Annotated in this window: 47 protein-coding genes (1 of these 47 running past the window's edge); 23 read left to right on the top strand and 24 right to left on the bottom strand. The window is 63.8% G+C overall.

Going from position 1 to position 57,671, the window contains the following annotated elements:
• Window positions 1-1,100, bottom strand: the start of a protein-coding gene (gene dnaE, locus VWZ87_RS18415; RefSeq protein WP_416536582.1) for a DNA polymerase III subunit alpha. It extends 2,413 nt beyond the left edge of the window; 1,100 of the gene's 3,513 nt are visible here — the first part of the coding sequence; it begins with the start codon at window positions 1,098-1,100; the stop codon falls past the left edge of the window.
• Window positions 1,101-1,495: 395 nt separating this feature from the next.
• On the opposite strand from dnaE, the gene xdhA reads away from it, so the two are divergent.
• From xdhA to VWZ87_RS18380, 7 genes are all read left to right on the top strand, one after another.
• On the top strand, window positions 1,496-2,890 hold the full coding sequence (gene xdhA, locus VWZ87_RS18410; protein WP_416536581.1) for a xanthine dehydrogenase small subunit: 1,395 nt from the start codon (window positions 1,496-1,498) through the stop codon (window positions 2,888-2,890).
• Window positions 2,890-5,256: a xanthine dehydrogenase molybdopterin binding subunit gene (gene xdhB / locus VWZ87_RS18405; RefSeq protein ID WP_416536580.1), complete on the top strand. Its 2,367-nt coding sequence runs from the start codon at window positions 2,890-2,892 to the stop codon at window positions 5,254-5,256. The genes xdhA and xdhB overlap by 1 nt, the downstream gene beginning before the upstream one ends.
• A 3-nt stretch (window positions 5,257-5,259) precedes the next feature.
• Entirely contained in the window at window positions 5,260-6,219 is a 960-nt protein-coding gene (gene xdhC, locus VWZ87_RS18400; protein WP_416536579.1) for a xanthine dehydrogenase accessory protein XdhC, read from the top strand.
• On the top strand, window positions 6,216-7,733 hold the full coding sequence (locus VWZ87_RS18395) for an ABC transporter ATP-binding protein (RefSeq protein WP_340547462.1): 1,518 nt from the start codon (window positions 6,216-6,218) through the stop codon (window positions 7,731-7,733). The genes xdhC and VWZ87_RS18395 overlap by 4 nt, the downstream gene beginning before the upstream one ends.
• Before the next feature lie 120 nt (window positions 7,734-7,853).
• Window positions 7,854-8,936, top strand: a complete 1,083-nt coding sequence (locus tag VWZ87_RS18390; protein WP_416536578.1) for an ABC transporter permease — start codon at window positions 7,854-7,856, stop codon at window positions 8,934-8,936.
• A gap of 1 nt (window position 8,937) precedes the next feature.
• Complete coding sequence (locus VWZ87_RS18385) at window positions 8,938-9,858, top strand: ABC transporter permease (RefSeq protein WP_340547464.1); 921 nt, start codon at window positions 8,938-8,940, stop codon at window positions 9,856-9,858.
• 58 nt (window positions 9,859-9,916) lie between these two features.
• Window positions 9,917-10,993 (top strand): BMP family ABC transporter substrate-binding protein, encoded by a 1,077-nt coding sequence (locus VWZ87_RS18380; protein ID WP_340547465.1) that lies wholly within the window; start codon window positions 9,917-9,919, stop codon window positions 10,991-10,993.
• A gap of 112 nt (window positions 10,994-11,105) precedes the next feature.
• On the opposite strand, the gene VWZ87_RS18375 is transcribed toward VWZ87_RS18380, so the two are convergent.
• On the bottom strand, window positions 11,106-11,417 hold the full coding sequence (locus tag VWZ87_RS18375; RefSeq protein WP_340547466.1) for a cupin domain-containing protein: 312 nt from the start codon (window positions 11,415-11,417) through the stop codon (window positions 11,106-11,108).
• Here VWZ87_RS18375 and VWZ87_RS18370 point away from each other — a divergent pair.
• Window positions 11,416-11,952, top strand: coding sequence for an Lrp/AsnC family transcriptional regulator (locus VWZ87_RS18370; protein WP_231739530.1), 537 nt, complete (start codon window positions 11,416-11,418; stop codon window positions 11,950-11,952). The two genes, VWZ87_RS18375 and VWZ87_RS18370, sit on opposite strands and share 2 nt — an antisense overlap.
• 133 nt (window positions 11,953-12,085) lie before the next feature.
• Here the strand turns inward: VWZ87_RS18370 and VWZ87_RS18365 are convergent, their stop codons facing one another.
• Window positions 12,086-12,697 (bottom strand): CDP-alcohol phosphatidyltransferase family protein, encoded by a 612-nt coding sequence (locus tag VWZ87_RS18365; protein ID WP_416536577.1) that lies wholly within the window; start codon window positions 12,695-12,697, stop codon window positions 12,086-12,088.
• 141 nt (window positions 12,698-12,838) lie between these two features.
• On the opposite strand from VWZ87_RS18365, the gene VWZ87_RS18360 reads away from it, so the two are divergent.
• The 3 genes from VWZ87_RS18360 to VWZ87_RS18350 are packed head-to-tail and all read left to right on the top strand — an operon-like array spanning window position 12,839 to window position 15,545.
• Complete coding sequence (locus VWZ87_RS18360) at window positions 12,839-13,792, top strand: aldo/keto reductase (protein ID WP_416536716.1); 954 nt, start codon at window positions 12,839-12,841, stop codon at window positions 13,790-13,792.
• Window positions 13,789-14,865, top strand: a complete 1,077-nt coding sequence (locus tag VWZ87_RS18355) for an NAD(P)/FAD-dependent oxidoreductase (RefSeq protein WP_416536576.1) — start codon at window positions 13,789-13,791, stop codon at window positions 14,863-14,865. The genes VWZ87_RS18360 and VWZ87_RS18355 overlap by 4 nt, the downstream gene beginning before the upstream one ends.
• Window positions 14,865-15,545 carry a DUF938 domain-containing protein gene (locus VWZ87_RS18350; RefSeq protein WP_340547469.1) on the top strand — a complete coding sequence of 227 codons (681 nt, stop codon included), beginning with the start codon at window positions 14,865-14,867 and terminating at the stop codon, window positions 15,543-15,545. The genes VWZ87_RS18355 and VWZ87_RS18350 overlap by 1 nt, the downstream gene beginning before the upstream one ends.
• A gap of 50 nt (window positions 15,546-15,595) precedes the next feature.
• Here the strand turns inward: VWZ87_RS18350 and VWZ87_RS18345 are convergent, their stop codons facing one another.
• Window positions 15,596-16,075: an Lrp/AsnC family transcriptional regulator gene (locus VWZ87_RS18345; RefSeq protein WP_416536574.1), complete on the bottom strand. Its 480-nt coding sequence runs from the start codon at window positions 16,073-16,075 to the stop codon at window positions 15,596-15,598.
• A gap of 98 nt (window positions 16,076-16,173) precedes the next feature.
• Between VWZ87_RS18345 and VWZ87_RS18340 the strand changes: the two genes are divergently transcribed.
• Window positions 16,174-17,364 carry a diaminopropionate ammonia-lyase gene (locus VWZ87_RS18340; RefSeq protein ID WP_416547694.1) on the top strand — a complete coding sequence of 397 codons (1,191 nt, stop codon included), beginning with the start codon at window positions 16,174-16,176 and terminating at the stop codon, window positions 17,362-17,364.
• 102 nt (window positions 17,365-17,466) lie between these two features.
• On the opposite strand, the gene VWZ87_RS18335 is transcribed toward VWZ87_RS18340, so the two are convergent.
• The 4 genes from VWZ87_RS18335 to VWZ87_RS18320 all read right to left on the bottom strand — a co-directional run bounded on the left by VWZ87_RS18335 (window position 17,467) and on the right by VWZ87_RS18320 (window position 25,246).
• On the bottom strand, window positions 17,467-19,974 hold the full coding sequence (locus tag VWZ87_RS18335; RefSeq protein WP_416536572.1) for a GcvT family protein: 2,508 nt from the start codon (window positions 19,972-19,974) through the stop codon (window positions 17,467-17,469).
• Between the two features lie 645 nt (window positions 19,975-20,619).
• Window positions 20,620-22,023, bottom strand: coding sequence for an FAD-binding oxidoreductase (locus VWZ87_RS18330; RefSeq protein ID WP_416536571.1), 1,404 nt, complete (start codon window positions 22,021-22,023; stop codon window positions 20,620-20,622).
• Between the two features lie 193 nt (window positions 22,024-22,216).
• A complete protein-coding gene (gene ggt, locus VWZ87_RS18325) occupies window positions 22,217-24,019 on the bottom strand; it encodes a gamma-glutamyltransferase (RefSeq protein ID WP_340547474.1) in 1,803 nt (600 codons plus the stop codon).
• A 240-nt stretch (window positions 24,020-24,259) separates the two neighbouring features.
• Window positions 24,260-25,246: a 2-hydroxyacid dehydrogenase gene (locus tag VWZ87_RS18320; protein ID WP_340547475.1), complete on the bottom strand. Its 987-nt coding sequence runs from the start codon at window positions 25,244-25,246 to the stop codon at window positions 24,260-24,262.
• 274 nt (window positions 25,247-25,520) lie between these two features.
• Here VWZ87_RS18320 and VWZ87_RS18315 point away from each other — a divergent pair, with 274 nt between their 5' ends.
• Window positions 25,521-26,006 (top strand): SH3 domain-containing protein, encoded by a 486-nt coding sequence (locus VWZ87_RS18315; RefSeq protein ID WP_340547537.1) that lies wholly within the window; start codon window positions 25,521-25,523, stop codon window positions 26,004-26,006.
• Between the two features lie 12 nt (window positions 26,007-26,018).
• Here the strand turns inward: VWZ87_RS18315 and VWZ87_RS18310 are convergent, their stop codons facing one another.
• Both VWZ87_RS18310 and VWZ87_RS18305 read right to left on the bottom strand, forming a co-directional pair.
• Window positions 26,019-28,637 (bottom strand): AAA family ATPase, encoded by a 2,619-nt coding sequence (locus VWZ87_RS18310; RefSeq protein ID WP_416536570.1) that lies wholly within the window; start codon window positions 28,635-28,637, stop codon window positions 26,019-26,021.
• Window positions 28,634-29,767 (bottom strand): metallophosphoesterase family protein, encoded by a 1,134-nt coding sequence (locus VWZ87_RS18305; protein WP_416536569.1) that lies wholly within the window; start codon window positions 29,765-29,767, stop codon window positions 28,634-28,636. The genes VWZ87_RS18310 and VWZ87_RS18305 overlap by 4 nt, the downstream gene beginning before the upstream one ends.
• Window positions 29,768-29,986: 219 nt before the next feature.
• On the opposite strand from VWZ87_RS18305, the gene VWZ87_RS18300 reads away from it, so the two are divergent.
• From VWZ87_RS18300 to VWZ87_RS18280, 5 genes are all read left to right on the top strand, one after another.
• The gene (locus VWZ87_RS18300) at window positions 29,987-30,652 is read left to right on the top strand and encodes a GntR family transcriptional regulator (protein WP_340547478.1); all 666 of its coding nucleotides are present in this window, start codon (window positions 29,987-29,989) and stop codon (window positions 30,650-30,652) included.
• Between the two features lie 98 nt (window positions 30,653-30,750).
• Window positions 30,751-31,770 (top strand): ABC transporter substrate-binding protein, encoded by a 1,020-nt coding sequence (locus tag VWZ87_RS18295; protein ID WP_340547479.1) that lies wholly within the window; start codon window positions 30,751-30,753, stop codon window positions 31,768-31,770.
• Between the two features lie 99 nt (window positions 31,771-31,869).
• Window positions 31,870-32,637 (top strand): ABC transporter ATP-binding protein, encoded by a 768-nt coding sequence (locus VWZ87_RS18290; protein ID WP_340547480.1) that lies wholly within the window; start codon window positions 31,870-31,872, stop codon window positions 32,635-32,637.
• Entirely contained in the window at window positions 32,630-33,478 is an 849-nt protein-coding gene (locus VWZ87_RS18285) for an ABC transporter permease (protein WP_416536568.1), read from the top strand. Before VWZ87_RS18290 ends, VWZ87_RS18285 begins: the two co-directional genes overlap by 8 nt.
• A gap of 329 nt (window positions 33,479-33,807) precedes the next feature.
• Window positions 33,808-36,024, top strand: coding sequence for an NADP-dependent isocitrate dehydrogenase (locus tag VWZ87_RS18280; protein WP_416536567.1), 2,217 nt, complete (start codon window positions 33,808-33,810; stop codon window positions 36,022-36,024).
• Between the two features lie 116 nt (window positions 36,025-36,140).
• Here VWZ87_RS18280 and VWZ87_RS18275 read toward each other — a convergent pair whose 3' ends face one another.
• From VWZ87_RS18275 to VWZ87_RS18265, 3 genes are all read right to left on the bottom strand, one after another.
• A complete protein-coding gene (locus tag VWZ87_RS18275; RefSeq protein ID WP_416536566.1) occupies window positions 36,141-36,839 on the bottom strand; it encodes a gamma-glutamyl-gamma-aminobutyrate hydrolase family protein in 699 nt (232 codons plus the stop codon).
• Entirely contained in the window at window positions 36,836-37,882 is a 1,047-nt protein-coding gene (locus VWZ87_RS18270; protein WP_416536565.1) for an amidoligase family protein, read from the bottom strand. The genes VWZ87_RS18275 and VWZ87_RS18270 overlap by 4 nt, the downstream gene beginning before the upstream one ends.
• Before the next feature lie 162 nt (window positions 37,883-38,044).
• A complete protein-coding gene (locus VWZ87_RS18265; RefSeq protein WP_416536564.1) occupies window positions 38,045-38,683 on the bottom strand; it encodes a LysE family translocator in 639 nt (212 codons plus the stop codon).
• A 191-nt stretch (window positions 38,684-38,874) separates the two neighbouring features.
• Between VWZ87_RS18265 and VWZ87_RS18260 the strand changes: the two genes are divergently transcribed.
• Window positions 38,875-39,345: a hemerythrin domain-containing protein gene (locus VWZ87_RS18260; protein WP_340547486.1), complete on the top strand. Its 471-nt coding sequence runs from the start codon at window positions 38,875-38,877 to the stop codon at window positions 39,343-39,345.
• A gap of 175 nt (window positions 39,346-39,520) precedes the next feature.
• On the opposite strand, the gene VWZ87_RS18255 is transcribed toward VWZ87_RS18260, so the two are convergent.
• From VWZ87_RS18255 to VWZ87_RS18235, 5 genes are all read right to left on the bottom strand, one after another.
• A complete protein-coding gene (locus VWZ87_RS18255) occupies window positions 39,521-40,048 on the bottom strand; it encodes a GAF domain-containing protein (protein WP_416536563.1) in 528 nt (175 codons plus the stop codon).
• A 63-nt stretch (window positions 40,049-40,111) separates the two neighbouring features.
• A complete protein-coding gene (locus tag VWZ87_RS18250) occupies window positions 40,112-40,858 on the bottom strand; it encodes an ABC transporter ATP-binding protein (protein WP_416536562.1) in 747 nt (248 codons plus the stop codon).
• Complete coding sequence (locus VWZ87_RS18245) at window positions 40,855-41,703, bottom strand: ABC transporter ATP-binding protein (RefSeq protein WP_416536561.1); 849 nt, start codon at window positions 41,701-41,703, stop codon at window positions 40,855-40,857. Before VWZ87_RS18245 ends, VWZ87_RS18250 begins: the two co-directional genes overlap by 4 nt.
• Window positions 41,700-42,602 carry an ABC transporter permease gene (locus VWZ87_RS18240; protein ID WP_416536560.1) on the bottom strand — a complete coding sequence of 301 codons (903 nt, stop codon included), beginning with the start codon at window positions 42,600-42,602 and terminating at the stop codon, window positions 41,700-41,702. The genes VWZ87_RS18245 and VWZ87_RS18240 overlap by 4 nt, the downstream gene beginning before the upstream one ends.
• The gene (locus tag VWZ87_RS18235) at window positions 42,602-43,645 is read right to left on the bottom strand and encodes an ABC transporter permease (RefSeq protein ID WP_340547491.1); all 1,044 of its coding nucleotides are present in this window, start codon (window positions 43,643-43,645) and stop codon (window positions 42,602-42,604) included. The genes VWZ87_RS18240 and VWZ87_RS18235 overlap by 1 nt, the downstream gene beginning before the upstream one ends.
• Window positions 43,646-43,810: 165 nt before the next feature.
• Between VWZ87_RS18235 and VWZ87_RS18230 the strand changes: the two genes are divergently transcribed.
• From VWZ87_RS18230 to VWZ87_RS18220, 3 genes are all read left to right on the top strand, one after another.
• Window positions 43,811-44,428 carry a helix-turn-helix domain-containing protein gene (locus tag VWZ87_RS18230; RefSeq protein WP_416536559.1) on the top strand — a complete coding sequence of 206 codons (618 nt, stop codon included), beginning with the start codon at window positions 43,811-43,813 and terminating at the stop codon, window positions 44,426-44,428.
• A 68-nt stretch (window positions 44,429-44,496) separates the two neighbouring features.
• Window positions 44,497-46,083: an ABC transporter substrate-binding protein gene (locus tag VWZ87_RS18225; protein WP_416536558.1), complete on the top strand. Its 1,587-nt coding sequence runs from the start codon at window positions 44,497-44,499 to the stop codon at window positions 46,081-46,083.
• 156 nt (window positions 46,084-46,239) lie between these two features.
• A complete protein-coding gene (locus tag VWZ87_RS18220; protein WP_416536557.1) occupies window positions 46,240-47,340 on the top strand; it encodes a M24 family metallopeptidase in 1,101 nt (366 codons plus the stop codon).
• Window positions 47,341-47,390: 50 nt separating this feature from the next.
• Here the strand turns inward: VWZ87_RS18220 and VWZ87_RS18215 are convergent, their stop codons facing one another.
• The gene (locus VWZ87_RS18215) at window positions 47,391-47,798 is read right to left on the bottom strand and encodes a response regulator transcription factor (protein WP_340547494.1); all 408 of its coding nucleotides are present in this window, start codon (window positions 47,796-47,798) and stop codon (window positions 47,391-47,393) included.
• A gap of 263 nt (window positions 47,799-48,061) precedes the next feature.
• On the opposite strand from VWZ87_RS18215, the gene VWZ87_RS18210 reads away from it, so the two are divergent.
• Window positions 48,062-51,208: a transporter substrate-binding domain-containing protein gene (locus tag VWZ87_RS18210; RefSeq protein ID WP_416536556.1), complete on the top strand. Its 3,147-nt coding sequence runs from the start codon at window positions 48,062-48,064 to the stop codon at window positions 51,206-51,208.
• 162 nt (window positions 51,209-51,370) lie between these two features.
• Here VWZ87_RS18210 and VWZ87_RS18205 read toward each other — a convergent pair whose 3' ends face one another.
• The 5 genes from VWZ87_RS18205 to VWZ87_RS18185 all read right to left on the bottom strand — a co-directional run bounded on the left by VWZ87_RS18205 (window position 51,371) and on the right by VWZ87_RS18185 (window position 57,432).
• Window positions 51,371-53,875: a heavy metal translocating P-type ATPase gene (locus VWZ87_RS18205; RefSeq protein WP_416536555.1), complete on the bottom strand. Its 2,505-nt coding sequence runs from the start codon at window positions 53,873-53,875 to the stop codon at window positions 51,371-51,373.
• A gap of 201 nt (window positions 53,876-54,076) precedes the next feature.
• A complete protein-coding gene (locus VWZ87_RS18200) occupies window positions 54,077-55,459 on the bottom strand; it encodes a multicopper oxidase family protein (RefSeq protein WP_416536554.1) in 1,383 nt (460 codons plus the stop codon).
• 44 nt (window positions 55,460-55,503) lie between these two features.
• Entirely contained in the window at window positions 55,504-56,394 is an 891-nt protein-coding gene (locus tag VWZ87_RS18195) for a c-type cytochrome (protein ID WP_416536553.1), read from the bottom strand.
• A gap of 13 nt (window positions 56,395-56,407) precedes the next feature.
• Window positions 56,408-56,989, bottom strand: a complete 582-nt coding sequence (locus VWZ87_RS18190) for a c-type cytochrome (protein WP_416536552.1) — start codon at window positions 56,987-56,989, stop codon at window positions 56,408-56,410.
• Between the two features lie 53 nt (window positions 56,990-57,042).
• On the bottom strand, window positions 57,043-57,432 hold the full coding sequence (locus tag VWZ87_RS18185; RefSeq protein ID WP_416536551.1) for a hypothetical protein: 390 nt from the start codon (window positions 57,430-57,432) through the stop codon (window positions 57,043-57,045).
• Window positions 57,433-57,671: the final 239 nt, after the last annotated feature.

Here is a 57,671-nt window from a genome sequence, read left to right as displayed (position 1 = left end):
CCGGAACCCCGCCCCGGCCCCACCGGAATGTCGTGATCCTTGGCCCATTGGATAAAGTCCGCAACGATCAGGAAATAGCCCGGGAACCCCATCCCCTCGATGATGCCCAGCTCAAAATCCAGCCGCTCCTGATACTCCTCGACGCTGACGGCATGGGGGATCACGGCGAGACGTTTTTGCAGCCCCTCATTGGCGATGCGGCGCAATTCGGCCACCTCGTCATCGGCAAACTTCGGCAGGATCGGATCGCGCCGATAGGCCATGAAAGCGCAGCGTTTGGCGATCTCCACGGTGTTTTCCAGCGCCTCGGGCAGGTCGGCAAACAGCGCGACCATTTCCTCCTGGCTCTTGAAGTAATGCTGCGCGGTCAGCCTGCGGCGCGGCTCCACCTGATCGACATAGGCGCCTTCCGCGATACAGATCATCGCATCATGGGCCTCATACATTTCCGTGTTGGGGAAATAGACATCATTGGTGGCAACCAGCGGCAGGTCCATCGCATAGGCCATCTCGATATGGCCCCGCTCGGTCAGCTGTTCAGCTTCAGGCTGGCCGTGTTCGCCCGGATGGCGCTGCAACTCCACATAAAGCCGATCCGGAAAGATCGCTTTCAGCCGCTGCATCAGGGCCTCTGCCGCCGGGCGCTGCCCCTGCTGCAACAGCCGCCCCACCGGCCCGTCCGGCCCGCCGGTCAGACAGATCACATCGCCAGCATATTGCGCCAGCTCCTCCAGCGTCACATGCGGCAGCTCGCTGCCCTGCCGCAGATAGAGGCAGGAATTGAGCTTCATCAGATGCTCATAGCCGGTCTCGCTCTGCGCCAGCAGCACCAGCGGCGCTGGCGGTTTGGGCCGCTCGCCCGGGGCAGGCTCGGCAGACCGCAGATCGACCTGGCAGCCGATGATCGGCTGCACCCCCGCGCCACTGGCCGACACCGAAAACTCCAGCGCCGAGAACAGGTTGTTGCTGTCGGTCACCGCAATCGCGGGCATCTCGTGTTTTTTGCAAAGATCCGGCAGCTTCTTCAGCCGCAATGCGCCTTCCAGAAGCGAATATTCGGTATGGGTGCGCAGGTGAATGAATCGGGGAGAGCTTGTCATCCCGCCAAGCTAGCGTCAGCGCCGCCAAGGTTAAAGCGGTTCCGCACCGGAGGAGCCGCGACCCTGCCCATCCCCCGTTCCGCCGCGCAGGTTTCACCCGATGCCGCAATATTCAGCGATTATTATTCTGCTTTCTTTGAAAGTCTTATCGAACCCAACCATCAACGCCGCGACAATCTGACCTAAAGTCGTTCAAAAATAACAGCATACGCCGGTATTCAGCAAGGATCTTGCGCCCCGCGTCGACTCCATGGCAGAGTCACTTTTCCTTGCCAGAACAACAGCCTGCTTTCTAGGCTATCGGCAACGGAACCACCAAGGCCCGCCATGTCTTCTACGTCGCATCGAAGGGATGGCACCAAGGGAAAACCAGAGTAACGCGACGGGTTTCTGACATGACAATCACCTTTCGGCTGAACGGTGAAGAGGTCGCGCTGACGGAGGTTTCTCCGACGGCGACGCTGCTGGACTGGCTGCGCGAAGAGCGCGGGCTGACCGGCACCAAAGAAGGCTGCAACGAGGGCGACTGCGGCGCCTGCACCGTGATGGTGACCGACGCCAAAGGCGCCAAACCGCTCAATGCCTGCATCCTGTTCCTGCCGCAGCTGCACGGCAAATCCATCCGCACCGTCGAAGGCGCGGCCGGCCCCGATGGCCAGCTGCATCCGGTGCAGGAGGCGATGATCACCCACCACGGCAGCCAATGCGGTTTCTGCACGCCGGGGTTCATCATGTCGATGGTGACCGCCCACAAAAATGGCGCCTCGGATCACGACGACCAGCTGGCAGGCAATCTCTGCCGCTGCACCGGCTATGCGCCGATCATCCGCGCCGCCGAGGCCGCCAGCGCCGAACCCGTCCCCGACTGGATCCACGGCGAAGATGCCATCAGCCTGCCTGAAACAGGCGGCGATGCCACGTCTCTGCGCCCCACCTCCGCCGACCAGCTGGCCGCCGCCTATGCTGCCCGCCCGGACGCGACGCTGATTGCAGGCGCCACGGATGTCGGTCTCTGGGTGACCAAACAGCTGCGCGATCTGTCGGATGTGATTTTCCTCGATGGCTGCGATGACCTGAAAGGTATCTCCGAACAGCCCGACGGCAGCCTGCGTATCGGTGCGATGGTGGATATGAACCAGCTGCGCAGCGCCCTCGCCGCGCGGCATCCGTCTTATGGCGAAATGCTGCGCCGCTTTGCCAGCCAGCAGGTGCGCGCCGCCGCCACCATCGGCGGCAATATCGCCAATGGCTCCCCCATCGGGGACAATCCGCCTGCGCTGATCGCACTTGGTGCAACGCTGGAGCTGCGCAAGGGCGACAGCCGCCGCAGCCTGCCGCTTGAGGATTTCTTCATCGACTACGGCAAGCAGGACCGCCAGCCCGGTGAATTTGTCGAGGCGATCACCCTGCCCGCACGCCTGAAGGGGCAGACCGATGGCTTGCGCGTCTACAAGCTCTCCAAACGGTTCGATCAGGATATCTCCGCCGTTCTGGGGGCCTTTAACCTGACGGTCGACGCCGGCCGGATCACCGCCGCGCGCATCGCCTTTGGCGGCATGGCGGGCGTGCCCAAACGCGCCAGCCACGTGGAGGCCGCCCTGATTGGTCAAGACCTGTCGGCCGCAACACTCGCCACCGCGCGGGGCGAATTTGCCCGCGACTTCACCCCGATGAACGATATGCGCGCCTCTGCCGATTACCGGCTGGAGGCTGCGGCGAATATGCTCGCACGCTACTTTGACGATCTGGGCCAGACAAGCGCACCCACACATGTGCTGGAGGTGAAGTGATGGCTGTTGCAAAACCCCTCCCCCATGATGCGGCACGGCTGCATGTGACCGGTCAGGCGCGCTATGTCGATGACATCCCGACCCCGCGCGACACCCTGCATCTGGCCTTTGGCCTTTCGACCGTGGCCCATGGTGACATCACCGCACTGGAGCTGGACGCCGTGCGCCAGAGCAATGGCGTGGTTGCCGTGCTGACGGCGGAAGATCTGCCGTTTGACAATGACGTCTCGCCGTCTGCCCATGACGAGCCGCTGCTGGCCAAGGGGTCTGTCCACTATATCGGCCAGCCGGTGTTTCTGGTGGTGGCAACCTCCCATCGTGCTGCGCGGGTGGCCGCGCGCAAAGGTCAGGTCAGCTACGCCGAACGCCCGGCCCTCCTGACGTTGGAGGATGCGCTGGCCGCCGACAGCCGGTTTGAAGACGGCCCACGCATCTACAGCAAAGGCGACGCAGGCAGCGCCATCTCCGCCGCCGCCCATGTGGTCGAAGATACGTTCGACATTGGCGGGCAGGAGCATTTCTACCTCGAAGGTCAGGCCGCCCTCGCCCAGCCGCAGGAAGATGGCGGCATGCTGGTCAACTCCTCGACCCAGCACCCGACCGAGATCCAGCACAAGGTGGCCGAGGCCATCGGCCTGCCGATGCACAGCGTGCGGGTTGAGACCCGGCGCATGGGTGGCGGCTTTGGTGGCAAGGAAAGTCAGGGCAACGCGCTGGCCGTCGCCTGCGCCATCGCCGCACGCGCCACCGGTCGGACCTGCAAGATGCGCTATGACCGCGACGACGACATGACCATCACCGGCAAGCGTCACGCGTTTCGCATTTCCTACCGCGCGGGCTTTGACACCGAGGGGCGCATTCTGGGGGTTGAGTTCACCCATCTGGTCGATTGCGGCTGGGCACAGGACCTGTCGCTGCCGGTGGCCGACCGCGCCATGCTGCACAGCGACAACGCCTATGCAATCCCCGCGATCCGCATCGAAAGCCACCGGCTGAAGACCAACCGGCAGAGCGCCACCGCCTATCGCGGCTTTGGCGGTCCGCAGGGGATGGTCGGGATCGAGCGGGTGATGGATCACGCGGCCCATAAGCTAGGGCTGGATCCGGTCGATCTGCGCATGAAGAACTATTACGATGCCCCCCAAACGGCGGGCGACGGGGGCGCTGCCCCCCGGCCTGCGGCCTCCCCCCGGGATATTTCCGGCCAGAAGATATCCGGCCAGAAGACGGACAATACCACGCCCTACGGGATGGAGGTCACCGATTTCGAGCTGCACGGGATGACCCGGCAGCTGCTGGAGAGCGCGGATTATGCCGCGCGCAAGGCCGAGATCGCCAAATGGAACGCCGGAAATGAGCGGCTCAAGCGCGGGATTGCGTTTTCTCCGGTCAAATTCGGCATTTCCTTCACCCTCACCCATCTCAATCAGGCGGGTGCGCTGGTGCATGTCTATCAGGACGGCTCGGTCCATCTGAACCATGGCGGCACCGAGATGGGGCAAGGCCTGTTCCAGAAGGTGGCACAGGTGGCCGCCAGCCGTTTTGGCATCGGGCTGGAAAAGGTGAAGATCACCGCCACCGACACGGCCAAAGTGCCCAATACCTCGGCCACCGCCGCCTCCTCCGGCACCGATCTGAACGGGATGGCGGTAAAGGCCGCCTGCGACAGCATTCGCGACCGTATGGCCGATCATCTGGCCGAGCGCTATCAGGTCACCGCAGCGGAGGTGGTGTTTGCCGATGATGAGGTGCGGATCGGCGCCGAGGCCCTGCCCTTCGCCCGTGCAGCACAGATCTGCTATGAGGGGCGTATCAGCCTGTCGGCCACCGGGTTCTACAAGACGCCGAAACTGGAATGGGACCGCATTCAGGGCAAGGGGCGGCCGTTTTTCTATTTTGCCTATGGCGCTGCCATCACCGAAGTTGTCGTCGACCGCCTGACCGGCGAAAACCGCATTCTGCGCGCCGACGTGCTGCATGATGCCGGCGCCTCGCTGAACCCGGCGCTGGATATCGGCCAGGTCGAAGGCGCCTATGTGCAGGGTGCAGGCTGGCTCACCACAGAGGAACTGGTCTGGGATCAGACCGGCAATCTGCGCACCCATGCGCCCTCCACCTACAAGATCCCCGCCTGTTCGGATCGCCCCGATGTGTTCAACGTCGCCCTCTGGGACGGCGAGAACCGCGAGGACAGCATCTATCGCTCCAAGGCGGTGGGAGAGCCGCCCTTTATGCTGGGGATTTCCGCCTGGCTGGCGCTTGGTGATGCGGTCGGGCACTTCGCGCCCGCCTATCCTGCGCTCAATGCCCCCGCCACGGCGGAGGAGATCTGGCGCGCGGTGCGTCGCATCGCGCCGGGGGCCTGAGCCATGGGGTTCGATCTTCAGGATCTGCGCCGCAGGATCGGCGCCCATGGCACGGTGGTGCGGGTGGTGATTGCCGCCATCCGCGGCTCTTCCCCGCGTGAGGTGGGCGCCGCCATGCTGGTCTGGGACGACGGCCAGTCCGGCACCATCGGCGGGGGCGCGCTGGAGCATGAGGCCGCCGAGGCTGCCCGCCGCCAGTTGCAGGATGGCAAGACCCGTTTGCAGACCATCCGCGCGCTTGGCCCGGATCTGGGGCAATGCTGCGGCGGCTCCGTCACCCTGTGGAGCGAGATCTACCGCGCTGCCGATCTGGACCGGCTGGATGGCGATGTGATCCTGCGCGCCCTGTCCACCGAGCTGGGCGAGCCGGGCGAGCCACCCCTGGGCCTGCGCCGCAAGCTGGCGCTGGCCCGCAGCCAGGGGCAGCGGCCCGACGCGCAGCTGGCCGACGGCTGGCTGCTGGAACCGGTCCATCGTGCCGAAACCCCGCTGTGGATCTGGGGGGCGGGCCATGTCGGCCGCGCTCTGGTTGATGTGCTGGCGCCGCTGCCGGATCTCGACATCACCTGGGTCGATACCGGCCCTGACCGTTTTCCCGCCCAGATCCCGCCCTCAGTCACCATGGTTCCGGCGGCGGAACCTGCGGCACTGGTGCCGCATGCCCCTGAAAATGCACGGCATTTGGTGCTTACCTATTCCCATGCGCTGGATCTGGCGCTATGCCACGCCTTATTGCTGCGCGGCTTTGCCTTTGCCGGGGTAATCGGATCTGCCACCAAATGGGCACGGTTCCGGTCGCGGCTGGCGGATCTTGGCCACCGGCCCGAGCAGATCGCCCGGCTCACCTGCCCGATCGGGGATCCCGGCCTTGGCAAACATCCGCAGATGATTGCGGTCGGGGTCGCGGCAGAGCTCTTGCGGATGGGCGCAACAGACGAGTTGAAGAAGGACAGACGCGCGTGACCCAACCTCTCCTGAGCCTGCAAGGTTTGACAAAGGCCTATCCTGGTGTTGTTGCCAACGATACGGTCTCCTTTGATATCGGCGCGGGAGAGGTTCATGCCCTGCTCGGCGAAAACGGCGCCGGGAAATCGACGCTGGTCAAGATGATCTACGGGCTGGTGAAACCGGACAGCGGTACCATGCTGCTGCGCGGCGCCCCCTATGCCCCGGCCGAGCCGCGACAGGCACGGGCGGATGGCATCGCGATGGTGTTTCAGCATTTTTCGCTGTTTGACGCGCTGAACGTGGCGGAGAACATCGCCCTTGGCATGGAACAGCCGCCTGCCCTGCGCGATCTGGCCAGCCGCATCCGCGAGGTTTCGGAAACCTATGGCCTGCCGCTGGATCCCTATCGCACAGTGGGCGATCTCTCTGCCGGCGAACGCCAGCGGGTGGAGATCATCCGCTGCCTGTTGCAGGACCCCAAGCTGCTGATCATGGATGAGCCGACCTCGGTTCTCACCCCGCAGGAGGTGGATATCCTGTTCCAGACCTTGCAGAAGCTGCGCTCCGAAGGCACCTCGATCCTCTATATTTCGCACAAGCTGGAAGAGATCCGCACGCTCTGTGATCACGCCACCATCCTGCGGCTGGGCAAGAATGTCGGCGAATGTGTCCCCTCTGAAACCTCGGCCCGCGATATGGCCGAGCTGATGGTGGGCACCGCGCTGCAGACACCGGAGCGCGCGGGCCGCGATCTGGGCGATGTGGCGCTGGATATCACCGGCCTGTCGGTGCCTGCGCCCTCGGCCTTTGGCACGGCACTGAAGAATGTGCATATGACCGTCCGCAAGGGCGAGATCCTCGGCATTGGCGGGGTGGCGGGCAATGGCCAGGACGAGCTTCTAGGCGTTCTGTCCGGCGAAACCACCACCGCTGCCGATGCGGTCAAGATGCATGGCGCGCCGGTCGGCCACCTTGGCCCTGTTGCGCGTCGTCGCCTGGGTATTCTGGCCGCGCCGGAGGAGCGTCTCGGCCATGCCGCCGCACCGGATATGAGCCTGACGGAAAATGCCATGCTGACCGCCGCCACCCGCGAAGGCCTGTCCAGCAACGGCTTTCTGAAATGGGGGCTGGCCAAGGAATTTGCCGAAAAGGTCATCAAGAATTTCGACGTGCGCACCCCCGGACCTGAAAACGCGGCGCGTTCGCTGTCGGGGGGCAATCTGCAGAAATTCGTCATTGGCCGCGAGGTGCTGCAAAACCCGGAGGTTCTGGTGGTGAACCAGCCGACCTGGGGTGTGGATGCCGCCGCCGCCGCCGCGATCCGCCAGTCGCTGCTGGATCTGGCCGCCGGGGGCACTGCGGTAATCTGCATCAGCCAGGATCTGGATGAGCTGATGGAGATTGCCGACAGTTTTGCCGCCCTGAACGAAGGCCGCCTGAGCGCGCCGCGCCCCACAACCGGGCTGAGCGTCGATGAAATCGGCCTGATGATGGGGGGAGCACATGGGATGGAGGTCGCGCATGTCTAGCCTCGCAGCCGGGCGTGCCCATCCCGGCCGCAGCGCGGGCTGCCGGGTCGGGAGTGTGAGTATTTTTGGAAAGATGACAGGCACGCAGGCACAGATCTGCGACCGGGGGGGACAACAACAATGATCCGGCTAGAAAAGAGACCACAGCCCTCGCGGGTCTGGTCGATGGCGACGCCGCTGGTGGCGGTGCTGGCGACCATGATCGCGGGCGGGCTTTTGTTTGCGGCCCTTGGCAAGAACCCGGTTGAGGCGATCCGCACCATTTTCTGGGATCCGCTGTTTGGCGAATTTGCTTTTTACTACCGCCCGCAGCTGTTGGTGAAGGGCGCGCCACTGGTGCTGATCGCCATCGGCCTGTCCTTGGGCTTTCGCGCGGGTATCTGGAACATCGGCGCCGAGGGCCAGTATATCATGGGCGCCATCTGTGGCGCCGGGGCTGGCCTTGCCTTTTACCCTACAGACTCGGCACTGATCTTTCCCTTGATGGTGGTGGCAGGCGCGCTGGGGGGCTGGGCCTGGGCGATGATCCCCGCAGTGCTGAAAACGCGCTTTGGCACCAATGAGATCCTGGTCTCGCTGATGCTGGTCTATGTGGCCGAGCAGTTTCTCGCCTCGGTCTCGCTGGGATTGCTGAAAAACCCCGAGGGCTTTGGCTTTCCCGGCTCGCGCAACCTGCAATCCTGGGACAGCGCCCATAACGCCGAGCTGATCACGGGCACCGGCATGCACTGGGGTGTTGTGGCGGCGCTGATCGCGGTGATCTTTGCCTATGTGCTGCTCAACCGTCACATGCTGGGTTATCACATCCGCCTGACTGGCGAGGCGCCACGTGCCGCGCGTTTTGCGGGCGTGAACCCCACCCGGCTGGTGCTGTTCTGCCTTGGCACCTCTGGCGCGCTGGCGGGTCTTGCGGGGCTGTTTGAGGTCTCCGGCCCCTCTGGCCAGATCTCCATCGATTTCAACGTGGGCTACGGGTTTACCGCCATTATCGTTGCCTTCCTGGGCCGGTTGCACCCTGTCGGCATCCTGCTGGCGGGTGGTCTGATGGCGCTGACATATATCGGCGGCGATATCGCCCAGTCCAACATGGGCCTGCCTTCGGCGGCGATCCAGGTGTTTCAGGGGATGCTGTTGTTCTTCCTTCTGGCGCTGGATCTCCTGACCAATTTCCGCATTGCGCTCAGCAAACCCGAGGTGGTGTGACATGGATCTTTCTGCAATCAACCCGGTCCTGCTCATCGCCTCGCTGATGGTGGCGGCCACACCGATCCTGATCGCTGCCATTGGCGAACTGGTGGTGGAGAAATCAGGCGTTCTGAACCTTGGCGTCGAAGGCATGATGATCACCGGCGCCATCGCAGGCTTTGCCACCGCGGTGGAGACCGGCTCGCCCCTGATCGGGTTCCTTGCCGCCGCTGTTGCCGGGGCAGCGCTGTCGGTTCTGTTTGGCTTTCTGACCCTTGTGGCGCAGGCCAATCAGGTGGCCTCCGGTCTGGCGCTGACGCTGTTCGGCCTCGGCCTGTCGGCGCTGATGGGGCAATCCTACGTCGGTGTGAAACCGCCACAGATGAGCGACATCCACATCCCCGTCCTGAGCGACCTGCCGGTGATTGGCCCGATCCTCTTTGGCCATGACATCATCCTCTATTTCGGCATCGCGCTGACCGCCGCAGTCTGGGCGCTGCTGAAATTCTCTCGCGCCGGACTGGTGCTGCGCGCGGTGGGGGAAAACCACGATGCTGCCCATGCGCTGGGGTATAAGGTGATCCGCATCCGCCTGATGGCGATCATGTTCGGTGGCGCCTGTGCCGGTATCGGCGGGGCCTACATCAGCCTTATCCGGGTGCCGCAATGGACCGAAGGCATGACCGCGGGCGTGGGCTGGATTGCGCTGGCGCTGGTGGTCTTTGCCAGCTGGAAACCCTGGCGCGCACTCCTTGGTGCCTATCTTTTTGGCGGCGTCACCGTGGTGCAGCTCAATCTGCAAGCGGCAGGCGTTGCCATCCCGGTGGAGTATCTGGCAATGTCGCCCTACGTGATCACAATTATCGTGCTTGTCATTCTTTCGGCGGACAAAAGCAGCGCACCTGCCGCCCTTGGCCGCAACTTCCACGCCTCCCGCTGACGGGGGGCTTTTCACTGCCCCGCTGTCGGGGCCAATAGATGCAACTGGGGAGAACCTGATGAAACTGACCAACCTTCTGACCAGCGCCGCCGTGGCGCTTGGCCTGGCCACCGGTGCGGCCTTGGCCGAGGACAAGACCAAAGTGGGCTTTGTCTATGTCGGCCCTGTCGGTGACGGTGGCTGGACCTATGAACACGATCAGGGCCGCAAGGCCGTGGTTGCGGAATTCGGCGACAAGGTCGAAACCGTCTATGTCGAGAACGTCGCAGAAGGCCCCGATGCCGAGCGCGTGATGACCCAGATGGCGCTGGAAGGTGCGGATCTCATCTTCACCACCTCCTTTGGCTACATGGATCCCACCATCAACGTCGCCAAGAAATTCCCGAACGTGAAGTTCGAGCACGCCACCGGCTACAAGCGCGCCGACAACGTCTCGACCTACTCCGCCCGCTTCTACGAGGGGCGCGCGGTTCAGGGCCACATTGCCGGCCATATGACGGAGTCGAACATCATCGGCTACATCGGCTCCTACCCGATCCCCGAAGTGATCCGCGGCATCAACTCGGCCTATCTGCACGCCAAGAAGGTGAACCCTGACGTCCAGTTCAAGATCGTCTGGGCCTTCACCTGGTTTGATCCCGCAAAAGAGGCTGATGCCGCCAAGGTGCTGATCGAACAGGGGGCTGACGTGATCCTGCAGCACACCGATTCCACCGCACCGCAGGCCGCCGCACAGGCCGCAGGCAATGTGATCACCTTTGGTCAGGCGTCTGATATGGCCGAATACGGGCCCAAGCCGCGCGTCTCCTCGATCATCGACAATTGGGCACCCTATTACATCGCCCGCACCAAGGCCGTGATCGACGGCACCTGGACAAGCAGCGACACCTGGGACGGTATTGGCGCCGGCATGGTTGGCATCGGTGAAATCTCCGATGCGGTTCCCGCTGATGTGAAAGCCTCCGCACTGGAGCTGAAAGCCGCGCTGGCCGATGGCTCCTACCACGCCTTCACCGGCCCGATCAAAAAGCAGGACGGCTCCGACTGGCTGGCCGAAGGCGAGACCGCCGATGACGGCACCCTGGCCGGCATGAACTTCTACGTCGAAGGCCTGGAAGGCGACATTCCGCAATAAGCGGCCACCGCCTTCAGATGACCCGCAGCAGAAAGGCCCGCCAGTCCGGCGGGCCTTTTTCATAGCGGCCGTCGCTGTTCCTCTCGCGCGACCGCAGGGCAAATGCCGCCGTCTAGATGCTGCCCGCCGTTTCAATGACAAGCGCCCGCACCGGCCCGTCGGGATGCGCCACATGTTCATCGCCGCTCTCGGCATGAAAGATGTCACCCGGCAGCAGGCGCAGGATACGCTCGGCCCCGTCGATGCGAACATGCATGTCGACCTCTCCGTCCAGCACGACAAAGACCTCAGGGCCATCGTTGACATGCCATTTATACGGCGCGTCGGTCCAATGCAGCCGCACGGTTGCATCGCTTATGCGTTCGATATCCAGCGCGTCCCAGGCCTTTTCGCCCGTAAACGCCGTTGCGGTGATCTTCTTCATGCCCTACCCCCGGCTGCTGTGGTTGATGTGGTTCATCTCAACTGCGATGTTAAGGCTGCGGCAACGGATCGGATACTTGCGGTCCGACGTGATCAGCCTGCCAATCGGGGAATTCAACGTGGATCGGACGGACAAACGGATATTGGCGGTTCTGGAACGGAACGCCCGCACCAGCGCTGCCGAAATCGGGCGCCAGATCGGCCTGTCCCGGACCGCGGTTCAGGACCGGCTGTCGAAGCTTGAGACACGTGGCGTGATCAGCGGATATCGGGTTCAGCTATCAGAGCCTCAGGACGACCTGATCCGGGCGGTCCTCTTCGTCAGAATTGCGGTCCGCCCATGCACCGATGCGCTGACCTGGATGGCCTCGCTCGAGGGCGTGCAGGAGGTGCTGTCTCTGTCCGGTGAGATCGACGCCATCGTCAGATGTGCCGTGCCGGATGTCGCCGCGCTGACGGCGCTCAATGACAGGATCGGGGCCAGCGACTGGATTGCCGGTTCGAACTCGAACGTGGTGCTGCGCACCCTCCGATAACCCCGCGCAGATGCCGGCCGCAGATCTCGGGTCCGCTCCCGCGTCCGTTCATGGGCCGAACCTCAAAGCGCGCGCGGCCCTGCCCGTCATCTTTCCATAAATACTCAAACCGCCCCGGCAGCGGCGCTGCCCTTTAGTCGCGGCGAAACACCCGCAGCGCCAGGAGCACGCGGGAGGTGGCGGTCACCAGACAGAGCGCGCCAAACACCCAGGCCATCGGTGCAAACCACGCAGGCAGCAGGCACAAGAGCACGAAAAAACCGATCGTCTCCGCCCCCTCCAGCAGACCGCCGGTGAAATAAAGCGTTTTGACCCCGCGCGCCGTGCTTGTCATCTTGTGTTTCTCCGCCAGCACCGCATAGCCGAGGAAACTGGTGCCATTCACATAGAAGGTCATCAGCAAGAACGCCCCGGCCACGCCATTCTGCGCAGGATCCGCCAGCACAAAGGCAAGGGGGACCGCACCGTAGAACAGGAAATCGCAGGTGATATCGAGATAGCCGCCAAAATCGCTTGGCTCGCTGGCGCGTGCCACCGCGCCGTCCAGACCATCGGCCAGCCGCGACAGAAGCAGCGGCAGCAGCGCCAGCGCAAAGAGCGAACAGGCGATCATCCCGGCCGCCAGCAGCCCCAGCGCCAGCCCAAGAAGCGTCACCTGATTGGCACTGATGCCCGCGCGCGCGATGACCTGCCCCTGGGCATTCAGCATCGGGTCGATCAGCGGGCGAATTTTTGAATCGAACATACTCTCCCCTACCCTGCGCACCGGGGCTTTGCCACTCACGATTATGATAGGGCAGAGCCGGTGTCTCGCGCAGATCTCTTTATGCCCCGCGCCGATATTTTGCGCTTTTGATTGCCGCAGATGCGTGCCACCCTCCGCCGCATGAGCACCGAACTGATCAGCCTCGACGGCACCCCCGCAAGCCCCCTTGCCTTTGGCACCATGCAATTTGGCGGCCGCGCCGATGCTGCCCAGTCGGCCGAAATGTACCAGGCCTGCCGCGCTGCGGGGGTGACCCATTTCGACACCGCCTGGGTCTATACCGAGGGCCGTAGCGAGGCGCTGCTGGGCCAGCTGATCCGGGAAGACCGTGACAGCCTGCTGATCGCCACCAAGGTCGCCTATACCGGCGGCGCAGGCCCTGACAATATCCGGCGCCAGCTCGATCAGTCGCGCGCGCGTCTGGGGCAGGACATGGTCGATATCCTCTACCTGCACCGCTACGACGAAGAGACGGACCTGCGCGAGACCCTTGCCTGCCTGGCCGAGCTGCGCAACGCCGGGCAGATCCGCTATCTGGGGCTGTCGAACTTTGCCGCCTGGCAGGTGATGAAGGCGATCATGATCGGGCAGGAATTCGACCTGCGACCCGCCATCCTGCAACCGATGTATTCGCTGCTGAAGCGTCAGGTCGAGGTGGAGATCCTGCCGATGTGCGCTGATCAGGGCCTGCATGTGGCCCCCTATTCGCCACTGGGCGGCGGGATGCTGACGGGCAAATACAGCCGTGCCCAGCAGGCGGGTCACAGCCGGGGGCGGCTGGACGAGGATCCGCGTTACGCCGAACGCTATGGTCAGCCCTGGATGCAGGAGAGCGCCCGTGCCCTGGCCGATCTTGCCGCCGAACTGGAGGTTGATCCGGCCAGCCTCGCCGTGGCCTGGGCCGCCGCCTATGGGCGCAATGTGACCCCCATTATCTCGGCCCGGTCACTCGCACAGCTGCGCCCGTCGCTGGCGGCGCTGGAGATCGAGATGACGCCGGACCTCTACGCCCGCATGTCGGCGCTGTCACCGCGTCCGGCGCCCGCAACAGACCGGCTGGAGGAACAGCAATGACAGCGGTCGACTATCTGATCATCGGCGGCGGGCTTGCCGGTCTGAGCGCCGCCGCCGCCCTTGCGCCACGGGGGCGTGTTCTGGTGCTGGAGCGGGAAGAGGCGCTTGGCTATCACTCCTCCGGGCGCTCTGCGGCGATGTTTGAGGCCAATTACGGCCCCGCGCCGGTACAGGCGCTGAGCCGGGCCAGTGAGGCCCACCACCGCGCCCATGGCTGTCTCAACCCGCGCGGGCTGCTGCTGGTCGGGCGCGCCGATCAGGCCGCGCGTTTCGAGGCCGATTGCGCCGAGCTGGATCTGACGCAGATTTCGGTTGCGGCGGCCTGCCAGATGGTGCCGGTGCTTGATCCCGAGCAGGTCAAATTTGCGGCCAGCCATGATGCGGCGCAGGATCTGGATGCGGACCTGTTGTTGCAGGGCTTTGCCAGAGAGCTGCGCGCCCATGGGGGTGACATCCGCACCCGCGCCGCTGTCACCGGTCTGGACCGCAGCACCGCGGGCTGGCAGGTGAGCTGCGGTGACGATGTGATCACCGCCACAACGATTATCAATGCGGCCGGGGCCTGGGCGGATGAGCTGGCGCAGATGGCCGGGATCGCGCCCATCGGATTGCAACCCAAGCGCCGCTCCATGGCGCGGCTGCCCGCGCCCGGTGGCCACGATGTCACCACCTGGCCAATGATCATGGGCGTCGGTGAGAGCTGGTATGCCAAACCCGATGCCGGCAAGCTGCTGGTCTCGCCCGCTGACGCCGATCCGGTGCCGCCGCAGGATGCCTATGCCGATGACATGGTGCTTGCCGAGGGGCTGGCCCGCTATGAGGAGATGGTGACAACCCCGGTCACCCGAGTTGAGCACAACTGGGCCGGCCTGCGCAGTTTTGTAGCCGATGGCGTGCCGGTGCTGGGGCCGGATCCGGCGGTGGCCAGTTTTGTCTGGTGTGCAGGTCAGGGCGGCTATGGCGTGCAGAGCTCCCCCGCCGCCGGGCGGCTGATTGCCGATCTGGTCACCGGGCAGACACCGGACATCGACGCCACGAACGTGGCCGCGCTCAGCCCGGAAAGGCTGCGCTGATGGTTGTGCGCACGGTGCCCGGAGAGGCCTCCGTCACGCTGCCGGATGCAGGGGCAAAACTCTTTGCTCCGTCGGCGGCGCGCAATCTGGAGCCGATCGCGGATCTTCTGGCCCGGATTGCCCCGCAACCCGACAGTGCGGATGGCCCTCGCCCCCGCGCGCTGGAAATTGCCAGCGGCACCGGGCAGCATGTGGTCGGCTTTGCCGGCCGCTGCGCGCATCTGGACTGGCAGCCCAGCGATGTGAACCCGGCACGCCTGACCAGCATCAATGCCTATACCGGTGACAGCGGCTGTCGCAATATCGCGACGGCGATCCAGCTCGATGCCACCGAAGCCCCCTGGCCCGACGGGCTGGGCCGCTTTGATCTGATCGTGCTGTGCAATCTGCTGCATCTGATCAGTACGCCCGAGGCCCAGACCCTGATCCGCGAGGCCGCGCGCCATCTGGCGGCGGGCGGGCACTTCCTGATCTACGGCCCGTTCATGCGCGGCGGTGAGCTGACCAGCGAGGGCGACCGCGGCTTTCACGCCAAGCTGACCGCCCATGACCCGGAGGTCGGTTACAAGGATGATTTCGACGTGATGGACTGGCTGCAAGACAGCGGGCTGGAGATGCGCCAGGTGATCGAGATGCCCGCCAACAATCTGGCGCTGGTGGCGATACGTCAATCGAGGTGAGAGCTGGCACATAGGTGACCGCGTCGGCCCTGCGCCACGTCAGGCACCGGTCAGATATTTAGCTGCATCGTCGACTTGGTGCGGTCCATAGTGACAAAGGTGCGGAACTTCCGAATATTGTCATTCGGAAAAAACAGCCGTTGCGTCAGCGCTTCATATTCCGACATGTCCCCAACGATCACCACAAGGATGAAATCCACTTCGCCGGTGACATAGTAGCATTGCTGGATTTCCGGAGCGTCTTGGAAGCTGCGCTTGATATCGTCGATCCGGCCCGCTGTCTCGGCCCTCAGTTCGACCTCCACAAGAATGGTCAGCGGCAGGCCGACCGTCTTCGGCTCGATCTGGGCGGCCTGGGTCGAAATCACACCATCCGCCTCCATGCGCCGGATACGCCGCTGGACCGATGCGGTCGACAGATTGACCATCTCGCCGATCTGACGCTGTGGCTTGGTGCAGTCCTGTTGCAGGATCCGCAGGATCGCCAGATCATAGGAATCCGGCCCCTGTGATAAATTTTCTTTTCCCATGCCATATCTGTGCGCAATTTTTGCACGGCGGTCCATGATTCCGAAGCCATAACCCATGTAAAGCGACGTATTTTTGCGCAGGCGCAAAAAAGGATCGTATGATGCTAGACATATTCAGAACCACCAAACCAGATGTCTTTACCACCCAACCAAGGTTGGGGCCGAAGGTTCAGGACGCTCTGCCACGTCGCGGATTTGACGAGGCTGCCCGCGAAATCGGCACCTGGGACGGCTACCAGCCGACCCCGATGCCAAATTTGACCAGCCTTGCGGACAGGCTGGGCATTCAGGCGATCCACTACAAACACGAAGGACCGAGGTTCGGTCTGGGCAGTTTCAAAGCCTTGGGTGGGGCCTATGCTGTTCTGCGCGTGCTTCAGCGCGAGCTGTCAGAGACCACGGGCCGGGCCATCACCGTCGAAGACCTGCACAGCGGCAGTTTCGCAGATCAGATTTCGGAGATCACCGTGATTTCGGCAACCGATGGCAATCACGGCCGGTCGGTGGCCTGGGGCGCGCAGCGGTTTGGCGCGACGTGCCGAATTTACATCCATGCCGAAGTGAGCCCCTTTCGCGCCGAAGCGATGCAGGCGCTGGGAGCCGAGGTTATTCGCGTCGATGGCGACTATGATGCAACGGTTGCGCAGACCCGTATTGATGCCGAGAAACACGGCTGGAAAATTGTGTCGGACACCTCCTGGCCCGGTTATAGGCAGCCACCGCTGGATGTCATGGCCGGCTACGGTGTGATGGCGCGGGAAATCGTGAGAGACCTGCCTGAACCGCCAACCCATGTGTTCCTTCAGGGCGGCGTTGGCGGGCTGGCTGCATCGGTGATTGCGGTTTTCCATCAGGAATGGGGCAATGCCGCTCCACGCAGCATCATTGTCGAGCCGGAACTGGCGCCCTGTCTGTTTGCCAGCGGCAAGGCCAATGCGGCGACCGCTGTTGCGATCACCTCGGAAACGCTGATGGCAGGATTGTCCTGCGGCGAGCCTTCGCAGATTGCCTGGGAGGTTCTGGGCGAGTCCGTCGATAGTTTCATGACCATTCCCGAAAGCCTGGTCGCCCCAGCCGTCCGATTGCTCGCAGGTGGAGCATGTGGCGATCCCGGCATCGACGCTGGCGAAAGCGCGGTTGCCGGTCTTATCGGGTTGATGTGCGGTGCGCTGGACCACGACCTGCGTGATGAGCTGAAGCTGGATGCTGCGTCACGTGTTGTGATCATCGGCTCCGAAGGAGTCACCGATCCAACTGTGGTCAAGGCGATCATGGAGGGACGTATCTGACGGGGTTTGTCAGCGGTGTCAGGATCGCGCTGTTGGGTCCGGTACACATGAAAAAAAGCCCCGGCACAATGGCCGGGGCTTTCTCATCTCTTCCGTCAGACCTTAGCCATTCATGCGGATGGTTTCGTTCTTTGGATCATAGGGGCTGTCGCAGGTGACAACCGCATCCCACAACTTGTCCTGGATCTTCACCTTCAGCTTGGTGCCTTCCACCGCGTGCTCAGGCTTTACGTAGCCCATGCCGATGGATTTCTCGAAGGCCACCGAATAACCGCCGGAGGTCAGGCGGCCCACACGGGTGCCGTCTTCAGCATAAAGTGCCTCACGGCCCCAGGGATCGGCATCTTCCGGCCCGTCGATCAGCAGGGTGCAGCATTTCACGCGGACGCCGGTCTCGACCAGCTTGTCCTTGCCGTGGAAGTCCTTCTCCAGATCGACAAAGCGCGGCAGGTCGGCTTCCAGCGGGGTCGCGTCACGGCCCAGCTCGTTGCCGAAGGCACGGTAGGATTTTTCCTGCCGCAGCCAGTTCTGGGCGCGCGCGCCGACCAGCTTCATGCCATGCTTCTCGCCCGCCTTCTCCAAGAGGTCGAACAGGTAGTTCTGCATCTCGATCGGGTGATGCAGCTCCCAGCCCAGCTCACCGGTGTAGGCCACGCGGATCGCATTCACGGGACACATGCCCAGTTCGATCTGACGGGCCGACAGCCAGGGGAAGCGCTTGTTGGAGAGCGCGGTTTCCGGATCGGCGTCGACGATCACCTCTTTCAGCACATCGCGCGACTTGGGGCCTGCGATGGCGAAGACGCCCCACTGGGTGGTCACGTCCTGGATCTCGATGTAGCCGAACTCCTCCATCTTGTCCTCAGCCGCCTTACGCAGGAAGTCGGCGTCATACTCGGACCAGGCGCCGGCGGAGACCAGATAGTAGTTGTTCTCGCCGTTGCGCACGATGGTGTATTCGGTGCGGGTGGTGCCGAAAGCTGTCAGCGCATAGGTCAGGTTGATGCGGCCGATCTTCGGCAGCTTGTTGCAGGTGAACCAGTCGAGGAACTGGGTCGCACCGGGGCCTTTGACGACATGCTTGGTAAAGGCGGTTGCATCCACCAGACCAACGCCTTCGCGGATGGCCTTGGCTTCGTCCACAGCGTGCTGCCACCATTTGCCACGACGGAAAGAGCGGCTTTCCTCGTCGAAATTGTCGGGTGCGTCCAGCGGACCGAAGTAGTTCGGGCGTTCCCAGCCGTTGACCCAGCCGAACTGTGCGCCGCGCGCTTTCTGGCGCTCATATGCGGGCGCGGTGCGCAGCGGGCGGGCTGCCGGGCGCTCTTCATCCGGGTGGTGCAGAATGTAGACGTGCTCATAGCACTCTTCGTTCTTGCGCGCGGCGAACTCGGTGGTCATCCAGTTGGAGGAGTAGCGTTTCGGGTCGAGCGACGCCATGTCGATCTCGGCCTCGCCGTCGACCATCATCTGCGCCAGGTAGTAGCCGGTGCCGCCTGCGGCGGTGATGCCGAAGGAGAAGCCTTCTGCCAGCCACATGTTGCGCAGGCCCGGTGCCGGACCAACCAGCGGGTTGCCGTCGGGAGTGTAGCAGATCGGGCCGTTGAAATCGTCCTTCAGGCCGCTTTCGGCGCAGGAGGGCACGCGTTCCGCCATCGCCATATACTGGTCGGCAATCCGGTCCAGATCCAGCGGGAACAGGTCGGCGCGGAAGCTGTCGGGCACGCCATGCTCAAAGCGCGCGGGCGCGCCGTGCTCATAGATGCCAAGGATCCAGCCGCCGCGCTCTTCGCGGGCGTAGGATTCATTGTCGGCGTCGCGGATCACCGGGTGCTCCGGGTTGCCGGCTTCGCGCCATTTGACCAGCTCGGGGTCCTTGTCCATGACGATGAAGGTGTGCTCGACCGGGATCGCAGGCATCTTGATGCCCAGCATCTTGGCGGTGCGCTGCGCGTGGTTGCCGGAGGCAGTCACGACATGCTCGGCGGTGATCACGACCTGCTCGTCGCTCTCCACCAGGTTGCCGCCTTTTTCGATCATCTTGGTGCAGGTGACTTCCCAGTGGGTGCCGGTCCAGTGGAAGGCATCGGCCTGCAGCTTGCGGTGGATCTCAACGCCGCGCTGACGGGCGCCCTTGGCCATCGCCTGGGTCACGTCTGCCGGGTTAATGTAGCCGTCTTCGGTGTGGTAGATCGCACCTTTCAGGTCGCCGGTCTCGATCAGCGGCCAGCGCTCCTTGATCTGATCCGGGGTCAGCCACTCATAGGCCACGTCACAGGTCTCTGCGGTAGAGGCATAGAGCATGTATTCGTCCATGCGCTCCTGGGTCTGCGCCATGCGCAGGTTGCCCACCACGGCGAAACCCGCGTTCAGGCCGGTTTCCTCTTCCAGGGTCTTGTAGAAATCGACCGAGTACTTGTGGATGTGAGTGGTCGCATAGGACATGTTGAACAGCGGCAGCAGGCCGGCTGCGTGCCAGGTCGAGCCGGAGGTCAGCTCATCCCGCTCGATCAGCATGACATCGTCCCAGCCTGCCTTGGCGAGGTGATAGGCAATGGATGTCCCGACGGCACCACCGCCGACGACCAATGCTTTGACTTGGGTTTTCATGGGCCCGCTCTCCGGAAAATGATGACTCGTTTGCAGGGAGTTATGCCCCGCCTGCAAATTCCGCGCCAAATCCATCCGACCCAAAACATAACAAAACCGACCTAGCATCGCCCTGAATGCAGGTTTCTGCCCACCCCCTGTCGGTTTTCGCGGTCATGGCCGCGATTTGCCTCTTTGGGTTTGCACAGGCCGCGATGCGCATGGATATGGTCCGGTCGGGGCATATTGCCCTGCCGGAGTGTCCTTTTCTTGTTCTCTGCTGCGGCTGTTTGGTCGGTGGTGATATCCGGCCAGAACAAAGAGCAATAACAAGTGGCGGCGCCGCCAGAAGCGGAGGCGGGACGGAGCACTCTGCCCCGCACGCAAAACGTCGTCTGTGCGTGCCCATGCCAATGGGCCCTGTTCCATGGTGCCGGGGGTGTCAGGCCCGGCGGTGATCGCGATCAGTACAGATCCTGCCATTGCGCCATTGAGCAAAGGTAAGCCGACCGTGCGGCGGCTTCGCAACGGGCCAACTTCTGCCCCTGCGAGGGCAGCGCCGTGAGTATTTCAGGAAAGGTGACAGAGCGAGGTCCATCCCGTCACCTTTCTCCAAATACTCAAATTCCGCCGCCAGCCCGGCGCGGTGGCGGCGGCGGGCGGTCCTCAGATCTCCAGTATCTTGCCGGGATTGAGGATATTTTCCGGGTCCAGCGCCGCCTTGATCGCAGCCATATAGCGGGTGGTCTCGCCCAGTTCCTGCGTCAGATAGGGGCGTTTGCCCTGTCCGATGCCATGTTCGCCGGTGCAGGTGCCCTCCATCGAGATCGCCAGCTCATTGAGCCAGCCCACATAGGCATCGGCTTTTTCGCGTTCTTCTGCGCTGTCCATATCTATCAGCAACAGCGCGTGGAAATTGCCGTCGCCGACATGGCCCACCATCGGTGCCAGAAGCCCCATCTCCTCGGCCTTTGAGCCCGCAGCGCTGACACATTCCGCCAGTTTCGAGATTGGCACGCAGACATCGGTGGAGATCCCCTTGGCACCGGGGCGCAGCTGCAGGCAGGCCCAGTACATATCGTGGCGCGCCTGCCAGAGCTTGCTGCGGTCCTCCGCCGTTGAGGTGGCCGCGATGTCAAAACCGCCGTACTCCTCGGCGATGGAGGCAAACATGTCGCTCTGCTCAACCACACCGGCCTCGGAGCCGTGGAATTCCAGCAACAGCAGCGGCATTTCCGGCAGGTCGAGACCGGAATAGGCATTGGCCGCCTGCACGCTGAGCGCATCCAGCAGTTCGATGCGGGCGACGGGAATGCCGTATTGGATGGTCATCATCACCGCACGACAGGCATCATCGACGCTGCGAAAGGCGCAGCGGGCCGAGCGGATCGCCTCCGGGATGCCCTGCAGACGCAGGGTGAGTTCGGTGATCAGACCCAGCGTGCCTTCGGAGCCAACCAGAAGCCGTGTCATGTCATAGCCGGCCGAGGATTTCCTGGCGCGCTGAGCGGTGCGGATCACCCCGCCGTCGGCCATCACCGCCTCAAGCGCCAGCACATTGTCCTTCATGGTGCCATAGCGCACTGCGTTGGTGCCCGAGGCGCGCGTTGCGGCCATACCGCCGAGCGAGGCATTGGCGCCGGGATCAATGGGAAAGAACAGGCCCTGATCGCGCAGATAGGTGTTGAGCTGTTCGCGGGTGACGCCGGGCTGCACCACCACATCCAGATCCTCGGCATGGACAGCAAGGATCTGATCCATCCGCATCATGTCGATGCAGATGCCCCCGGCGGGGGCGTTTACATGCCCCTCAAGCGAGGTGCCGGTGCCATAGGGGATGACCGGTACGCCGTGGTCCGCGCAGATCTTTACGATCTCGGCCACCTCGGCGGTGGAGGTGGGAAAGATGACCGCATCCGGCGCCTGATTGCTGATCCAGGTGGTGGTGTGGCCGTGCTGTTCGCGGATCGCCTGCCCGGTCTGCAGCTGTGTGCCAAAGCGCGCCTTCAACGCGTCAATGACGGCGGCAATCCCGGCGTCGTTGCGCGGCAGTCTTGTGGCTTGCACCATGGTTCAGTCTCCCCCCGTTCAGCGGCCGGGGCTGACGCCCGGACCTGTCACCTGTCAACCTAAGGTCGGCGCGCGGGCCCGGACAATACCCAGAACAGGGTAGGTGCGGGATTATCCGCAAAAGACAACGCCCGCCCCGGTGTCCGGAGCGGGCGCGCAGTGTGCGGCCCTGAGCTGAGGCCCGGAGAGCCGATCAGCCCCCCAGCGCGATGCCTTCGCGGCGCGGATCTGCGCCGCCTTTCAGCCCGTCACCGATCTCGATGGCATGCAGGCCGGAGGTCAGATCGCGGGCGTTGACCTCAAACCCCATATCCATCAGCGGCTGGGCCATCTCCTCGGCGCTGGTGCCGGCCTCGACATCATAGGTGCCAAAGCGGTTCACCGCATGGGGCAGTGCCACGGCCTGCTGCACATCCATGCCCCAATCCGCCCAGGCGACGATGGTCTTGGCGACATAGCCGATGATGCGGCTGCCGCCGGGGGAGCCGATGGCCAGAGCGGGCTTGCCGTCCTTCAGCACGATGGTGGGCGCCATCGAGGAGCGTGGGCGCTTGCCCGGTTCCAGCCGGTTGGCAATCGGCACGCCGTCGCTGTGGGTGCGGAAGGAGAAATCGGTGAGCTCGTTATTCAGCAGGAACCCAGCCGCCATCAGCCGCGAGCCAAAGCCGTTTTCAATGGTCGTGGTCATCGACAGAACATTGCCATACTGGTCGACGATGGAGATATGGGAGGTCGAGGGCAGCTCAATCGACTCATCATCGGCCAGCAGCAGCGCGTGATCGAACTCCGGCGCGCCTGCGTTCACCGCCGGCAGGGCGGCATCGCCCTCAAGCAGGGTTGCGCGGGTCGCGAGGTAATCCGGCGCCACCAGACCCTGCGTGGGCACCGGCACGTAATCGCTGTCGGCCATGTAGCGGCCGCGGTCGGCAAAGGCGAGGCGCGAGGCATCGCCGATCAGGCGCCAGGACTGCGGGTTATCGGCGCCCAGTTCCGCCAGGTCATAGTTGCCCAACATGCCGAGGATCTGCCCGACGGTCAGCGCCCCGGATGACGGCGGCCCCATGCCGCAGGCTTCGAACGCGCGGTAGGTGACGCAGACGGCGGGCCGCTCCTTTACCTGATAGAGTGCCAGATCCATCGCCGACAGCACGCCGGGGTTGCCCTCGGCGTTGCGCACCGCATTGGTGATCGCCTCGGCCACCGGGCCGGTGTAGAAACCGCGCGCGCCCTCATCCGCGAGGCGGCGCAGGGTATCGGCATAGGCCGGGTTCTTCAGCGTGCTGCCCACCGCCAGCGGCGTGCCGCCGGGCAGGAAGTAATCGGCGGTATCCGACCAGCGCGACAGCCGGTCGGCGTCATTTTCGATCAGGCCGGCCAGCCGGGGGGAGACGGCAAAGCCCTCTTCGGCCAGATCAATCGCGGCGGTGAACAGGCCCGGCCAGGCGGCACGGCCCCAGCGACGATGCGCCGCCTCCAGCAAGGCAGGCGTGCCCGGTGTGCCCACGGACCGGCCCCCGACCACGGCATCGTAGAATTTCAGCGGCTCGCCCGCGTCGTCCTGAAACAGGGTCGGCGTCGCTGCCAGTGGCGCGGTTTCGCGCCCGTCCAATGTCGTGACCTCGCCGCTGGCCGCATCATACCAGACCAGGAACGCGCCACCGCCCAGACCGGAGGATTGCGGCTCAACCAGCCCCAGCACGGTCTGCACCGCAACCATAGCATCGGCAGCGGTGCCGCCTGCGCGCAGCACCTCGGCACCGGCAGCCACCGCATGGGGGTTGGCAGCGGCAATCATCCAGTTCTCGGATTCGACCGGGGTGCCTGCGGATTTGGCCTCAAGGGCGGCGGCGACATCGGCGCTGATGGCCGCAAAGCCGGCATCGGCGGTTTCTGCCGCGCCCTCTGGCGCCACGGCATCCGCCGCTTCCTGTGCCATAAGCGGCAGGGCAGCGCCCAACGTCGTGATCCAAACCCCTGCAATCAGTGTTCGTTTCATCGTCCCTCTCCTCTCGTCTGTGGTGATCTTCTGCGCATGCTGGCATTTCACAGAGCAACCCGGCAATGCTGAGATACCGCCATCGGCGCACAGATGCCTGTGCGTCCGCGACATATTGACATGAGGATAATATTCCGAATCTAAAATACAAACCGGAACACTATTCTAATAATTGAACCTCATTAAGGAAGTTAATCCACCCAGATCGTTAAAGGTGGGCATATTTCCTTCATAAGACCCCTACAGCATGGAGGGGACAACCTGATCTGGTGGTCGGTGGCCGTCCTCAAATGTCTTGATATTCAGCAGAACTTTCTCGCCCATCTCCAGACGTCCCTCAAGCGTGGCGGAGCCCATATGCGGCAGCAGCACGACGTTTTCCAACTCGCGCAATCGCGGGTTGATGTCAGTGCCATGTTCATAGACGTCGAGACCGGCGCCGGCGATTTCACCGGAGCGCAACATACGGGTCAGCGCGTGTTCGTCGATCACTTCCCCGCGCGAGGTGTTCACGATCACCGCATCGGGCTTCATCAGTTTCAGCCGCCGTGCGTTCATCAGATGAAAGGTCGAGGGCGTCGAGGGGCAGTTGATCGACAGCACGTCCATGCGGGCCACCATCTGATCGAGGCTCTCCCAATAGGTGGCTTCAAAGCGCTCTTCGATCTCCGGGCGCAGGCGTCGGCGGTTGTGGTAATGGACCTGCATACCAAAGGCCGCGGCCCGTTTGGCCACCGCCTGCCCGATGCTGCCCATGCCCAGAATGCCCAGACGCCGCCCGGCCAGCCGCCCGCCGAGCAGGGCTGTGGGCGACCAGCCCTGCCAGTCGCCTTTCTGCATGATCGCAAGCCCTTCGGGGATTCGGCGGGTCACCGCCATGATCAGCGCCATTGCCATATCGGCGGTATCATCGGTCAGCACGCCGGGTGTGTTGGACACCAGAACTCCCCGCTGGCGCGCAGTGGCCACATCAATGTGATCGACCCCCGCGCCATAGTTGGCGATCAGTTTCAGACGCTCACCGGCCTGCGCCAGCAAGGCGGCATCTATGGTGTCGGTCACGGTTGGAACCAGCACATCGGCGTCCTTCATCGCGGTGGCCAGCTCGGCGCGGGTCATCGGCGTGTCGTCCTCGCGCAGACGCACATCGAACAATTCGCTCAACCGGGTTTCGACCGGCTCCGGCAACCGTCGCGTAACGACAACACTCAGACGTTCTCTTGCCACTGCTGCTCTCCCTCGGCTTTGCAATCTCTCTGGCCTCATGGCATCGTGGCGCAGGACGCGGGCAGGCACAAGAACCCATCCCGCCCTCCGGCCTCTCTGACGCGGCTTTCTTTTTCCAGATGATCGGCACCCGGACATCAGATCAGGGGCAGGTCGGCAAAAAAACGCAGCGCTTTTGGATTGGTCAGGCAGGTAACAGGCAGCGACAATAAGAAGCGAGCAGGCAGTGAAAATTTCGGCATCATATCTGCGGTCCCGGCTGGCCGTGGTCGGCATGATCCTGATTGGCGTGACCGGTGCGGTGGCCCCTGCCCCCGGCCATGCCCGTGACGAACGCGGGCCGGTGACCAACCTGCCCCTGCCCCGGTTCGTGTCGATGAAAGCTGCCGAGGGCAACGTGCGCCGGGGTCCGTCGCTGACGCATAAGATCGACTGGGTGTTCAAGCGGCGCGGGATGCCGCTGGAGATCACCGCCGAATACGGGCACTGGCGCCGCGTGCGTGATCGCGACGGGGCCGGCGGCTGGGTTCATTATGCGCTGCTGTCAGGGTCACGCACCGTGCTGATCGAAGAGGACATGCTGACGGTCCATGCCCGCCCGGATCCCAACGCCCCTGTGACCGCCGCCTTTGAGCTGGGTGTGGTGGCGCGGCTGGGCAAATGCGACATCAGCTGGTGTTCAATCTCCGCCGGTGGCTATCGCGGCTGGGCGCCCAAGGAAAAGCTGTGGGGGGTGGCCCCGGATGAGCTGCGCGACTGAGCCATCAGCCCCTCAGTCGCGGCGGTCGGCGGGGCGGATCGCAAGGCTGGTGCCGCCCAGTTCGCGAAAGCTCTTCTGACGGCAGGAAAACACCAGAATTTGCAGATCATTGGCCTGTAGCGTCAGCGCGTCAAACAGCGCCTCGATGCGGGCATCGTCGGTATAGGCCAGCGCATCATCCAGAATGACCGGGATGCCGCGCCCGGATTTCGCCAGGAGCCGGGCAAAGGCCAGCCGCACCATCAGCGCCAATTGTTCCTGTGTGCCACCGGAGAGCTGGGTCAGCTGCTCCTCTGCGGCGCCGCGCGCCAGCTGGCTGGGCAGCACGCTGTCGGCATCAACCTGCACCTGTGCCTCCGGCCAAAGCCTACGCATCAGCGGCGTCAGCTCGGCCATCAACGGCCCCAGATATTGCGCCTGCGCGCCTGCTTGCGCGGCTTCCAGCGCCTGATCCAGACGGCGCAGGGTGGCCACTTCGAAATGCAGTGCCGCCAGCGTGGTTTCGGCAACCGCCAGTTGATCGGTGACCTCGGCCAGTTCTTCCTCCACCGCATGGCTGGCATGGGCGCTGACACGCGCGTCCAGAACCGCCAGATCGCGCGCCAGCGCCTGCAGGCGCGCCTGCGCCGTCTCGACCACCGAACGGGCACGCTGGCAGGCCGCCTGAGCCTGTTCCAGATCCGGGGCCTCGGCGGTCAGGCGGGCCTCTTCGGCGCGGGCCTCGGCCACGGCCTGCTCCAGCGCGGGCAGCCCGGAGCGGAGGGTTGCCAGCTCTGCCGTGGTCGCCTCGGCATCTCCCAGCGCCACGGTGGCGCGGGCCAGCTCGGCCTCGGCAGCCTCGGCATGGGCCAGCGCGCCATGGGCCTCTTTCTGAGCGGCGGCCTCTTCGGTGCGGCGCTGTGCAAGTGTGGCATCTGCGGCCAGTTCGCCAGCCTCAGCCCCGGCCTGCGCCGCGTCCAGGTCGGCCCGGTCCGGCAGGGCCTCGCCCTCCGCATCGGCCTGCCCATCCGACCCAACCGGCAAGGCTGCGATCGCCGCGACCAGCGCTTCGCGCCCCTCCGGCGCGAGCGCCCGCTGGGTGGCCTCGCCCTCTTTCAGGTGGGCCGTTGCGGCACTGCGGGCATGATGCGCCCTGCGGGCCTGTTCCAGCGTTTCAAAACCCTGGTCGGCCAGAGCCCGCGCCAGGGCGGTTTCGGCCTCGGACAATGCGCCACTATCGCTGCCGCGCGCGGGATGCAGGGTCACGGTGGCAAGGCCCGGGATCTCCAGCCTGCCGCCATCGGGCAGGGCCACCTCTGCCCCCTCGTGCAGCGGTTCACCGTCAAGGCTCAGCCGCGCCTCGGCGCCGGGCAGATAGGCAACACTGAGTGCGGCAGCGGAGGCGGCGCGGGCGTGGCGGGCCAGAGCAACCGACTGTGCCAGATCTTCCAGCCGGGCCATCGCGGCGGCTGTGACAGCCTCCTTGGCCAGCTGGCGATCGCCTACCAGATCTGCCTCTAGCGCATCGAACTGGGCCAGACGCTCGGTCAGCTCGGCACGGCGCAATTGAGCCTGCTGCGCAGCCTCGGCGCGCAGGGCGGCGGCGATGGATTTGCGGATTGCGGCAACGGCATCGCGCGCCTTGGCGGCGGCGAGTTCGGCGGATTTCAACTGTGCGGCGGCCTGTTCGGCGGTGCGGGCGGCGTCCTCCCGCCGCTCCGTTGCCTGCGCAAGCGCCTTGCTGGCGCGGGCATGATCCGCGAGGCGCGCCGTCTGGGTTTCGATCCGCGCCGCCTGCCCGTCGCGGCGCGACAGCGCCAGATCAAGCGCGCGGCGAGCCTGTTCGCATTGCTCTCGGTGCCGCTTGGCGGCGACCAGCGCGGCTTCGGCAGCTTTCAGCCGGGACTGGCGGGCTGCGGTTTCCTGTGGTGCGGAGAGATCGGCCTGTTCACGGCGCAGCAGCTGGCGCTGGTCCAGCAGCTGGCGCAGATCCGCGACCTGCCCTGCCAGAGTGTCGCGCTGTTCAGCCAACGCCGCCACGCGGGCCTCGGCCTCGGCCAGCGGGCCGCCCTTGCGGGCACCGCGACTGGTCACCAGCCGGTCCAGATCGGCGCGCAGGCGGCGGCGCAGGCTCTCCATCTGCTGACCGCCGGTCACCGCCTCGACCTCGCCGCTGAGCGAGGACATCAGATCGCGCCGCGCCTCCAGCGTGTCCTTGGCATCGGCAAAATCGGTCAGCCCCTGTCGCAGCCAGAGCATCCCCACCGGGCCGTCCTTTGGCGGTGCAATGAGGTCGCGCAGCCAGGCCTCGGCGGCATCGGCCTGATGCAGCAGCGCGCCCTCTCGCCAGATCCGCGCGGTGCCCTTGCCGGAGGCTTTGGTAAAGGTCTTGGCGATGCGGTAGTGGCTGCCCTGATGGGTCAGCTCGACCTCCACCTCCGGGTCGCCGCCCGCATAGGGGGCCAGCGCGCGCACGTCCTTGTCCCAGGATTTCGCGTCCTTGAAAAACAGCGCCTGAAGCGCGTCGAAGATGGTGGATTTACCCTGCTCATTAGGCGCGCTCAGCAGGTTGAGACCGGGGCCGATGCCGGTGATTTCAACCGGATCGACAAAGCGGCGCACATTGGTCAGGCGAAGGGCCGTCAGCTTCATTCCGCGCCCTCCTGCACCGCCGCATAAAGCCGGTTCAGCGCCGCTGCGGCCACGTCGCGGTCGTCCTGCGCCAGCGCGCTGTTCCGGCTTTCCGCCATCAGGGTTTCGGCGGCGACCCGCAGCGCGCCGGCGGTGGCGATCTGGTCCAGATCCTCGGCCCGGTGTTCGATCCGCAGCGCCTCCTCGTCGAGGCTGAGATGGCAGAAGGCCGGGGCCTGCTCGGCCACGAAACGCCGCAGCTGCATATGCTGATCGGCGGTGACCCAGCCCCGCGCGCGCAGGCGGATCAGACAGTCGGGCCAGTCCGGCGGGTCGGCGGGCAGCGCGGCCCTGATCAGGGCGGTGATATCCTGCCCCGGAGCCAGGTCCAGCGCCAGCTCCTGCCAGTGGTACTGGCCGATCTCGATCTGGCGCAGCTGTGGTGGCTGACCCGGCCCCGGCAGATCCACCAGCAGGCAGCTGCCGCGGCCCGGATGTTTGAAGCGGTCCCGTTCCGGCGTGCCGGGATAGCGGCTATGGGCATTGAGGGTAAAATCGCCATGCCAGTCGCCAAGCGCCAGATAATCCAGCCGCGCGCTGCTGGCGCGGGTGGTGGCGATGGTCTCGGCACCGTTCTGGTCGCGGTCGAAATCGAGCACTGCGCCATGGGCCAGCCCGATGCGCAGGTGGCCCTCGGGCGTCTCGGCGCTCTCCATCCAGATGGTGCGATCCTGACCGGCAAAACGATGCTGACAGGGGGCGGGCAACAGCGTGGCACCGGGAGCCATCTCGACCGGGTCGGGCTGCATCAGCAGATGGACATTGTCCGGCGCATGGCGCGCCATCTCCGCCCAGAGCGGCTCGGCCGCGCCGCTGTCGTGATTGCCGGGGATGATCCACCACTGCACCGGCTCGGCGGCGGCCATCGCGGCCAGCGCCTGCCGGATCACCCGCGCCGAGGGGGTTTCGGTGTCAAAGAGATCCCCCGCAATCAGCACATGTTCCGCGCCCTGCTCTGCCGCCGTCTGCGCCAGCCGGGGCAGGATCCCCTGCCGGGCCTGTTGCAGCGCGGCGCGGGTTTCCTCATCGAACTGGCCAAAGCGTTTGCCCAGGTGCAGATCGGAGGTGTGCAGCAGGCGCAGGCTGGTCATGCGGAATGGGTCCTCTGATGGTGGGCTTCACAGGTGAGTGACGTGCAGAAGTGACAGAGCCGCGCCGGGGCGTCAACGCGGGTCTGCACGGCCGGCTCAGGGCAGGTGCCGGGCGGTCGGCAGGCTGGCGTCGGGCAGCCACGCGGCGGGCAGAAGGATTGACAGACCCGCAATCGCCCGGCAAAAATATTGGAGATTTTCCAAAATAGGGATCAAAGCATGTTTGGTCGGCGCCCCCGCTCGGAGGAAGATACGGTTGTCGCCGTGCTGGCGGCAGCGCTGCGGCGGGATATTTCCTTTGGCGTGCTGCGACCGGACCAGAAGCTGAAGATCGAAGCGCTGCGCCAGAGCTATGGCGGCTCCAACCATTCGATGCGCGAGACCCTACGGATGCTCAGCGCCGAGGGGCTGGTGGAGGCCACCGCCCAGCGCGGTTTTCGCGTCACCTCGGCGACCGAGGATGATCTGCGGGACATTCTGTTCATGCGACTGGAGGTGGAACGGCTGGGCCTGAGGATGGGGCTGGAGCGCGGCAACGTCCAGTGGGAGGGCCGGGTTCTGGCGGCGCATCACGCGCTGCGCCGCACCGAGGAAGCGCTGGTTGAGGAGGCCAATGACGCGCTGGCGCTGGATTGGGACATGGCCTGCCGGAACTTTGCCGCGGTGCTGGTGGAGGCCGCGCAATCGCCCCGGCTGTCGGATATGCAGCTGAAATTCTACGATCAGTCCCGCCGGTTCCGACTGGCGCAACTGCGCGAGGGGCGGCTCGATTTCGCCACCCGCGCGCGACAGCAGCAGGTGCTGGTCGAGGCTGTGCTGGCCCGCAATACCGAGGCCGCCATTGCGGCGCTGGAGATCTATGTGACCGGCGATATGGGCGGCTAACAACGGGCTGCGGTCAACGTGCGCCGGAAACCGAGACTAGATATCAGCGGGCCTGACGGACCCGATGGGACACCAACATAAGAGGGAGGATTTGAGAGATGACCAATTGGACACGCCGCCGCACGCTTGCAGCACTTGGCGGTGCTGCCGCAGCTGCGGGGCTGGCGACACCGGCGCTGGCAAGCAATCGCAAGATCGTGCTGGGGGCGCTGCGCTTTACCAGCCATTCAGCCAGCTTCATCGCGCAGGAGCGCGGATATTTCGCTGATGCGGGCCTTGACGTGGAGCTGCGGTTTTTCCAGGCGGCCTCGCCGATGTCGGTGGCGATTGCCTCGGGCGATGTGGATTATGCGATCACCGCGATGTCGGGCGGGCTGATCTCGCTGGCCGATCGCGGTGCAATCAAGGTGATCGGTGGCGCCTTGTCGGAGGAGCCGGGTATCGACGGGCAGAAGATTCTGGTCTCCGACGCCGCCTATCAGGCCGGGATCACCAGCCCGGCGGCGCTGGACGGCAAGAGCTTTGGCATGACCACCGCCGGTTCCTCGTTCCACTATATGGGGTCGCGGATGGCGCAGAAGGAAGGTGTCTCGCTGTCCTTCAAGCCGCTGCAAAAGGTCGGTGCGATCATCGGCGCGCTGAAATCAGGGCAGATTGATGCCTGGTCGATCGTGCCTCATATCGCCAAGCCGCTGGCAGGATCGGGCGCTGTGCATATCATCGGTGATGTGGCGGACTATCTGCCCGACTATCAGGTGACGACGGTGTTCACCTCGGCCAGCAATGCCAGCGGTGAGCAGCAGATGACCCGCGATTTCCTGAGCGCCTACAGCCGCGGTGTCTCCGATTACAACGCCACCATGATCGACCGGGCCAGCGGTGATGCAGGCGTCGACCAGATGGTCGATCTGATCCACAAATATGTCTACGCAGATCGCCCCCGCGAGAAAGCCGCCAAGTCGATCATCAATGGCACCATGCGTCTGAACGAAGGGGCGGCGATGAACACCAGATCGCTGGCGGATCAGCTGGCATGGTTCCAGGCCGAAAAGCTGGTGGATGCGGATATCACGCTGGAGACGATCATCGACTCCAGCTACGTCGACACCATCGGCTGATCACCGGACCGGTGACGCACAACTGACTGTGCCGGTGACCCAGACCGGCACCAGCGCCGGGGCGGCCTGCCCCGGCCCTCTCATGCGTGGAGCAAGACTATGGATATTCGCCTGTCCGGGGTGGGCCATGCCTATGACGACATCCCGGTCCTACGGGACATCACGCTGGAGTTCCCCAGCGGCAAGATCGTCTGTATCGTCGGCCCCTCCGGCTGTGGCAAATCCACCCTCCTGCGGTTCATCGGCGGGTTGGAACGCCCTAGCCAAGGCGAGGTCCTGCAGGTGGGGCAGCCGCCTGAGGGCAGTCTTAATCCGCTGACTTATGTGTTTCAGGATTTTGCCCTGCTGCCCTGGCGCACGGTCCGGGGCAATATCAGCCTAGTGCTGGAGGATCACGGCATTCGCGGCGCGGCAGCGGCACGGATCATTGACGATGTTCTGGCGCGCACCAAGCTGAGTGATTTTGCCGAGGCGCTGCCCAAGCAGCTGTCGGGCGGGATGAAACAGCGGGTGGCAATAGCACGGGCGCTTGCCGTGAACCCGGCAGTGATGCTGATGGATGAGCCGCTGTCGGCGCTGGACAGCCAGACCCGCGAACTGCTGATGGATGATCTGGTCGCGCTGTGGACGCGCACGCCCTTCACCGCCGTCTATGTGACCCATAATCTGGCCGAAGCGGTGCGGCTGGGTCATGCCATCGTGGTCTTGTCCCGCCGTCCCGGCCAGATCCGCGAGATCGTGGAACTGGACACGCCGCTGGCCGAGCGCGAGTTTGGCGATGCTGAGCTTGAACAGAAACAGAAATACCTGTGGCAGCTGATGCGTGACGAGGCGCGGGCGGCGGATGCGGAGCTGATGAATGTCTGACACCCAATTGGCCGGGGCGCAACCCGGCAAGACGGCGGGCACCCCCGCAACACCGACGATCCGCCCGGTCCAGTTTCGCGGCGGCGGCTTTGCCCCTCGCGGCGGGCGCTGGGTGGGCGGGCTGGTCTTTGTGCTGCTGTTGCTTCTGGCCGAACTTGGCACCCGTCAGGGCTGGATTTCCAACCTCACCCTGCCGCGCCCCAGCGATGTGCTGGCGACGTTGCAGGAACTCTATGCATCGGGCCTGCTGTGGACCCACGTCAGTGTCTCGCTGTCACGGCTGGTGGTTGGCGCGGCCCTTGGCGCCAGCGTCGGTATTGGCGTCGGGCTGATGATCGGGCTGTTTTCCTATGTGCGCGCGGGGCTGGTGCCCTTGGTGGCGGCGCTATTTCCGATCCCGAAGATCGCACTTTTGCCGCTGTTTGTGATCTGGTTCGGCATTGATGAAGGGTCCAAATATGCGCTGATCGCCTTTGGCACCTTTACGCCCACCGTCGTGGCCACCTATGGCGCGGTGGACAATGTCGACCGCTCGCTGATCCGCATGGGGCAGAGTTTCAACCTGTCGTGGCTGTCGATTGTCCGCAAGATCGTGCTGCCGGGGGCGATGCCCGGTATCCTGTCCGGCCTGCGCATCAGCCTGGCGATTGCCATCATCCTGCTGGTGGCCGCTGAAATGCTGGGGGCGGAGCATGGCATTGGTGCGTATATTCTGGAGGCCGGGTCGCTCTATGATCTGGAGCGGCTGTTTGCCGGTGTGGCAATCCTGTCGGTGCTGGGGGTGCTGGTCAGCAGCCTGATCGGGCTGATCGAACGCCACCTGCTGCGCTGGCGCAGCTGAGCGCGACCGAGTCGCGCATGTGACCCGCCCCTGCCTGTCGCAATCGCATAGAATCGAGGCCAATGGCGCCAAAACGCGCCAATAATCTCAAAAGCGCGGCAATCTGCGCCTCACAAAGCCCATGCCGGCAATTGCACCCGCGCGCGACCTGATTTACACGGGGGCCATATGAATGGCTGTTGTCCTTGCGGGCTGCCGGTCTGTCAGACCAGTTCTGACCCAAGATGACCGCCCGCCGCATCCTCACCGGGCAGCAGCACCCCGTCCATCAGGTGCAGCGCCGACCGCTCACCCAAGTTTCCGATATCGCTGAAAAAAGGTTGTGGAATATGGCAGAAAATTCGACCCCCGACATTTTGTATACCATCGTAGACGAAGCCCCCGAGCTGGCCAGCGCCTCTCTGTTGCCGATCATCCGCAGCTTTGCGAATGCGGCGGGCGTCTCCGTCGGGACCAAGGACATTTCGCTGGCGGGCCGCATCCTTGCGACCTTCCCCGAAGCGCTGAGCGACACCCAGCGTCAGAGCAACGATCTGGCCGAACTGGGCGAGCTGGTGAAGACCCCCGAAGCCAATGTCATCAAGCTGCCGAATATCTCGGCCTCGGTGCCGCAGCTGACCGCCGCGATTGCCGAGTTGCAAGCGCAGGGGTTCGACATCCCCGACTATCCGGCGGACCCGGTGACCGATGCGCAAAAAGAGATCCGCGCGCGCTATGACACCATCAAGGGCTCGGCTGTGAACCCGGTGCTGCGCGAAGGCAACTCGGACCGTCGCGCCGCCCGCGCGGTGAAGAACTTTGCCCAGAACAACCCGCATTCGATGGGCAAATGGTCTGCTGACAGCAAGACCAAAGTCTCCTCGATGCCGGGCAATGATTTCTACGCCAACGAAGTCTCCGCCACCATTTCCGCCGCGCAGGCCGGGACCGCGAAGATCGAGTTTGTCGGCAAGGACGGAGCCGTTACCGTGCTGAAGGACAGCTGGCCGCTGGAAGAGGGCACCGTTGCCGATGCAACCTTCATGTCGGCCAAGGCGCTGTCTTCCTTCCTGACGGATGCGATTGAAGACACCAAATCCGATGGCACCATGTTCTCGCTGCACATGAAAGCCACCATGATGAAGGTCTCCGACCCGATCATCTTTGGCCACGCGGTGAAGGCATGGCTGGGCCCGGTCTGGGACAAATTCGGCGCTGAAATCGAAGCGGCTGGCGGCTCGGCGAACTCGGGCCTTGGTGCGGTTCTGGCAACCATCGACGGCCTGCCCAATGGCGATGCGATCAAGGCAGAGATCGCCGCGCTGGACCGTCCGTCCATGTATATGGTGGACAGCGACAAGGGCATCACCAACCTGCATGTGCCCTCCGATGTGATCATTGACGCCTCCATGCCTGCGGTGATCCGTGCCGGCGGCAAGGGCTGGGACGAAGCGGGCAACAAGGGCGACACCAACTGCGTGATCCCCGACCGCTGCTATTCCACCGTCTATGACGAGAGCATCAATTTCTTCAAAGCCAATGGTGCGCTCGACGTGACCACCGCAGGCTCCGTCGCCAACGTCGGTCTGATGGCGCAGAAGGCTGAGGAATACGGCTCGCACCCGACCACCTTCGAAGCGGCCGCAGATGGCACCATCCGTATCGTGCTGGCAAATGGCGAGACGCTGCATTCGCACGAGGTCGAGGCCGGTGATATCTGGCGCGCCTGCACCGTGAAAAAGGCCCCGATCGAAAACTGGATCCAGCTGGCGATGGACCGTCAGCGGCTGACCGGTTCCGAGGCGATTTTCTGGCTGGACGCCAACCGCGCCCATGACGCCGAGCTGATCAAATACGTGCAGCCCGTGCTGAACGCAGCTGGCGTGGCCGATAAGTTCCAGATCATGGCGCCGCGCGAAGCCACCCGCCAGAGCCTTGAAACCATCACCGCAGGCAAGGACAGCATCGCCATCACCGGCAACGTGCTGCGCGACTATCTGACCGACCTGTTCCCGATCCTGGAGCTGGGCACCTCGGCCAAGATGCTGTCGATTGTGAAGCTGATGAACGGTGGCGGGTTGTTTGAAACCGGGGCCGGCGGCTCTGCGCCCAAGCACGTGCAGCAGCTGGTTGAGGAAAACCACCTGCGCTGGGACTCGATGGGCGAATTCTGTGCTCTGGGTGAATCGCTGAACTTCCTCGCCGACAGCAAGGGCAACGCCAAGGCTGGCGTGCTGGGTGCCGCTGCCGAGGCGGCGACGCAGGGCATTCTGGATCACAACCGCTCGCCCTCGCGCAAGGTGGGTGAGCCGGACAACCGCGCCAGCCACTACTGGTTTGCCCGCTACTGGGCCGAAGCGCTGGCCGCACAGGGGGATGACGCCGAACTGGCCGCGCATTTCGCGCCCATCGCCGCAGAGCTGGCGGCCAAGGAAGAGCAGATCCTGTCGGAGCTGGCCGAGGTTCAGGGCAAGGCGGTTGATCTGGGCGGCTATTTCCACACCGATCCGGTGAAAACCGCCGCCGTCATGCGCCCCAGCGCCGCGCTGAACGGCATTATCGGCTGATCACGCATCGGCGTGTTCGGGCGACATGCTGCCCCTAGACCATAGAAAACGCCCGGAGTGATCCGGGCGTTTTTTTCGTTCAGACTGCAAAGCCTCGGGGAAAGTGTCAGGGCCGATCAGCCGACCATGTCCAGCGCTTCGACCGGGTCGTCGCGTTTGGATCTCGCCGCCTCGACCAGCGCGCGAAAGAGGTTCAGATGGGCGGGCTGGTAGAACAGATGCTCAGGGTGCCACTGCACCCCGACTGCAAACCGACGGCCCGGATCCTCGATCGCCTGCACCATGCCGGACTGATCGCGCCCGGTGACGCGCAGCCCCTGCCCGAGGCTGCTGACCGACTGGCTGTGCAGCGCGTTGACCTTCAGCTCAGGCACCCCGAGGATACGCCGCAGTGTGCTGTTGTTGGTGATCGTGACCTTCTTGCGGGGGAGCACTGTCTTGTAGTTTTTCAACCCGTAAAAGGCATAGGCATCCTGGTAGAGCGCGCCCCCGCGGGCTACATTCAGCATCTGCGCCCCGCGACAGATCCCCAGAACCGGAACATCCTGTTGGGTTGCCTGCCGCACGATATCAGCCTCAAGCGCGTCGCGCTCGGGGTCCAGACGGACCTCCGGCATGATCTGCCCCTTGTAGAGCGTTGGGGCGATGTCGTCTCCGCCACCGATGACCACACCATCCACCTGCGCCAGATCGGCGGCGCGGCCGCTTTGCCAGCGCACGGCGCGCCCACCGGCCAGCCAGATGTTCAGGGCCATCAGGGGAAAGATCCGCCAGCCGCTGCGGCGCGAGACGGTGACTGCAATAACCGGTTTCATGCGGCATCTCCTCGTGCTGCGGTGTTCAGGACGTCGGCCGCGTGTTTGGCCCATTCGCGGTTCAGCAGCTGTTCGCTGCGCGGGCGGCTCCGCCAGGCCTTGATCAGCTGGTCGAGCCGACCGTCGCGGGCGATCTGTTCCAGCTCTGCCCAGCGGTTCCATTCCTGGCTGATGGACCACCCCGGCTGCCCCAGACGGCAATCCGGCAGACGGTAGTGATAGGCCGGACGGGCGGCGGTTTTGTCATCCTCGCCCAGCGCGGCGCGCACGCGATCGGGCGCGTGATCGGCCAGCAGTGGCAGCAGATCCAGCGCGTGGTTTCTATCCGCCGCATGGTCGAGATACAGGTCGCAGAGCGCCTCCATCGTCTTTGGCGGGTGCTCACAGAGGGCATCAATCAGCGCCGCCGGATAGGGCGCGATAAAGGGCTGCACCCGGCGCGACACGTCGATGCCCGGGCTGCGGCGCAGCACCGGATCCAGCAGAGCAAAGGCGGTAAGCACCGGGACGATGTGATCCACCGTCATATCCGCTACTTCGACATTCAGATGTACGCCAAAGCCGTTCAGCACACCGTCCTGGGTGCCCGTGGCCCCCGCCTCTGCCAGTTTGGAACACAGCCGATCCAGCTGCGGCAGCTGCGATTGCGCCAGCGGCGGGGTCACGATTTCAACAGGGATTAGCGGCTCCGCGAGGGAGAACAGCGCCTTGCCCAGCCCGTGGACTTCGGTCCGGTAGCGGCTGTCCAGATAGACCTCGATATCGCCCAGCCGGGTGTTCTTGACGTGCGGTTTCGGGCCGTCGGTGTCATCCTGCGCATGGATGTCGCCGCCAAGTTCGCGCTGGACGATGCCCTGCGCCTCGGCGGCGGAGAGGCCACCGAACTCGATCTCGACGCCGACCTTGCGATCATCGGCGGCGGTGCGGGCCCCAGACATCTGCGGCAGCGATTTGACAGCGTCCTGCGCATCCGCGCGTCCCGCCGACCGGCCGTCAAGGGGAGAGGCAAAACCCGCCTCGGTACTCAGATCACTTTCCAACATAATGGGCTCCGTGCTCGCTCACAGACCCAACGTCACCGATGCAAAAATGTTCCACCCCTGCGGGCGCGGGCACGATCCTCTCGCGTTTTTTACGCTGCTTTGTTGATGGGGCGATCGGTCGAAATCCGCCGCGGGACAAGACAGGCCCCGTCGGATTAGCAGTCAGATCAACAGCATCCAGAGGCCGACAGCCGCCAGCAGCAGGGCAAACCCCCGGTTCATCTTGCGCGCCCGATCATCGCGGAAGATCCATCGTGCAAGCCCCTCGCCGATCCATGTCCAGATCGAAAACGCCACCAGATTGTTCAGCGTGAAGATCAGCGTGATGATCATGACCAGCCCCAGCTGTACCGAAAAAAGAAGGGACGCTGCATCATCGGCGGTGCGCGCAGGATCAGCGGGCGCCAGAAACTGGCTGAACATCACCGCAATGATCACATAGGCCTTCGGGTTCAGCAGCAGCAACACCACACCATCACCAAAGCGCGCCGGTCGCGCCTGTGCCCCTGAGGCCGCCCCGTCGGCGCCCCACATGCCCCAGGCCAGCCACAGGACATAGGCCGCCCCGGCCAGCGTCAGCCATCGAAACGCCTCCTGCGAGACCGCCTGAGCCAGCAGGGCGCTGGATCCGATCAAGAGGGTCACCAGCGCCGTGGCGATATGATAGCCGGCCGTGGCCGGGATCGTGGCGCGCATCCCGAACCGCGCGCCGTTGGCGGCAAAAAACAGATTGCCCGGTCCCGGGCTATAGGCCAGCGGGAACAGAAACACGAGCAGGGCAAGCGTCGTCTCAAGGGTCATATCAGCCTCACATGGCAATGCTGATCCCGACCTAATTGCACCGGCCATGGATCGCGACCCGGATCCTGCGCATAATATTGCGGTCTGCGGGAACACTCCGCCCGGCTGTGGCGTTCTTTCCCTGTCTCCCGGCGGCCAGAGCCCTAGCGGGGAGGCTCAGCCCAGATAGGTCAATCAATCGGAGAGCCGCTATGCCATCCATCTATGACGCCATCAAACAGGACCATGACGCCCACCGCGAGTTGCTCGCCTCGATCGAGGACAGCAAGGTTGAGGCGCGCGGCGCCCTCTGGAAACGCTTCTACGAGGATGTGAAAAGCCACGCCGCCGCCGAGGAAGAAACCTTCTACTCAAAGCTGATCAGCCAGACCTGGGGTCAGGATGCGGCCCGCCATTCCGTGCATGAGCACCAGCAGCTCGACGATCTGATGGAAGAGCTCAACGTGATGAAAATGTCCTCCGACCTGTGGATGAGCAAGTTCCAGCAGCTGAAGCACGACTACGAACACCACATGGAGGAAGAGGAAAACGAGGTGTTTACCCGGGCCAAGGAGATCATCTCCGATGAGGAGATCGAAGGCTATGGCACACGTTTCCAGAAGCGCAAGGAAGAGGAACGCGGCCTGATTGATGAAAAACGCGAGGACAGCCTAGAAGACTGACGGCAGCAATCCCGGGCAGCCCGGTGCAGGGAGGCAGATCCGGGCGGTGACCTCTCGGCGCCGCGCGCATCATACCGCCGACAAGAGAGAGCCGGCTGCCGCGCGGCTCTCTGTGTTGTATATCCATGAGAGCCTGCGGGTCGGCGGGCAGGACCGCCTCGGCCTTCAGCGGCGATCAGAGCTGTCGCGCAACCGCCAGCGTTGCCATGGCGGGAAGCGTCAACAGCTCTTTCGCCTGCGCAACCCGCGCCTGCGTGTAGTACCCCGGCTCGTGCAGGATATTGATGGTCGCGGCCAGTTCCCCCTCCAGCAGAACCGGCAGGTTGATCACCGCGCCACAGCCCAGCGCGCCGATCAGCTCGGCGTCGGGAAACACCGCGTCGATCTCTTCCAGCGTATTCGCAACGAAACTGCGGTGCTGACCGTGGACGATATCGAACCAGCTGTTCATCTCGATCGGTTTGGTGCCGGAGGTCGGGTAATTCACACTGTCGTCGGTATAGGTGCGACAGGCCAGCATCGCGCCCATATCCACCCTCATCACGGTGAACAGCTTTGCCCCAACGGTGGCCTTGGTCAGCGCGCAGAGTGCATCGTACGCAACCTCGGCCGTTGTGGCGGCGGCGAGCGCGTTGGTGAAATGGCGCAGCGCCTCGGCGGAGGTATCGTCTGTTCGGCGGCTGCGCATGTTATCGTCGGGCATCGGGTCTGTCCTTTGGCATGGGGTCGGGTCTGCTGTCCTGATTGATGGTCAGTCCGGCAGCTGTCACACGGTCAGCTCCGCGCCACCGCTGGCGGCATAGAGCGCCTGAGTATAGGGATCGCGAAAGGCGCCGTCATGCAGCGCCTCTGCCGGGGCGATCTCGACAATGCGCCCCTTGTTCATCACCGCCATACGGTCACACATAAAGCTGACAACCGGCAGGTTATGGGTGACCATCAGATAGGTCAGCCCCTGCGCATGGCGCAGCGCCTTCAGCAGGTTCAGGATCTCCGCCTGCACCGAAACATCCAGCGCCGAGGTCGGCTCATCCAGGAGCATCACCTTGGGCTCCAGCATCAGCGCCCGCGCAATGGCGACCCGCTGGCGCTGCCCACCGGACAGCTGATGCGGATAGCGAAAGCGGAACCGCTGGTCGAGGCCGACAGCGGCCAGTATCTCTGCCACGCGGGCGTCGCGCGCGCCGATGCCATGCACCCGCAGGGGCTCCCGGAGCACCCAGTCGACCGGTTTGCGCGGGTGCAATGAGCCGTAGGGATCCTGAAACACCATCTGGCAGCTTCGCGAAAACGCGCGATCAATCCCGTGGCTGCGCGGCTGACCCAGAACCGAGATCTCGCCGGTCCAGTCAGGCGCAAGCCCGGCAATCGCCTTCAGCACGGTGGATTTGCCAGATCCGCTTTCGCCGACCAGGGCAAAGCTCTCCCCCTCGGCCACATCCAGGGTGACGCCCTGCACCACCCTGTTGTCGCCGTAGGAAATATCGAGGTTTCTCAGAGATATCGCTGTCATGTGCCACTCCAGCTTGACCGGTCCAGCACAGGCAGTGTGTCGCGGGTTTCCTTCATCCGGGGCACCGCCGCCAGCAGGCCTTGGGTATAGGGGTGGCTGGCCTTGTGCAGATCGGCAGCGGCGCAGCTTTCGACCACGCGGCCGGCATTCATCACCATGATCCGGTCGCAGTAGCGCGCCACCAGATTGAGATCATGGCTGATCAGGATCAAGCCCATGCCCTTGTCCCGCACCAGATCGTCGATCAGATCCAGCACCTGCGCCTGTACCGAGACATCCAGCGCCGAAGTCGGCTCATCCGCAATCAGCAGATCCGGGCGCGGGATCAGCATCATCGCGATCATCACCCGCTGCCCCATGCCGCCCGAGACCTGATGCGGATACATCTGCGCCACCAGTTCGGGGTCGTTGATGCGCACCGCCTCCAGCATCTCCAGCACGCGGGCGCGGGTGTCGCGGCGGCTGAGACGTTCGTGGACATCCAGCGCCTCGGCGATCTGTGCGCCGATGGTCATCACCGGATTGAGCGAGAATTTCGGATCCTGCATGATCATCGAAATCCGCGCGCCGCGTATATTGCGCATCTGGCGTTCGCTGAGGGTTTGCAGGTCCTGCCCCTCCAGCGCCAGCCGGTCCGCCGTCATCTGGCCCGGGCGGCGGATCAGTCGAAGGATCGCACGGCCGGTCATGGATTTGCCCGATCCGCTCTCGCCGACGATACCGAGGCGTTCGCGGCCCAATGTGAAGCTCAGCCCCTTGACCACCTCTACCCGCCCCTGGGGTGTCGGGAAGCTGACGCGGAGGTTGTCGACCTCCAGCAGGGGTGTGGACGTGGATTGGCTCATGACTTGCCCCCCTGTTTGGGGTCCAGCACATCGCGCAACCCGTCGCCAAGAAAACAGAAGCCGAGGCTGACCACGATGATGGCAATGCCGGGCATGGTCGCCACCCACCACTGGTCCAGAATGAACACCCGCCCGCGCGAGATCATCGCGCCCCATTCCGGCAGCGGCGGCTGCGCGCCCAGCCCCAGAAACCCAAGACCCGCCGCCGTCAGGATGATCCCGGCCATATCCAGCGTCACCCGCACGATCATTGATGAGGTACAGAGCGGCAGCACATGGTGCAGGATGACCCGACTGTGTGAAGCCCCCAGCAGGCGCGTCGCGGCGATGAATTCGGCGTTGCGGAAGGTCAGTGTCTCGGCCCGTGCGATGCGGGCATAGGCAGGCCATGCGGTGATTGCGATGGCGATGATCGCGTTTTCGATCCCCGGCCCCAAGGCGGCAACAAAGGCCAGCGCCAGGATCAGCTTGGGCATCGACAGGAAGACGTCCGTGATCCCCATCAGGATGCGGTCGATCCAGCCCCCGAAATAGCCCGAAATCGCCCCGATGATCAGCCCCAGCGGCGCCGATATCACCGCCACCAGCGCCACGATCATAAGCGTGATGCGCGCTCCGTAAACCACGCGGGAGAAGATATCGCGCCCCAGCTCATCGGTGCCCATCCAATGGGCGGCAGAAGGCGGTAAAAGGCGCGAGGACAGGTCCTGCCCCACCGGGCTATGCGGCGCGATCCAAGGCGCCAGCGCCGCTGCAAGAATGAGGATCGTGATGATCAGTGCCCCCAGCACTGCCAGCGGGTTGCGCATCAGCGCCAGCGTCATACGATAGGCGCGCCCTGCGGTGGCCTGGGTCCGGGTGGCGGGGGAGTCGTCGAGCAACCAGTCGCGGCTCAGCATCACAGGCTCCTTGGATCAAGAACCCGGTACAGCACATCCGAGATCTTGTTGATGAAGATGAAGACCGCGCCAATCACCAGCGTCGAGCCAAGAACGGCGTTCATATCCGCATTGAGCAGCGCCACGGTGAGGTAATTGCCGATGCCGGGCCAGCTGAACACCGTCTCAATCATCACCGACCCTTCCAGCAGAGCGGCATAGGAGAGGCCGATTACCGTGATCAGCGGCACCCGGATCGGTTTGAACCCATGCACCCAGATCACTTTCCATTCCGGCACGCCTTTGACGCGGGCGGTGGTGATGAACTCCTGACTGAGCTGATCCAGCATGAAGCTGCGGGTCATGCGCGCGATATAGGCGAGGCTGAAAAACCCGAGGATGGCCGCAGGCAGCACCAGATGCGAGAGCGCGTTCCAGAACACCTCGGTGTCGCCGACCAGCAGACTGTCCACCAGCAGCAGGCCGGTGACCGGCTCAATCAGCCCATCATAAAAGATATCGACCCGCCCCGGTCCCGCGACCCAGCCCAGACCCGCATAAAACACCGCCAGACCAACCAGCCCCAGCCAGAAGGCGGGCACCGAATAGCCCAGCAGCGCAAAGACGCGAATGATCTGATCGACCCAGGTGCCCTGACGCGCGGCGGCCCAGACGCCCATGGGCACGCCCATCATCACACCAATCAGTATGCCCAGCGTGGCCATCTCCAGCGTGGCGGGAAACACCCGCGCGAGGTCGGACACGACGGGCCGGTTGGTGGAGACGGAACGCCCCAAATCGCCCTGAAACACATCGCCCACATAGGATAGGAACTGGATCACCAGCGGCCGGTCCAGCCCCATGGCAACCCGCGCCGCGTCATATTGATCCTGTGTGGCGCGGTCGCCGACCACGGACAGAACCGGATCAATCGGCACCACACGGCCAATGAAAAACGTGATCGCCAGAAGCCCGAGAAAGGTCAGCGTCGACACGATGGCAAAACCGGCAAGCCCCTGCCCCCAGCGCAGAATTGCGCGCCGTCTCTGTGCTGCTCTGGTCAAGATATCCTGCCCTCCACATGGTCGATCCGCACCGCATCCGATCGGCGGACGGTCGGCGCGACACCATCAGGCATAAATATTATTTTTCTCAATAGCAAAATTTTTTTGCTTCACAATAATTTTTTTCCTAAGCTGCCCGAAGCAAGCCCAAACCGAGAGCCACCGATGACCCCTGCCAGCCCTGCCGCCAAACCCGCCAAGACCCGCAGCAGCACAGGGCCGATGCTGGGCGCGCTGATCCGCAAGCGGCGCAAGCAGATGGGGCTGACGCTTCAGGCGCTTGGTGATACCGCCGGGGTGTCAGTGGGCTATCTGAGCCAGGTGGAGCGCGACAACGCCACCCCGACGCTGGGCACGCTGGCGCAGATTGCCGCAGCGCTGGAGGTGGGGCTGGAGTATTTCATCGCCACGCCCAAGCCGTCGGATGCGCTGACGCGGGCGGCAACGCGCACGCAGTTTTCACTGGCGGGATCGTCACTCACCTATGAGGCGCTCGGCGCGCAGTTTCCGGGTGCGGAGCTGTCCAGCTACATCCTGTATGTCCCGCCCGGATACGTCTCCGAAGAGGTCAGCCACGAGGGCGAAGAGATGCTTTATGTGCTGGAGGGCGAGATCGACCAGTCGCTGGACGGGCAGGTGTTCCGCCTTACCGCCGGCGACAGCCTGCATTACAGCGGCCTTACCTCACATTCCTGGAGCAATCCGACCGAACAGCCCGCGCGGCTGTTGTGGACCGGCACGCTCAGCGTTTTGCACAGCAAGAATACCCCCAACCTGCCGTAACCCGGATCGCTCCCCAGTGGGCAGAGCCGATGCGGCAGACAACAAGACATCAAAACAGGGAGACTGACATGAACCTCGTAAAATCCGCCTTGCTGGCCAGCGTGATGGCCCTGCCCCTGGCGAGCGGCGCTGTTGCAGATACGCCCGCCAATGCGCTGATCGTGGCGCAGAACATCGACGATATCGTCGCCATTGACCCCGCACAGGCCTATGAGTTCACCTCGGGCGAGCTGGTGACCAACCTCTACGACCGGCTGGTGCAATATGACGCCGAGGATCCCACCGTTCTGGCGCCGGGCCTTGCCAGCGCCTGGGACATCGACGCGGAAGCCAAGACCATCCGCTTTTCCCTGCGCGATGATGCGGTGTTCCACTCGGGCAATCCGGTGCGCAGCGAGGACGTGGTGTTCTCGCTTGCCCGGGTGATCAAGCTGAACCTGACCCCCGCCTTTATTCTGGCGCAGCTGGGCTGGACGGCGGAGAATGTCGATCAGATGGTCACCGCAGATGGCAATAGCATCACCATCAAATACGAAGGCGATTTCTCACCCGCCTTTGTCATGAACGTACTGGCCGCCCGCCCCGCCTCGGTGGTGGACAAAGAGGTGGTGATGGCCAATGCCGTGGACGGCGACATGGGCAATGGCTGGCTGAATGAAAACGCCGCAGGCTCCGGCCCGTTCAAGCTGCAGGGCTACCGCCCGGCGCAGATGGTGCGGCTGGCGGCAAACCCCGCCTATTTCAAAGGCGCGCCGAAGATGGAGAGCGTCATCATCCGCCATGTGGCCGAGGCGGCGACGCAGGAACTGCTGCTGGAATCCGGCGATATCGACATGGCCCGCAACCTGACGCCCGATCAGATCCGCGGCTTTGACAGCGATACCATCAAGGTGGAGACCTACCCGCAGGCCGCGGTGCATTTCCTGTCCTTCAACCAGAAGACCGACAGTCTGACCGATCCGGCCGTCTGGGAGGCCGCGCGCTATCTGGTGGATTACAAGGGGATGACCGATACCATCATCAACGGCCAGATGGAGATCCATCAGGCGTTCTGGCCCAAGGGCTTTCCCGGCTCCTACGATGAGACCCCGTTCGGCTATGACCCGGAGCGGGCCAAGTCCATCCTCAGCGACGCGGGGATCAAATCCCCGATCACCGTCTCGCTGGATGTGATCAACGCAGCCCCCTTTACCGATATGGCGCAGTCCCTACAGGCCAGCTTTGCCGACGCCGGGATCAACTTTGAAATCCTCCCCGGCACCGGCAGCCAGGTGATCACCAAATATCGCGAGCGCAGCCATGAGGCGATGCTGCTCTACTGGGGCCCGGATTTCATGGACCCGCATTCCAACGCCAAGGCCTTTGCCTATAATTCCGACAACTCGGACGACAGCTATGCGGCGACCACCACCTGGCGCAACGCCTGGGCTGTGCCGGAGGAGATGAACGCCAAGACCAAGGCCGCCCTCACCGAGGCAGATCCTGAAAAACGGCTGGAGATGTACCGCGAATTGCAGGCCGAGGTACAGCAAAGCTCCCCCATCGTGATCATGTTCCAGGCTGCCTATCAGGTGGCGATGGACGCGGATGTCTCCGGCTATGTGAACGGTGCGACCTCTGATTTTGTTTTCTACCGTCTGGTGGAAAAGAACTGATCCCCGGCGCCCCCTGGTGCCTAGGTCTGTCCCCTGTCTGACGGGGGCTGGCCGCTCGGGGCCGGTGCTGACATGAGCCGGCCCCCTTTTTCCAATGTCGACCGCAATCAAGACGCCCCGCCCCTCACAACCGGGCGCGCGGCAGGAGCCAGATAGATGACAACGCCCCCCTATGCAGACCGGCTGAACCGGCTGCGTCACCGCATGACAGAAACCGCCACCGATCTGGTGGTGCTAGGCCCCTCCAGCCATATGATGTGGCTGTCGGGTGTGAACCCCCATGGCGACGAACGCCCGGTGATGCTGATGGTCAGCCAGAGCCATGCGGGATTTCTGATGCCGGCGCTTAATGCTGATGCCGCGCGCACGGCAACCGACCTGCCATTTCGCTGCTGGTCGGATGACGAAGGCCCGGATGCGGCCCTTGCCACGCTGCTGAGCGACTGCGATGCCACAGCAGGCGGCCTGTCGGTGGTGCTGGATGAAACCATGCGCGCCGATTTTGCCCTGCGGGTTTTGGATGCGATGGACGCGCCTAAACGGCGTTTCACCGATGATACCGTTGGCCTGCTGCGCGCGATGAAGGACGCCGCAGAATATGACGCGCTGAAGGCCGCGCATCTGTTGAATGATGCCGCCGTGACCGAAGCGTTCTCCCGTCTCGAAGAAGGCATGAGCGAGCTGGATGTGCAGGCGATCCTGCATGAATATTACAAGGCCCATGGCGCCAGCGCGGAATTCACCATCGTCGGCTTTGGGGCCAATGGCGCCTTCCCGCATCACCACACCGGTGACACAAGGCTGAGCCGCGATATGGCTGTGCTGATCGACACGGGATGCCGTCTGAATGGCTACCCCTCTGACATGACCCGCTGCGGCTGGTTCGGCACACCGGAAGCGGAATATGAGCAGGTGTTCGAAGTGGTCGAGGCCGCGGTAAAGGCAGCTGTTCAGGCGGCAAAACCCGGCGTGCGCGCCAGTGAGGTCGACCGTGCCGCCCGCGATACCATTGCCGCAGCCGGCTATGGGGCGCACTTCCTGCATCGCACCGGCCACGGGCTGGGCATCGACGTGCATGAACCGCCCTATATCACCGCGACATCGGAGGTTGAGCTGCGCGCAGGCAATGTGTTCTCGATCGAACCGGGGATTTACCTAAAGGACCGTTTTGGCGTGCGTCTGGAGGAGATCGTGATCCTGCGCGAAGATGGCGCCGAGATCCTGTCAGAGATGCCCCGCAGCATGCAGCGGCGCTGACTGATCAGGCTCCGAAAAACGGTCGGCGCCCCGGTTTCTGGTGGCGCCGATCAGACTTCGCTCTCCAGCAGCTCGTCGATCAGGGACAGCAGCTCGATTGGTTCAAAGGGTTTGGTCAGCGAAGCCGTGGCCCCAAGATCACGTGACGTGACCAACAGATTCTCCAGCCCCGGGGCTTTGGTTGCACCGGACATTGAGATAACCGGCGGGATCTTGTGGCCCTCTCGGGCACGCCCCTGCAGGAAGGCAAGCAGGATCACGCCGCCATCCGGCACCGCACGGTTGTTTTTCTTTACGATCAGATCGGCGATTACCAGATCGAAGTCATATTCATCGTATTGAGCAATGGCCTGAGTTGCGTCCGCGCAGAAGATCGGGAAATGCCCGGCCCGCTCCAGCGAGACCTGCAACAGGTCGGCAAAAACCTCGTCGTCTTCGAGAACCAGAAGATTTGCCATCGCATTCCCTTTTCAAACGGACCAGTACCACATAACTGCGCCGAAACGCCGACCGGATTGCTGATGTTTCCCATGCCGCATCGGTTTTAACGGCCAGCCCGGGATTGATCAATTGTGTCGGCTGCGACAATTCGTTTTGATTGCAACTGTTGGTCGGTTTGATCCGACATTGCGCCCGGACAGGTGGTAGCCTGACGGCATCGGACCGGCGATATCAGGCGGGCAGCATCAGGCGGGCAGAGGCAAGGCGGAGCGTTCGAGACATGATCAGACAGGTTTGGCGCGGCGTGGCCTTGCTGGCGGTTCTTGCCATAGCCCCGCCCGTGTGGTCGCAGCAGGCCCCGGAGCCGTTACGGATCGGTGTGCTGCCGATCCCGCCTTTCGCGCAGCTGGATCCTGATGGGCAGGCAAACGGGTTCCTGGTTGAGCTCGCCGAGGAGATCGCGGGCGAACTCGGCACCGGCATCACGCTGGTTCCGCTGTCCACCAGCCGCGAGTTCGTCGAGTCACAGGCCACCGGGCGAACCGATATGATCGCGGGCATTGCACAGCTGCCCGCACTGCGTGACACCAATGTGTTTTCCCGCAGCATTTCGCGTGAAACCCTGCGCCCGATGGTCCGTATCGCACAGGCGCAATCCCTCTCGACCACCTCGCTCAGCGGCAGGCGGGTGGGCATCGTGCCCCCGGCTGTCGGATCGGAGCAGCAGGCCTTTCTCGCGCGCAACACGGCCGTGGAGTTCGAGTCACCGGAGGCCGCAATCATGGCGCTGCTGTCAGAGCGGGTTGACGCCGTGCTGATCCCGGAGCCCGTCGCTTTCAACATCGCGAAACTGGCGTCCGTTGATGGCCGGGTCAGCTTCCTGAATCCGCCCTTGCGGCAGTTCGAGAGGTTCATCGCCCTGCATCAAAGCCGTGCCGACCTGCTGCCTGACATCGAAGCCGCGCTGGACCGGATCGAAGGCGACCGTCGACTAGATAATCTGCTGCGCAAGTATTTTCTGGACATTCCACTGCCCGCCCCCGAGGTGCTTCGCGTCGGCGTGCGCCACGCGCCGCCCTATCAGGTGATCGAACCGGATGGCAGCTTTTCAGGTTTTGGCGTCGAGACCCTACGCGATCTGGCAGGGCGCACCGGGCTGAGACTGGCATTCCACAGCATCAGCGACGACGACTGGCGGCGTGGGCCGCAGTCGGACACCTACGATATCCTGCCCGCCGCCAGCATCACGACCGAACGTTCTGCAAGGATGGATTTTGCCCATCCCATTCTGGCCACGGATCAATCCGTCTTTACCCGTCCGGCGGATGCCGCAGAGCTGAGGCGGCCCGAGGATTTGCAAGGGCGCCGCATCGGCCTGCGATCAGACAACGCAGCCGCGATCGCGCTGGCAACCGCCAATGGCTGGACCATCGTTGCGATGGCAGAGGCCAGGGACCTGCTGGCGGCGTTGCAGGATCGGCGGATCGACGCGGTGATCTATCAATCTGACACCCTGCCCCTGGCGGCCGCGCGATGGGGCGATCCTGAGAGTATAACCGAGGCGCTCCCCGCGCTGCTGACCACGGAACGCGCTGCCGCGCTGCGCTTTGGTCTGGGCGAAATCCGCGACAAGCTGGATCTGGCCCTGCCGCAATATCTGGTGTCCGCCGATTACGCCGAGCTGCGCCGTCAGTATTTTGAACCGGCAGTGTTCTGGACCTCGGACCGGCTTGCGCTGCTGGGCTATGGCCTTGTGGGCGGTGTTCTGGGCCTGCTGGGTATTCTTGGCACCGGCCAATTGCGCGCCCGACGCCGTACCGCCGCTGAAAAGGCCAGACAAGCCGCCGAGGTGGCCGAGATCCGCGACGAGCTGGAAACCGTGCTGAATGCCGCCACCAGCGGTATAGTCGCACTGGATCGCGACGGCCAGATCATTCGCATCAACCGCCGCGCCCGTCGCATGTTGGGGGGTGTCTCGCAACCGGTGCCATTCGCCTGGCCGCAGGATATCTATTTTCTCGACAGTGAAAGCAACACCCCGCTTGAAGACAGCGCCGACCCGATCCGCCGCGCCCGCTCAGGCCATGTGTTGACCGGCGAAACCCATCTGCTGCGCCGCCACGCCGACAGCGAGGACTATCGCTATGTCCGCGTCACAAGCGCCGTTCTGGACAATGAGGAACACGGTATCTCGCTGGTTCTGGTGATCGACGATATTTCCCGCGAAGAACGCAACCGACTGGCAAGCGAACGCAAGAATCGGCTGGATGCCCTCGGCCAGCTCACCGGCGGGATCGCCCATGATTTCAACAATCTGCTGGCCTCCATGCTCTACGCCGTGGAACTGGCGCGCAACTCCGAGACGCCGGACAGCAGGGCGCGGTTTCTCAACGTTGCAGCTGGCGCAATCGACAAGGGCCGCGCGCTCACAGCTCGGCTGCTGGCTTTTGCCAAACGTCAGCCGGGGCTTGCCATGGCCAAACCTGTCGATGAGGTTTTTGCAGATTTCGAGGAGCTGATCGGCTCCATGATCGAGGAACGGATCCAGCTCGCCTGCGATCCGGTTGACCCCGGATTGCGGGTCTATTGTGATCCGGCCCAGCTGGAAACGGCACTGATGAATCTGGTGCTGAACAGCCGGGATGCGATACTGCACAGCGGTCGCGGTGACAGGATCACCCTGACGGCCCGCGCGGTGCTCTCGACCGATGACGACCTAGACGCAGACCAGCGCGATCATGACAACAGCGCCGCACCCGGCTCAGAACCCGGCATCTATCGCTACGTGGAACTGTCGGTCACCGACAATGGCCCCGGCATGGACGAGGCAACGCTGGCCCGCTGCACCGACCCGTTCTTCACCACCAAAGGCAGCGTTGCGGGCACCGGGCTGGGCCTGTCGATGGTCTACGGCTTTGCCCGCAATGCCAATGGTGATCTCAGGATCTATTCCGAACCCGGCATCGGCACCACCGTGCAAATGATCCTGCCGCGCGGGACCGAGCAGGGCGAGCGTGAAGCGCCCGTCAGCGACGGTGCGGCGATCCGCGGCAATGGCGAGACCATTCTTCTGGCTGAGGACGAACCCGAGCTGCTGTCGATGATGAGCGGCGTGCTGGAGGAGCTTGGCTATCAGGTGCTTGCGACGTCATCGGCGCAGCAGGCGCTGGATCTGGCAGGGCGTGAGGCGTCTATTGATCTGCTGCTGACCGATGTGGTGATGCCGGGCTCCATCAGTGGTTTTGAACTGGCCCGCCGCATCCGCGCCCTGCGACCGGGCGTCCCGGTTGTCTACACGTCGGGCTACATCGGTTTCACCGCCGCCGAGATGGGCCCGGTTGAGGCCCCGCTCCTGCAGAAACCTTCGCACCCGCACGATCTGGCAGCCACCGTGGCAGCCGCACTGGGGCGGGGCGCCACCGCCTGAGTGCCCGCCCCAGCTAAGCACCACCCGGCGCTCGATCCCGACACGCATAGGTCTGTCATAAGCTGAGGCAGGCAACCACCGCTGCCTGCCTCAATGGATCGCAGTTGATCTACATTTGCCGCGCCTGATCTGGCCGCTCATGCCCGTGGCGTTGAGCTGGCGCTAGGCCCGGGCGGCGACAGCGCCCGGTTCCGGCCGCGCGGCGGCTTCTGAGGGGGCCATCGACGGGCGCACCCATCTGAGCCGCAGCGCGTTGGTCAGGACAAAAACGCTCGACAAGGCCATCGCCCCGGCGGCCAGCACCGGCGACAGAAGCGGTCCACCGAACGGGTAGAGCACCCCCGCTGCAACCGGGATCAGCAGGGTGTTATAGCCGAACGCCCAGAACAGGTTCTGACGAATGTTCTTCATGGTCCGCTGCGACAGGTTGAACGCATTCACGACCCCGGTCAGATCGCCCGACATCAGGACAACATCGGCAGCTTCGATGGCGACATCCGTGCCTGTGCCAATGGCGATGCCAACATCGGCGGCAGCCAGGGCGGGCGCGTCGTTTATCCCATCGCCGACAAAGGCCAGTTTGCCGCTCCCCATGCGCAGATCGTCCAGCGCGGCAACCTTGCCTTCGGGCAGAACCTCGGCCACCACATGATCAATCCCAAGATCCGCAGCGATCGCTTTTGCGGTGACCTCATTGTCGCCGGTGATCATCGCCACCTTCAGCCCAAGCCGGTGAAGCTCCGCGATGGCCTGCGGGGTGGTGGGCTTTACTGGGTCGGCCACTGCGATCACGGCGGCAATCTTGCCGTCGATGGCGGCAAAGAGCGGTGTTTTCCCCTTGCCCGCCAGCGCCCTGCCCTCCTCGGCGAGGGCGCCAAGTTCCACGCCGTCCCGGACCATCAGCCTGTCGGCACCAACAAGCACCTGATGCCCGTCAACCTCCGCCCTCACCCCATAGCCGGTGATGGACTGAAAGGATGTCGTTGCAGGTATCTGAAGCCCGCGCGACTGGGCGGCTTGCACGATGGCCTCGGCGATCGGGTGTTCGGAGTGCTGCTCCACTGCGGCAACCAGCGCCAGCACATCGGTTTCCTGCCGGCCCTCCGCCAGTCTCAGATCCGTAAGCGCCGGTTTCCCCGCTGTCAGCGTGCCGGTCTTGTCCAGCGCCACAACGGTGGTTTCCTGCAGCATTTGCAGCGCATCGCCCTTGCGGAACAGGACACCCAGTTCTGCGGCGCGCCCGGTGCCAACCATGATCGAGGTTGGCGTGGCCAGCCCCATCGCGCAGGGGCAGGCGATGATCAGCACCGCAACACCCGCAACCAGAGCCAGGCTCAACGCCGGATCCGGCCCGAACAGGAACCAGATCGCAACCGTCAGCGCCGCAACCGCGATGACAGCAGGGACGAACCAATGTGTGATCCGGTCCACAAGTCCCTGAATAGGCAATTTCGCACCCTGCGCCTGTTCCACCATGCGGATGATCTGGGCCAGCATGGTGTCGCTTCCGACCTTCTCGGCCCGGAACGTCAGCGCACCTGTGCCATTGACGGTCGCACCGACAACCTGCGCGCCCTCGGTCTTTTCAACCGGGACCGGTTCGCCGGTGATCATGCTTTCGTCGACATAGGAGGCCCCGCTGAGCACAACCCCGTCCACGGCGATCTTTTCCCCGGGGCGCACATGCACGGTATCGCCCGCCACGATGTCGTCGATTGGCCGTTCCACGACCCTGCCGTCACGTTCAACCCGCGCGGTTTTTGCCTGCAATCCCACAAGTTTGCGGATCGCTTCCCCGGTCCGGCCCTTGGCCCGTGCCTCCAGCAGACGACCCAGCAGGATGAGGACAACGATAACCGCCGCCGCCTCGTAATAAACATTGGCGGTGCCCGTCGGCAGGAAATCGGGCGCAAATGTGGACACCAGAGAAAACCCGAAAGCGGCCGAGGTTCCCAGCGCAACAAGCGAGTTCATATCCGGTGCCCCCTTGAACAGCGCCGGGAAGCCTTTGGTATAGAACTGCAGGCCCGGTCCGATCAGCACAATCAGGGTCAATGCAAACTGGAGGTAATAGCTGGTCTGCAACCCGATGGTAGAGGAGATCAGGTGGTGCATCCCCGGAATGACATGGCTGCCCATTTCTATGATGAACACCGGCAGGGCAAGCGCCGCGGCCAACAGGGTGCGTCGTGCCAGACTGCGGATTTCCTCCGCTTTCCGGTCCTGCTGGTCAGACATCTCCGCCGATTTCACCTGCGCCGGGTAGCCCGCTTCGGTGGCTAGGGCTGCAATTTCTGCCGGGGTGATCGCCGCCGCCGCATAGCGGATCGTGGCCGTCTCTGCCGCCAGATTGACGGATGCGGTCAGCACACCATCACCGCTCTGCAATGCCCGCTCCACACGACCGACGCAGGACGCGCAGGACATATCCGCAATCTCCAGCGTGACTTCCTCGGTTACGGCGGGATAGCCTGCCCCCGCCAGAACATCGGCCAGATCCGCAGCCGTGACTTTTGCATCATGGCTGACGCGGGCGCTTTCGCTCGCCAGATTGACGGTCGCCTCCGACACACCGGGGACGGCCGCCAGCGCACGCTCCACGCGGCCCACGCAGGAGGCGCAGTTCATGCCCGTAATTTGAAATCGGGTAGTAAGATTTTCCGTCATGACAACACCAATAAACTCTATGTTGCTGCTGATGTAGGGTCTCCAGCGACTGGAAGGTCAATACCAGAGTTGCCGTTTTTTCGCCCTGACCGGCAATACGCCCAAAGCGGCACTGGCCCGCCGGTGCAGACACCTCCCCCCCTTAACCGCACCAGCCAAGGGTCTGGCCGGAGCGGTCTGTTCTGCTGCGGACGTGTTTCGTCATCTGACACGCAGCGAGGTCTTCATACCGGCGGCCTGATGCGAAAGCATGTGACAATGCAGCAGCCAGTCGCCCGGATTATCCGCGATAAAGGCGATTTCGCGGGTTTCCTGACGTGCCATCAGCAGGGTGTCCTTCAGCGGGCCGAAACCTCCGTCTGGCAGCACCTCCTGGAAATGTGTGCCATGCAGATGGATCGCATGGGGAAAGGCGGTGTTGTTCTGGATGGGGATCCGGATGATTTCGCCTCTCTCGGCTGTCACCATCGGTTCGGCCGGCAACCCTGCCTCGCCATTGAATGTCCAGATCTGCCCGGCCGCGACCAGCTCGCGCGATGTCAGCAGTTCCCCCTTGTAACGGCCCTGGCGCAGACCGCCCATCGCGCCTCCCTCCATGACCAAAGGGACACTGCGCGCCTCTGTCAGACTGTCCAGCCGTGTGACCGGATTGTCCGGCAATGCCGCAACCGCGCCGCGCGCGGCGTCGGCATGACGGCCGCTTACGTCGATCTCCTGCAACAGATAACCGGTCTCGCCTTCATGGAGAACGATCTGGACGTTCTCACCCGGTGTCGCCGAAACATCCGCAATGATATCCAGCCGTTCCGCCGGCCCCAGAACCATGATGCCGGGATCCTCGGGGGTTTGCAGCGGCATCCCGTCGCGGGCGACAATCCTGCCGGTCACGCCACGCAGCGATACCGCCATGATCCTGTCCGTCGCCACATTGACGAGCCGCAGCCTGAGGCGCTGATTTTGCTGAACCTCAGAGACCTGCGGCGTCAAGGCGGCATGGATGAAATTGCCCAACCGCCCCGCGTGGGTCCAATCGTGCATCGCGCCGAAATCATCGGTGATCTGCGCCGTCTCGCTCAGACGCCAGTCATCAAGGACAACCACGATATCCTGGTCAATATCCGGGGCGTCGGCCTCATCGACAACCAACACGCCGTAGAGCCCCCGCGCCACCTGTTCGGTCGACTGATTGTGCGAATGATACCAATAGGTCCCCGCATCCCTCATCGGAAATTCATAGAGAAACCCATCGCCGGGCAGGACGGCATCCTGTGTCATTCCGGGCACGCCATCCATGGCATTGGGAACCCGCAGCCCATGCCAATGTACGGCTGTTGGCTGCGGCAGGCTGTTGGTCAGGCGGACCTGCAGCAGCTCGTCCTGGCGGGCACGGATGAGGGGGCCGGGCACGGTGCCATCAAACCCCCAGACCTCTGTCTCCGGGTGGTCGCCAAATTCCGGCGGCACCAGCTGCACGCGGCTTGGTCTCGCTTCAAGAAGGCGCGGCGCGGCAGCCGCAGCGCTGGTCCGGGGCCAAAGCGCCATGGCACTGGCGCCCTCCAGGAATTGTCGGCGGTTAAGGATCATACCGTCTCTCCTTCTGTCTCTGGAACTGCTGTTCGGCACGCTCATCACGCACCGGGCTGGTCATCAAGCAGGTAGGTCGCCATGGCCCTGCGGTCCGTGTCGGTCAGGAATGCGGTTCCATATAGGACAACTTCGCCCATCGTCCCGCCAAAGACGTCGCCATCCGGCATCACCCCCGTACCAAGGGCATAGGCCAGGCTGTCGACGCTCCAACCGCGTGCCAGAAGAGATGGGGGATCAATGGCAGGCGCCTTTCCTCCCCCCGGCAAGGCATCATTGCCCTTGAAACGTGCGGTGCCCGTCTTCCGCGCGCCGAGCAGATTGCGGCCCGTATGACAGGCGCCACAATGCGCGGCCCCCTCGACCAGCAGCCGACCACGTGACCAGAGATCATCCTTTCCGGCGACCGGATCTGTCCGCGGCGGTTCAAGAAACGCCAGACGCCAGATCTTCAGCCCCCATCGCTGGTCGAAGGGAAACGCCATTTCCGGCGGCCTCGATGGCTGCGCCACCGGTGGTACGGTCTGAAATGCCGCCCAGAGATCGGCAATATCCTGATCGGTGAAATTACCGTAGAACGGGTAGGGAAACGCCGGATAATAGGGCTGCCCCTCCGGAGACACGCCTTGGCGAACAGCCTTGGCAAAGGCGCCAATCGTCCAGCTGCCCAGCCCATGATCGCGATCCGACGTGAGGTTGGGCGCGTAGAGATCCCCGAACGGCGTTTCGATCTTCGCCCCACCCGCAAGCGCTGCGCCACCGTTGGAAAAATCTGTATGGCACGCGATACATCCCGACGCCCTTGCCAGATAGGCTCCGCGGGCGACGTCGCCGTCCAGATCAAGCGCACTCGGCCTCGTGCCGATCGGCCAGGCCGCCACCGCGGCAAGCCCGGCCGACACCGTCACCGAGGCGGCAAGGAGATAACGGAACATATGTCTCCCCCTCTCACTCTTTACGAAAACGGGTGTGACAGGCCGAACAGGTTTGGCTCAGCATGGTGAAGACAGCACCGGCAGGCATCTGCTGCAGGGCCTCGGCGCTTCGTGGTCCCCCCATCATCTGACCGCCCATCATGCCTCCTGCTCCCATCGCAGTGGCCCCCATCATCGCCCCGCTCGACATCATTCCCGTCCCCTCGGCACCGGCCATCATCAAGCCGTTCTCGGCTGCCAGGGCCAGACCTTCGGAATAGGTCTCCAATTGCAGCGCAAGATCGGCAAACCCCTCCCAATCGGCCCAAATCTCGGGTTTGGCATCTGAGGGATGCCCGTCGGTTCCCTTGGGAAACAGCCCCGTCAGGACCTCCCCTGCGTGGGTCTGAATTGTCTGCGCCTCTTCGCGAACCACCGCAGCATCATAGGGCGTCTGCCCCTGCATCATCGGCGCCAGCAGCTTCATGCTGGCTTTCATGGCATCCATGCCATCCATTCGTTCTTTTACAACGCCTGTGGCGCCGCTATGCGCATAGGCAGCCACGGAAATGAGCGACGCCAATGCAGCGCCGGTAAGCAGTTTGGAACATGTCATCTTGTTTTCCCGATTGAGGTCCAGAATGCGCGTCACATGCGCAGGATCAGTCTTCAGGACCGGCCACGCGGCGGCGGTGGTTCAAACCCGGTGATGGCCAGCGGTCGCAGCAGCATCAACGGCAGATCAGGACGAAAGTTCCGCGGATCGGGCTGCATCGACGGCCAGCTGCCCAACAGAACCGCAACCCCACCACAAAGCGAGCTGCCATGACAATGATCCGCAGGGCGGCTACCCGCCACATCTTGATCCATGTCCTGAACCGAGACCGCGATCTGCGCCTCCCCGCCGGCACCATGGGCCTCTGCCCGATTTGCCGACAGGACGAGCGTCGCAATCAGCAGGCAGGCTGCCACCAGCACGGAGCCGATTGCCGATCTGGCCCCGGTTGCAACTCCGGCTCCGGTTTCTACTCTGGAAAAGAGGCACAAGGCTCCGTTCACCCCATTGTCGCGGCCAGGTTCAGCGGCTGAAACAAAGATGCCCGCCCCCGCCGTTGCGGTCAAGCGTTCGGGCGGCGGGGATTTCCGCGCTGATGTGTACCGCTTTGGTTTGGCGCGCCTCGTTTCATGACTGGTATGATGGCTGTAGGCGCTGGGGCGTTATTTTACTTCGGTAGTGCATCCAGTGCCTGTGCCTGAACGCGAAGAGCCCCGCCGGAGCGAGGTTTAAGGTTGTGATA

The sequence above is a fragment of the Phaeobacter sp. JH20_37 genome (genome assembly GCF_048056015.1).
GTDB classification, from domain to species: Bacteria; Pseudomonadota; Alphaproteobacteria; order Rhodobacterales; family Rhodobacteraceae; genus Phaeobacter; species Phaeobacter bryozoorum.
The sequence above is the reverse complement of the archived record's forward strand: the minus strand, read 5'-3'. Positions and strand labels throughout refer to the sequence as shown.

Excerpts from the sequence above, each read along its gene's own strand:
- VWZ87_RS18355 (WP_416536576.1), top strand. The coding sequence starts at position 13,789 with ATGACAGCGGTCGACTATCTGATCATCGGCGGCGGGCTTGCCGGTCTG.
- VWZ87_RS18285 (WP_416536568.1), top strand. The coding sequence starts at position 32,630 with ATGTCTGACACCCAATTGGCCGGGGCGCAACCCGGCAAGACGGCGGGC.
- VWZ87_RS18255 (WP_416536563.1), bottom strand. The coding sequence starts at position 40,048 with ATGCCCGACGATAACATGCGCAGCCGCCGAACAGACGATACCTCCGCC.
- VWZ87_RS18295 (WP_340547479.1), top strand. The coding sequence starts at position 30,751 with ATGACCAATTGGACACGCCGCCGCACGCTTGCAGCACTTGGCGGTGCT.
- VWZ87_RS18350 (WP_340547469.1), top strand. The coding sequence starts at position 14,865 with ATGGTTGTGCGCACGGTGCCCGGAGAGGCCTCCGTCACGCTGCCGGAT.
- VWZ87_RS18330 (WP_416536571.1), bottom strand. The coding sequence starts at position 22,023 with ATGGTGCAAGCCACAAGACTGCCGCGCAACGACGCCGGGATTGCCGCC.
- VWZ87_RS18245 (WP_416536561.1), bottom strand. The coding sequence starts at position 41,703 with ATGAGCCAATCCACGTCCACACCCCTGCTGGAGGTCGACAACCTCCGC.
- VWZ87_RS18390 (WP_416536578.1), top strand. The coding sequence starts at position 7,854 with ATGATCCGGCTAGAAAAGAGACCACAGCCCTCGCGGGTCTGGTCGATG.
- VWZ87_RS18290 (WP_340547480.1), top strand. The coding sequence starts at position 31,870 with ATGGATATTCGCCTGTCCGGGGTGGGCCATGCCTATGACGACATCCCG.
- VWZ87_RS18305 (WP_416536569.1), bottom strand. The coding sequence starts at position 29,767 with ATGACCAGCCTGCGCCTGCTGCACACCTCCGATCTGCACCTGGGCAAA.
- VWZ87_RS18380 (WP_340547465.1), top strand. The coding sequence starts at position 9,917 with ATGAAACTGACCAACCTTCTGACCAGCGCCGCCGTGGCGCTTGGCCTG.
- VWZ87_RS18300 (WP_340547478.1), top strand. The coding sequence starts at position 29,987 with ATGTTTGGTCGGCGCCCCCGCTCGGAGGAAGATACGGTTGTCGCCGTG.
- VWZ87_RS18200 (WP_416536554.1), bottom strand. The coding sequence starts at position 55,459 with ATGATCCTTAACCGCCGACAATTCCTGGAGGGCGCCAGTGCCATGGCG.
- VWZ87_RS18260 (WP_340547486.1), top strand. The coding sequence starts at position 38,875 with ATGCCATCCATCTATGACGCCATCAAACAGGACCATGACGCCCACCGC.
- VWZ87_RS18375 (WP_340547466.1), bottom strand. The coding sequence starts at position 11,417 with ATGAAGAAGATCACCGCAACGGCGTTTACGGGCGAAAAGGCCTGGGAC.
- VWZ87_RS18340 (WP_416547694.1), top strand. The coding sequence starts at position 16,174 with ATGATGCTAGACATATTCAGAACCACCAAACCAGATGTCTTTACCACC.
- VWZ87_RS18210 (WP_416536556.1), top strand. The coding sequence starts at position 48,062 with ATGATCAGACAGGTTTGGCGCGGCGTGGCCTTGCTGGCGGTTCTTGCC.
- VWZ87_RS18345 (WP_416536574.1), bottom strand. The coding sequence starts at position 16,075 with ATGGGAAAAGAAAATTTATCACAGGGGCCGGATTCCTATGATCTGGCG.
- VWZ87_RS18225 (WP_416536558.1), top strand. The coding sequence starts at position 44,497 with ATGAACCTCGTAAAATCCGCCTTGCTGGCCAGCGTGATGGCCCTGCCC.
- VWZ87_RS18220 (WP_416536557.1), top strand. The coding sequence starts at position 46,240 with ATGACAACGCCCCCCTATGCAGACCGGCTGAACCGGCTGCGTCACCGC.
- VWZ87_RS18270 (WP_416536565.1), bottom strand. The coding sequence starts at position 37,882 with ATGTTGGAAAGTGATCTGAGTACCGAGGCGGGTTTTGCCTCTCCCCTT.
- VWZ87_RS18315 (WP_340547537.1), top strand. The coding sequence starts at position 25,521 with ATGATCCTGATTGGCGTGACCGGTGCGGTGGCCCCTGCCCCCGGCCAT.
- VWZ87_RS18365 (WP_416536577.1), bottom strand. The coding sequence starts at position 12,697 with ATGTTCGATTCAAAAATTCGCCCGCTGATCGACCCGATGCTGAATGCC.
- ggt (WP_340547474.1), bottom strand. The coding sequence starts at position 24,019 with ATGAAACGAACACTGATTGCAGGGGTTTGGATCACGACGTTGGGCGCT.
- VWZ87_RS18230 (WP_416536559.1), top strand. The coding sequence starts at position 43,811 with ATGACCCCTGCCAGCCCTGCCGCCAAACCCGCCAAGACCCGCAGCAGC.
- VWZ87_RS18280 (WP_416536567.1), top strand. The coding sequence starts at position 33,808 with ATGGCAGAAAATTCGACCCCCGACATTTTGTATACCATCGTAGACGAA.
- VWZ87_RS18370 (WP_231739530.1), top strand. The coding sequence starts at position 11,416 with ATGCCCTACCCCCGGCTGCTGTGGTTGATGTGGTTCATCTCAACTGCG.
- VWZ87_RS18195 (WP_416536553.1), bottom strand. The coding sequence starts at position 56,394 with ATGTTCCGTTATCTCCTTGCCGCCTCGGTGACGGTGTCGGCCGGGCTT.
- VWZ87_RS18240 (WP_416536560.1), bottom strand. The coding sequence starts at position 42,602 with ATGCTGAGCCGCGACTGGTTGCTCGACGACTCCCCCGCCACCCGGACC.
- VWZ87_RS18205 (WP_416536555.1), bottom strand. The coding sequence starts at position 53,875 with ATGACGGAAAATCTTACTACCCGATTTCAAATTACGGGCATGAACTGC.
- VWZ87_RS18360 (WP_416536716.1), top strand. The coding sequence starts at position 12,839 with ATGAGCACCGAACTGATCAGCCTCGACGGCACCCCCGCAAGCCCCCTT.
- VWZ87_RS18275 (WP_416536566.1), bottom strand. The coding sequence starts at position 36,839 with ATGAAACCGGTTATTGCAGTCACCGTCTCGCGCCGCAGCGGCTGGCGG.
- xdhA (WP_416536581.1), top strand. The coding sequence starts at position 1,496 with ATGACAATCACCTTTCGGCTGAACGGTGAAGAGGTCGCGCTGACGGAG.
- VWZ87_RS18250 (WP_416536562.1), bottom strand. The coding sequence starts at position 40,858 with ATGACAGCGATATCTCTGAGAAACCTCGATATTTCCTACGGCGACAAC.
- VWZ87_RS18335 (WP_416536572.1), bottom strand. The coding sequence starts at position 19,974 with ATGAAAACCCAAGTCAAAGCATTGGTCGTCGGCGGTGGTGCCGTCGGG.
- xdhB (WP_416536580.1), top strand. The coding sequence starts at position 2,890 with ATGGCTGTTGCAAAACCCCTCCCCCATGATGCGGCACGGCTGCATGTG.
- xdhC (WP_416536579.1), top strand. The coding sequence starts at position 5,260 with ATGGGGTTCGATCTTCAGGATCTGCGCCGCAGGATCGGCGCCCATGGC.
- VWZ87_RS18215 (WP_340547494.1), bottom strand. The coding sequence starts at position 47,798 with ATGGCAAATCTTCTGGTTCTCGAAGACGACGAGGTTTTTGCCGACCTG.
- VWZ87_RS18265 (WP_416536564.1), bottom strand. The coding sequence starts at position 38,683 with ATGACCCTTGAGACGACGCTTGCCCTGCTCGTGTTTCTGTTCCCGCTG.
- VWZ87_RS18190 (WP_416536552.1), bottom strand. The coding sequence starts at position 56,989 with ATGACATGTTCCAAACTGCTTACCGGCGCTGCATTGGCGTCGCTCATT.
- VWZ87_RS18385 (WP_340547464.1), top strand. The coding sequence starts at position 8,938 with ATGGATCTTTCTGCAATCAACCCGGTCCTGCTCATCGCCTCGCTGATG.
- VWZ87_RS18310 (WP_416536570.1), bottom strand. The coding sequence starts at position 28,637 with ATGAAGCTGACGGCCCTTCGCCTGACCAATGTGCGCCGCTTTGTCGAT.